The following is a 55044-nucleotide window of genomic DNA, read 5'->3' as shown; positions in this document are numbered from 1 at the left end:
TGCCGCCGTCCCGACCGCACCTCGGGACGGCGGCAGTGTGTTCAGCGCGAGTGTGGCCGGCGGTTGCCGATGATGAGAACGTGAACCGGCCCAGCTTCTTTGCCGCCGCTGTGCGGGTTGGAGCTCTCTGGTGCGCGCCGCGCAGGAGGCCATCTCGAACTCGTTCGGGTCGACCATTCCGGGCGTGCCGTGGAGCTTTCAGGAGATCTACCAGTCGACCCAGCTGGCGGTGGCGTATTCGATGTCGGCGATGGTCTGGTATGGCCGTCGTGGCAGCTCGTGACACGAGAGCCCTAGCCCCTCACCGGTCTCGAGACCATCAGAAACATCCACGAACCGCCCGCGCCTTACCTGGAGCCGACGAACAATCCAGGACGCGAGGCCCGTCGCCGATCACGGGCGTGCGCCTCTCCCATGCACCCTTCAGAAAACTGAGTACGCTCAGTCTTGTGAGCTTCACGCAGCAGCTGTCAGGACACGGACATCGTGCAGGCGGCGGGGAAATCGAGTCCCGTCGTGAGCAGAACATGCAGCTCAAGCGAGAGCGGATCTTTCGTGTCGTGTCTGACCTTCTGCGTGCGCGGGGGTTCTCGGCGGTGACAACATAGGAGGTGTCGGCAGCGGCTGGGGTCGGGGCCGGCACCCTATTCCGCTACGCGGCGACCGGGAGCGAGTTGATGCTCATGGTCTACAACGAGGCACTCCGGTCGTCGATGGCTGAAGGCGCCGCGCGGGCGGCGGAGAAGAGTGCTGCCTATCAGCGGGAGCTACTCTTCGGCCCACACGACGCCAAGTTCCGGGCAGAAGGCATGGAATTGATCTTCGCGCTCGAAGCGTCGCTTTCTGACACCCTGCGCCGCGCTGCACCGCACCTCAGCGACGACGAGACGCAGGCCGCGGCATCCTCGCTGTTCGCCGTCGCCCATCTCGCGATCGCTCGCATGACGGTCTCAGAGATCCCCCCGGCTGCCGCGATCGACGACCTCAGACGTCAGGTCACACAGATCGTGACCGGCGTGCTGCACCACACCCCGGCGACAGAGAGGAGGCCCAGACACTCGCAGCCTGACTGACGAGCGAATACCTCGACCACGGCAAGCTCGGTGTCGCCACCGGCATGCGCTTGCACACCTACAACTCACCCCAGTCCAGCAGCCAAACATTTCACGAGAGGACGTGCACAACAGATGTATTACAGCAGCGGAAATTACGAAGCCTTCGCTCACCCCGCAAGCCCGAGGGTGTCGAGAACAAGACCGCGTGGTTCGTCGGCGCCGGGCTCACCTCGATGGCATCGGCGGTGTTCATGATCCGGGACGGGCAACTCCCCGGAGAGAAGATCACCATCCTCGAGCGCCTCGACCTGCCCGGCGGCGCGCTGGACGGTATCAAGAAGCCAGAGAAAGGCTTCGTCATCCGCGGCGGACGCGAGATGGAGGACCACATGGAGTGCCTGTGGGATCTGTTCCGCACCATCCCGTCGCTCGAGGTCGACGGATCCGTCCTCGACGAGTTCTACTGGCTCAACAAGGACGACCCGAACTATTCACTCAACCGGGTTACTCACCGGCAGGGCGAGGAGTTCGCCACCAACAACGAATTCGGCCTGAGCGAGCAAGCTCAGAAGGAGATGGTCAAGGTCTTCCTCGCCTCGCGCGAGGAGATGGAAGGCAAGCGCATTGACGAGGTCTTCGGTGAAGATTTCCTGAGCAGCAACTTCTGGCTCTACTGGCGGACCATGTTCGCGTTCGAGAACTGGCACTCCGCACTCGAGTTGAAGCTCTACCTGCACCGCTTCGTGCACCACATCGGCGGACTCCCCGACCTTTCGGCGCTGAAGTTCACGAAGTACAACCAGTACGAATCGCTCGTGCTACCCATGTACCGGTGGCTCGTGGATCAAGGCGTGAGGTTCCAGTTCTCCACCGAAGTCACAGACATCGACTTCTCTTTCGACGGCGACCGCAAGCAGGCCACCCGGATCCACTGGACGAATGACGGCGTGCCTGGCAGCGTCGACCTCGGCCCCGACGACCTGGTGCTCGCCACGATCGGTTCGCTCACAGAGAACTCCAACGACGGAACGCACCACTCTGCCGCCAGGCTCGACGAAGGTCCCGCGCCGGCGTGGGACCTGTGGCGACGCATCGCGGCCAAGCACCCCTCGTTCGGCCGACCCGAGGTGTTCGCCAGCGACATCCCGAAGACCAAATGGGAGTCAGCGACCGTCACCACCATCGGGCCTGAGATCCCGAGGTATATCGAGAAGATCGCCAAGCGCGACCCGTTCTCGGGCAACGTCGTCACCGGTGGCATCGTTACTGCGAAAGACTCGTCCTGGTTGCTCAGCTGGACAGTCAACCGCCAACCCCACTTCAAGGCGCAAGCACCCGATGAGATCGTCGTCTGGATCTACGGCCTGTTCGTCGACGTGCCCGGCGACTTCACCGGCAAGACAATGCAGGAATCGACGGGCGAGGAGATCACCCAAGAATGGCTCTATCACCTCGGCGTACCCGTCGAGGAAATCCCGGATCTCGCAGCAAACGGGGCGAAGACCGTGCCCGTCATGATGCCCTATGTCACCTCATTCTTCATGCCACGCACCAGCGGCGATCGCCCCGACGTGGTGCCTGAGGGCGCAGTGAACTTCGCGTTCATCGGCCAGTTCGCCGAAACCACGCGCGACACGATCTTCACCACCGAGTACTCGGTGCGTACTGCGATGGAGGCCGCATACCAGCTGCTGGGCATTGATCGCGGCGTGCCGGAGGTGTTCAATTCAACGTACGATCTCAGGTTCCTGCTTAAGGCCACCTCGCGCCTCCGCGACGGCGAGGAAGTGGAGCTGCCCGGCCCGAAGTTCGTCGGCAACCGCATCATCAAACACCTCGACCACACTCAGATCGGACAACTCCTCACCGACTTCGGGCTCGTCCCAGAACTCGACCGCACGACGTCACGGCCCCGTACCGACGACGCCATCTCCTGACTCGGAAACACGGACTCATAACACCCAGCGAGCATCATCCCGTGCCGGTCTCTGACACGAGGTGATGCTCGCTGGTCAGTCCCCCGATTGTGCCGACATTGAAGCCGTCCTGGATCGCGTCCAGCTCCTCGCGTCCGACGATGTACCGTNTGCCGCCGTCCCGACCGCACCGCGGGACGGCGGCATTGTGTTCAGCGTTCGACTGCCCTAAGGTTGCCGATTATGAAGATTTCCTAGTGTCTCGGTTCGTGTGCGGCGCCCTGTTCGGGCAGGCCCGGCGAACCTTCTCGATTGGCGCATCGCGCCGACGTACGCGCGATCACGGCGCGGAAGGCACAGGCAATTGACCCACTCAACGACTCTTCATTCGCCGCGCCACAAGGGCGCCCACCTGCAGGCGCGCGAGCTCACGGTACTCCGTGGCGAGCGGCGCGTGCTCGACCGTTTCGATCTTCGGGTTAGCCCCGGCGAGCGGGCGGGCCTCATCGGGGNGCCGGCAAGTCGACGCTGCTCTCAGCGCTCGCGGGCGAACTCGAGTTGGCCGACGGTGACGTGACGGCCCCCGCCGAGCTCGGCTTCCTCCGGCAGGAGATGGAGCTGCCCGGCGATACGACGATCGACGCCGTCGTCGCGACCGCCGTTGCGCCCATCCGCCGGCTCGAGGGCCAGCTCGAAACCGCGGGTCTGGCGCTTGCCGACGGCAGTTCGGCCGCGGCCGACGAGTACTCGCGGCTGCTGGATGCGGCCGAGCAGCTCGGCCTCTGGGAGCTCGACGCCCGCATCGAGACCGTGCTCGCAGGCTTGCAACTCAGCGCGCTCGACCGCGGTCGGCCCATCTCTGAGCTGTCTGGCGGGCAGCGGCACCGTCTCTCGGTCGCGGCGCTCCTGCTCGAGCAACCGACGGCGCTGCTCNGAGCCAACGAACCACCTCGACGCGGAGGCGATCGCGTTTCTCGCGACGCAGCTGCGTTCCTGGCGCGGCCCGGTGTTGTTCGCCTCGCACGACCGCAGCTTTCTCGACGAGCTCGCAACCGTAATCATCGACCTCGACCCGGCCCCGGCCGAGGAGGGCATCCGCCACGGCATGGTGCGCGGCCGCCGCTTCGGTGGCAACCTCAGCGATTACCTCGCGACCCGGCGCCGCGACATCGTGCGCTGGACCCGAGAGTACGAGGAGGAACGGGCCGAGCGCGCCCGGCTCGCCTACGTTATCGACGTCGACGCGCGCGAGATCTTCCACACCGACCGGCCGCGCGGCGATTCTCGGATCAACGCGAAGTTCGAGTCGGATCGCGCCGCGAAGACCGTCGGCGGTCGGCTCCGACAGGCACGGGCCCGGCTCGACGCCCTCGATCGAGCACCGGTGCCGGTGCCGCCGCGGCCGCTGAGCTTTGCGGGCTTCGCACGCGGCAGCGTCACGGGCGAGGGGATGCTCGCGCAGCTCACCGAGGCGGGCGTGCGAGGTCGCCTCGCGCCGATCTCGCTCGAGATCGAGGCAGGCAGCCGCCTGCTCGTCACCGGGCCNCGGCGCGGGCAAGTCGACGCTGCTTGGGGTGCTCGCCGGCACGGTGCCGACGAGTTCAGGCGAAGCGCAGCGCGGCCGGAGCATCCGGATGCTGCGGCAGGACGACGAGTGGCCCGACCTCTCGATTTCAGCGGCGGAAGCGTATCGGCGTGCCCTGCGGCGACCTGGGCGGGCGCCGTCGCTCGAGGACCTCGGGCTGTTGGATGCGGCAGCCTCGCGGCGGTCGCTCGGCAAGCTCTCATACGGACAGCGCCGACGCGTGGCCCTCGCGCCGCTCGTGGCGGAGCCGCCGGCGCTGCTGCTGCTCGATGAGCCAACGAACCACCTTGCGATCGAACTCGTGTCGCNGCTCGAGTCCGCGCTCGACGAGTACCCGGGTGCCGTCGTGATCGCCTCCCACGATCGCTGGCTGCGCGAGCGGTGGCAGCACGGTCGGCTCGAACTCGCCCCGCCTCAGCCACGTGACAGTACTGGCAACGAGGCGGCGAGCGCAGCGCGCTACTTGAAGTAGGGGCCCGACGACGTCGGCGGCTGAAGCGCGAGGTGCACGACCTGGCTGACGATCGAACCCGAGAAGCCGCGGCGGCCAAGGTAGCCATAGAGTCGACGGCGAGCGACCTCGGGGTCGAGGTCGCTTAAGCTGCGCGCACGCTTTGTGGCGAGTTCGAGCGCGAGGTCGAACTCGCTTGCGTCGGTGGACTCGAGTGCGTCGTCGATGATGTCGCTGTCGAGCCCGCGCTGGCGGAGCTCGCGCGCCATGCCGGCACGCCCGAGCCCCTTGCGGGCGAGTTTGCCGGTAACGAGCTGCTCGGCGAGGCGTTCGTCGTCGAGATAGCCGTAGCCGCGCAGTCGGTCGAGCACCTCGCCGCGCTGAGCCTCATCGAGATCGGTGTTCACCTGCAGGTGCGCGTCGCACTCCTGCGCCGATTTCGGACTGCGCGCGAGCACGCGGGTGAGCCGCTGCACGCCGTCTTCGATCGCGTCCTCGCCCGTGAGCGGCGGGGTGGTCTCAGCGGGGTCGTCGGCGTCAGCCTCGTTGAAGCGCACGTGCTTGCCACCGCGGCCGCGCGCCCAGGCACCGCCACGGGTGCTGGTCGCAGCGCCGCGCCGACCGTCGGTGTCGGCGCCCACTCGCGGCTCGCCGCTCGTGGGGCCGAAGCTCGGCCCCACGGCGCGGGTCGCCGGCCGCTCGGTGTCCGAGAGGCGGGGCGCCGACGTCTGGGGCGCCGACTTCTGGGAGGCCGAAGGCTGCGCCGCCGACGGCAGGGCCGTCACGTTCGAGCGGGCCGCGTTGCTCGGTGTCGCCTCGGGTTGTGCCTCGCCCTGCTCGACGCTCGTGATGCGGGCGCGCAGCCGGTCGAGCTGCGTCGCCTTCTCGGCCTCGGCAAGCGCGCCGTCATCGGCGTCAGCGGACGCTTCGGCCGTCGGGCGGCTGGGGAATGCAATGACCGGGGCGAGCCCATCGGCGCCGCGGTTCTGGTCGTTGGTCATGTGAGAACACCTTCCGTGAGACTCGGCGAACGCATCGATGTGTCAGCGCTCCGATGCATCGAAGTGGGGCGGGCATCGTCACGAATGACCATGCCCGCCCCTGGGTCGACTACGCGATGCGTTCGATGATCTCGCCGGTGGCCTCGTCGTAGACGGGCTCGTCGGCTTCGGCCTCGGCGCCCTGACGGACACCGAGCTTCACGAGGATCTTGTCTTCGATCTCGAGCGCGACGTCGTCATGTTCCTTGAGGAAGCGACGCGCGTTCTCTTTACCCTGGCCGAGCTGGTCGCCCTCGTAGGTGAACCACGAGCCCGACTTGGTGACGATGCCGTGCTCGACGCCGAAGTCGATGAGCGACCCCTCGCGCGAGATGCCCTCGCCAAAGAGGATGTCGAACTCGGCCTGCTTGAAGGGCGGGGCCATCTTGTTCTTGACGACCTTGACGCGGGTGCGGTTACCGACGGCGTCGCCGCCGTCCTTCAGTGTCTCGATGCGGCGAATGTCGAGGCGCACCGAGGCATAGAACTTCAGTGCCTTACCGCCCGAGGTGGTCTCGGGGCTGCCGAAGAAGACGCCAACCTTTTCACGCAGCTGGTTAATGAAGATGGCGGTGGTCTTCGTCTGGCTCAGACCACCCGTGAGCTTGCGAAGCGCCTGCGACATGAGGCGGGCCTGAAGGCCGACGTGGGCATCGCCCATTTCGCCCTCGATCTCGGCCTTCGGGGTGAGCGCTGCGACCGAGTCGATGACGACGAGGTCGACGGCGCCCGAGCGCACGAGCATGTCGGTGATTTCGAGCGCCTGCTCGCCCGTGTCGGGCTGCGAGACGAGCAGCTGGTCGATGTCGACGCCGAGCTTTTTCGCGTACTCGGGGTCGAGCGCGTGCTCGGCGTCGATGAACGCGGCGATGCCGCCGGCACGCTGCACGTTGGCGATGGCGTGGAGCGTCAGGGTTGTCTTACCCGACGACTCCGGGCCGTAGATCTCAACGACGCGGCCGCGAGGCAGGCCGCCAACGCCGAGCGCGACGTCGAGCGCGACGGAGCCGGTGGGGATGCTGTCGACGGGGGCGCGCTCTTCGCTGCCGAGTCGCATAACCGACCCCTTACCGAACTGGCGGTCGATCTGCGTCAGTGCGCTTTCGAGGGCTTTCTCGCGGTCTTTTGGTGCTGCCATTTTGGATGCTCCTTGGAGTCGGTATGTTGGTGCCCACAGGCTGTCTTGCGCTGATGTAGAGCACTTCGACAGGGCTGCGACCGGGTTTCGAACCTGATGCCGTCAGGCTAGGTCGAGCCTCCGACATGCATCGCAGTTGCTCGCCCGCCTGTGGAAAAGATCCGCTCCACAGCTCGCACGGTTGACACTACACCCGCTCGAACAATGTTTCGAACATGTACGGGCGTGTCGCGCCCGGCTTTCGAATCTGACGAACGCGCATCCGCCCCGCTTCGCCCGCCTAGGCTGGTGCTACCAGCAGGCAACGAGCAGCAGGAGTGACCATGGCGCCCGAACCAATCGGCCACATGACCGCCTACGGCGCCGAGCACCTCATCGTGCTCGCCATCACGGTTGTGCTCGCCGTTCTGCTCACCATCTGGGCTCGACGCGCGAACGGCACCGAACGGTTCGAGCGCATCCTCACCGTCTCGGGCTGGGTGCTGCTGGGAATCGCAGTCTTCTGGCTCGCGTGGGGCTTCCTGCCCGTGAACTGGAACCTCAACGAGTCGCTCCCCTTCCACTTCTCGGACGGGCTGCGCATCTTCGCCGCGATCGCGCTTATCACCCGCACGCCGTGGGCCGTGCTCGTCTCGTACTTCTGGGGTCTGACGCTGAACCTCATGTCGGTGCTCACGCCTGACCTCAACTACTTCGTCAACCCGACCCTCGAGTTCACCCTCTACTGGGTGCTCCACGTCGCCGTGTTCCTCGTGCCGTTCGTGCTCATCTGGGGCGCGGGCTACCAACCCACTTGGAAGGGCTTCGTGCTCTCCTACCTCATCACCTGCGCCTGGGGGGCGATCGCCATGATCGTCAACGCGATCACGGGTGCAAACTATGGCTACCTCTCGCACCCGCCGCGCGGCATCTCGCTGCTCGACGCGCTCGGGCCGTGGCCGAGCTACGTGCTCTGGGAGCTGCTGCTCGTCGCGATCGTCTGGTCACTCATGACCTGGCCGTGGACGACGCGGCGCGCGGTTGCCGCCACCGGGCCCGCCGACAAGCCGGGCTTCGTGCGTCGCCGTCGCGTCCCAGTCCGCGCCGAACTCAGCTCTCAGCAGGCCGTGACGGTCTAGTTCGAGGGCGGCAACAGGCCGACGCCGTACCAGCGGTTGCGCGGCACATCCATCGCGTCGCAGAGCGCGAGCCAGACGTCGCGGGCGTCCTCCCCCTCGTCGAGCGCCTGCTTCGCGGTGCGGTCGCCGAGCGGGCCGAGCACGACGTCGCGCACGACGGACGCCCCGTAGGCCTCGCCGAACTCGTCGCGGACCGCTCGCTGAAACTCGCTCAATCGCATACCCACCAGCCTAACGACCCGATGCCGCACCACCATGGAAAACCGGCTCGGCCCCGAGCAGCGGAGCTGTTCGGGGCCGAGTGGTAGTTCGGGTTAGTGCGTCGAGACTGCCTGCTCGTGACGAGCGGGCCCGTTGAGCAGGTTGTCCGGAACGGTGTCGGGAATAACCTGCTGCACCTGCGCCAGTTGGCGTTCACGCGCGATGAGCGTTTCGCTCTTCGCAAGGCGGTTGCCAACCTCGTGATAGATCGTCGACAGCGGCGTGTCGAGAGCTTCAGCGACCGAAGCGAGAATCTCGCTCGAGGCCTCTTTCTGCCCACGCTCAATCTCGGAGAGATATCCGAGCGCCACCGATGCACGGCCTGCCACCTGTCGGAGTGTGTCGCCGCGGCGTAGACGGACGTCCCGCAGCACCTCGCCCATTTCGTGTCGAACTAGCACCATACGGAACCTCCCTTCCTCAAGTTCGTTGGCTCGCATGGATCGCGAACCATGAAGTGTACAACCGTGAACTGATCGTGCGCATTCCCGATCACGTCAGCTCGCTCGGAAAATCTTCAGCGTCGCGGCGCTTCGGCCAGGTGTTCGAGCAGATTGAAGATCGCGGCCTCGACCGTGGCGATGCGGATGCGGTGGCGCGAGCCGACCGGGTCGTCGTCGCGCACGAGGTTGCTGAAGTCGAGCTGCACGACGCGGTCGCCGAAGATCGAGTCGATGCCGACGAACACCGTGCCGGGCCGCTGGCCGTCGGCGGGCTCGGGGCCGGCGACGCCGGTCGTCGAAATACCAATGTCGACCGGCTTCTCGCCCTTGAACGAGAACTGCTTGCGCACGCCCGCGGCCATCTGCTGCGCGACCTCGGGATGCACGGCGCCGGCCGCCGCGAGCAGCGAGCGTTCGACGCCGAGCAGCTCGCGCTTCGCCGCGAACTGATAGGCGACGGTGCCGCCCTGGAACGACGCCGAGATGCCCGGCACGCGCACGAGCTCGGCCGCGAGCTCACCACCGGTGAGCGACTCGGCGACCGAAATCGTGAGGCCCGCCTCGATAAGCACCTGCCCGAGTTCAGCGGTCTGCGCCGGGATCACGTTAATCTCGGCGGGCACCGCGGGCAGTGGCGGCATCGCGTCGTCGACCGGGGCGTCGCCAGCAGGCGCGGCAGCGGCCGCCTCAGCCTCGGCACCCTCGGGCAGTGGCACGGCCTGCGCGCCGCCCTCAACGTTGATCGGGTCGATCACCTCGGCCTCCCAGTAGCCGGCCTGCTCGGTGTCGACTGGCTGGGTCGCATCGTCTCTCGAGGATGAATCACTCATGCCTGCTCCCCCACTGTCGTGGCCGACGGTGCGCCACCGTCGTGCTTCTTTGGCCAGTATGCCCGCACGAGGTAGTCGATTCCCGACCAGATGGTGAGAACGAACGCGGCCGACATAAACGCGCCGTTCACCCAGTGCATCCAGTCGCCGAGCAGCGCCGGGAACGGCGCGATCGCGAGCGAGATCGCAACCGCCTGCATGACGGTCTTGAGCTTGCCGCCGCGACCGGCGGGCAGCACGATACGACGGGCCTCGATGAGTCGCCAGACGGTGATGCCGAGCTCGCGCACGAGGATGAGGATCGTCACCCACCATGGCAGCTCGGCGAGCACGCTGAGCAGAATCAGTGCCGCCCCGGTGAGCGCCTTGTCGGCGATCGGGTCGAGCAGCTTGCCGAGGTCGGAGATGAGGTTGCGGCTGCGCGCGAGGTGGCCATCGACCGCATCCGAGCTGATGCCGACGACGAACAGCGCAAGCGCAACCCAGCGCAGGGCGCCGTGCTCGCCCGCATCCGCGAGCATCACCCACACGAACGCGGGCACGAAGAGGATGCGCACCATCGTGATGAGGTTGGGCACCGCCCAGGGGCTCACCGGCCCGTCGCCGCGTCGCCAGATGCGGGGCCGCTCGGCGGCGTTGCGGGGGTCAGTCACGACCGGTCAGCTCCCATGCGTCTTCGGATTCGGAGGACTCGACCTCTTCAAGGCCCTCGTACTTCGCCTCGATCGGGTCGTCGCCGTACGGGTCGGCGTCATCGTCGTCGCCCGAGGGCGCCGCCGGCGGCGGACCGTCACCGCGCAGCATCGCGAGCACTTCGGCGAGCTGATCCGGAGCGACGAGCACGTCACGCGCCTTCGAGCCCTCAGAAGGGCCGACGATCTCGCGCGACTCGAGCAGGTCCATGAGTCTCCCGGCCTTCGCGAAGCCGACGCGGAGCTTGCGCTGCAGCATCGAGGTCGAGCCAAACTGCGAGGTGATGACGAGCTCGGCGGCCGCGAGCAGCGGCTCGAGGTCATCACCGATGTCGGAGTCGATCTCGCGCTTCTCGGCTGGCGCCGTGACGTCGGCGCGGTACTCGGGCTTCGCCTCGGACTTCACGTGCGTGACGACCTGGTGAATCTCCTTGTCACTCACCCACGCGCCCTGCACGCGAATCGGCTTCGAGCCCTGCGGCGAGAACAGCGCGTCACCCTGACCGATCAGCGTCTCGGCACCGGTCTGGTCGAGGATCACTCGGGAGTCGGTCGAGCTCGTCACGGCGAAGGCAAGGCGCGAGGGCACGTTCGCCTTGATGAGGCCGGTGACGACGTCGACCGAGGGGCGCTGCGTCGCGAGCACGAGGTGGATGCCCGCGGCGCGCGCGAGCTGCGTGATGCGCACGATGGAGTCCTCGACGTCGCGTGGCGCGGCCATCANAGCTCGGCGAGCTCGTCGACGACGACGAGGAGGTACGGGTAGGGCTTGAGCTTGCGCTTCGACCCCTCGGGTACTTCGACCTGCCCCGCGCGGATCGCCGCGTTGAAGTCGTCGATGTGCCGGAACCCGAAGTTCTCAAGGTCGTCGTAGCGCATCTCCATCTCCTTCACGACCCACTGGAGCGCCTCGGCGGCCTTCTTCGGGTTCGTGATGATGGGGGTGATGAGGTGCGGCACGCCCTGGTATGGCGTGAGCTCGACGCGCTTCGGGTCGACGAGCACCATGCGCACCTCGGTGGGCTTCGATCGCATGAGCAGCGAGACGATCATCGAGTTCACGAAGCTCGACTTACCGGAACCGGTCGAACCGGCGACGAGCAGGTGGGGCATCTTCGCGAGGTTCGCGAGCACGAAGCCGCCCTCGACGTCTTTGCCCACGCCAATCGTCATCGGGTGGTGCGCTTTGAGCGCTTTCTGCGAGGCGAGCACGTCGCCGAGCTGCACCGTCTCGCGGTCGGTGTTCGGAATCTCGATACCGATCGCCGACTTGCCGGGAATCGGCGAGAGGATGCGCACCTGGTTCGAGCGCACGGCGTAGGCGATGTTCTTCGAGAGGTTCGTGACCTTCTCGACCTTCGTGCCGGGCGCGACCTCGACCTCATAGCGCGTCACGGTCGGGCCGCGCGAGAAGCCGGTCACTTGGGCGTCGACGTTGAACGACTTGAAGGTCTGGTTGAGCGCCTCAATGGTCGACTCGTTCGCCTCGGTCTTCGACTTCGGCGCCTCGCCGCGTTCGAGGATGCGCGTGGCCGGCAGCTGATAGGCCACCTGCTCGTCGCTCGGCTCGGCCCGGGTGTCCCAGTTCGCTGTCTCGTCCTCTTCGACCGCCGCGAGCGCGTCGGCCTCGCTCGGCTCGCTCGACGCGGCCGGCGCTGGAGCCGAGGGTGCAGCTGCGGCGGCAGCGGCGGGCGCAGTGCGCTTCGGAGTCTCAGGGATCGGCGCGGTGTCGCCGCGCATCGGCGGCAGCACCTCGGTCGGGTTCTCGAGCGGGGCGGGCACGCCAAAGTCCTGCGGCGCCGAGCCGTCGGTGGGCGCCTGCACCTCATCGAACANGTCGAGGCCGAGCACCTCGGTCTCGTCGTCGCGGCGACGGCGCTTGCGGCCCTTACGGCCCTTCGCCTCGGTGTCGAGCACCTTCGTCGCGTCGCTGCCCTCGCGGTTGCTCGGGTCGACGAGCGGCGTGTCGTAGGCCGGGTCTTCTTCGCGCCCGGTGTCGTTACGGCGCCACCACGGCACGTCGTCGTCGGCGGGCTTGCGGGCTGGTTCCTCCTGCGCTGCGGGGACATCCTGCCCCTTCGCCTCGGCCGAGCGTTCGGCGCCGACGAGCCAGTTCCAGCCCTCGACGATGCGCGACGGCAGCTGTCTCGGCGGCGTCTTCGTCAGTACGAAGAGCGAGAGTACGAAGATAAGCGCGAGCACGATCGTCGCGCCGATGATCGTGATGATGAAGCCGAGCGAGCCGCCGACCATCCAGCCGAAGATGCCACCGGCGCGGGCGAGCGAGGGCATGCCCTCGGCCGGCTGCGGCTGGCCCGCATGGAGGTGGCAGATGCCGGCGGCGCTGAACAGTGCCATCGCGAGCCCCGTGAACACTCGCCCGTTGTCGTAGACGGATGCGGGGTGCCGGTAGAGCCAGAGCGCGAGGCCAACGAGCACAACCGGCATCGCGTAGGCAACGAGGCCGAACAGTCCGCCGAAGCTGAAGGCGTTGAGGTTCTCGGCGATGACGTTGCCGGGGAAGAACCAGAGCGTGACGCCGCCGATGATGCCGAGCAGCACGAGGGCGGTCGGGAAGGTGTCGCGGCGGTCTTCTTTCGCGAGGGTGTCGCGTCCGAGCGCCCGGGCGGCCCCGCCCATGCTGTGGGCAAAACCGTTCCAGGCGCGCGCGCCGAGCCCCAGTTCCTCGTTGGTGAACTGGACCTTGGTGTCGTTTTTCGCGGTGCCGCGGGAGCGGGTGGAGTTGGACCCGGACCCCTTCTTCCCACGGTTGGAGGCAGTATTCGGCATAACTACCAGGGTAGTGCCGAGGCGCAACTACGCCCCGGCACTACCACGGAGTGGCCAAGAATTGCCCTTCGAGGGTTATTCGCCGGTGTTCGCGAAGGTGACGACGGGCACGATCATCGGGCGGCGACGCTGCTTCGTGCCGGCCCAGCGGCCGACGACGCGGCGTACCGCCTGCGAGAGGCGGTACGTGTCGCGCACACCGTCGTCGAGCGCATCCTCGAGCGCCTTGCGCACCTGCGGCACGAGCGGCTCAAACACGCGGTCGTCGGGCGCGAAGGCGCGAGCGTGGAACTCGGGACCCGCGATGATCTTGCCGGTGGCCGGGTCGATCACGGTGTAGATCGAGATGAAGCCCTCGGAGGAGAGCACGAGACGGTCCTTGAGGTCGTCCTCCGTGACGGTGCCGACGGTCTTGCCGTCGACGTAGACGAAACCGACCGGTACCTCCCCGACCTTCTTCGGCACGCCGCCCGCGAGGTCGATGACGCCGCCATTCTCGGTGACGATCGTGTGGTCGCGCTCGACGCCGGACTTCACCGCGATGTTCGCGTTCGCGGTGAGGTGGCGGAACTCGCCGTGAACCGGCATGGCGTACTTCGGCTTGATGACGTTGTACGCGGCGAGGAGCTCGTCGGCGAAGCCGTGACCCGAAACGTGCACGCGGGCGTTGCCCTTGTGCACTACGTCGGCCCCAGCCTTCATGAGGTTGTTGATCATGTTCGACACGGGCACCTCGTTGCCCGGCACGAGGCTCGAGGCAAGCACGACACGGTCGCCCGCCCCCACCTCGATCGCGTGGTCGCCCTGCGCGATGCGGTTGAGCACGGCGAGCGTCTCGCCCTGCGAGCCGGTGCAGACGAACACGACGCGGTCGCGCGGCAGGTCGAGCGCCTTCTTGTAGTCGATGATGACGCCCTTGGGCGCGTGCAGGTACCCGAGGTCGAGGGCGATGCCCATGTTGCGCACCATCGAGCGGCCGACGAGTGCAATCTTGCGGTTGTTCGCGGCAGCAGCGTTAATGACGTGCTGCACGCGGTGAATGTGGCTCGCGAAGCTCGAAACGATGACGCGGCCCGTGCTCGTGCGCACGGCCTCGTTGATCGCCGGGGCGACCGACATCTCGGAGCCCGAGTGGCCCGCAACCTCGGCGTTCGTCGAGTCGCAGAGGAACAGGTCGACGCCCTGCTCACCGAAGCGGCTGAGTGCGCGCATGTCGGTGAGTCGCCCATCCATCGGCGTCGGGTCCATCTTGAGGTCGGCCGTGTGGATGAAGCTGCCGGCCTTCGACGTGACGTGCACGCCGAGCGAGTCGGGAATCGAGTGGTTCACGGCCCAGAACTCCGCACGGAACGGGCCGAACTCCTCGACGTCGCCCTCGTGCACCGTCAGCGTGTACGGCGTGATGCGGTGTTCCTTGAGCTTCGCCTCGACGAGCGCGAGGGTAAGCGGCGAGCCGATGAGGGGAATGTCGGGCTTGCGCTTGAGCAGGTACGGCACACCGCCGATGTGGTCTTCGTGGCCGTGAGTGAGGAAGATGCCCACGACGTCGTCGAGGCGGTCGAGGATGATCTCGATGTCGGGCAGGATCAGGTCAACGCCGGGCTGCGTCGATTCGGGAAAGAGCACGCCGACGTCGATGATGAAGATCTTGCCGTTGAGCTCGAACGACGTCATGTTGCGACCGACCTCACCGAGGCCGCCGTGCGGGATGATCCGCATCGTGTCTCGGGCGAGCGGGGGCAGCTGCACCGGAATTGATTCGGTTATTTCGTTTGACATAGTTACCTGTCGGTTTGGCAACCGCAGGATGCGCGGGATGGCCCGGCGGGCGCGGTCGCAGTGGGATGACGCCTAGCGCGTCGTGCCCGCAATCTTCGGCAGAGCGCCACCGGCGGCGGCGTTGCGATCCGGGCGGAAGTTGGAAAAGTCGATGCCGTGGAGACCCTGCACCTTGGCGATGTCGTTCTCGATCATCTCGGCCTCCCACTCCTCCGGGCCGACGAGGGGCAGGCGGACGCGGGGCGTCGAGATGCGGCCAAGGCCGTGCAGGATGTACTTGGTCGAGACGGTGCCGGGGATGTGCGTCATCGTCGCGCGGGCGAGTGGTTCGAGGAGCTTGTGCTCGGCGGTCGCCGTGGCCAGGTCGCCGCGGTTTACGGCGTCGATGATGGTGCGGTACGGCTGCGGCGCGATGTTCGCGGTCACCCCGATGAGGCCGGTCGCACCGATCGCGAGCTCGGGCAGCGCCATGGCGTCGTCGCCTGCGTAATAGAGCAGGTCGGTCTCGTTGAGCACCTGCGACACCTCGGCGAGGTCGCCCTTGGCATCCTTCACCGCGAGGATATTCGGGTGCTTCGCCAGGCGCTGAATGGTCTCACGCTTCACCGGCACACCCGCGCGGCCGGGGATGTCGTAGACGATCATCGGCAGGTCGGTCGCGTCGGCAACCATGCGGAAGTGCGTGAGCAGGCCCGCCTGCGTCGGCTTGTTGTAGTAGGGCGTGACCGCCATGACGGCGTCGGCGCCGGCCTCGGCCGACTGCTTTGCGAGCTGGATCGCGTGGGCGGTCTCGTTCGAGGGGCCGCCCTGAATCACCTTTGCGCGGCCGTTCGCCACCGACTTCGTGACCTTGATGAGCTGCAGTTTCTCGGCGTCGGTGAGCGTCGAGGTCTCGCCGGTCGTGCCGGAGACGACGATGCCGTCGGCACCGTGAGATACGAGGTGGTCGACGAGGCGCTCGACGTCGTCCCATGCAACTTCCCCGTCGTGGTCCATTGGGGTAATGAGGGCGACGAGAACCTGGCCGAAGGGATTTACTGCAGTCACGGCATCCAGGGTACCGCGTGCGGAGGTCTCTGGCCGAGTCCGCCCCCGGAAACATGCGGCGGGGTCGGGTGTGGTGGGGCGGCTCGCCGTGCCGGGTTCGCGCCCGTGCGTGTTACCGCGACAATAGGTGTCATGCCAGAACAGCCTGACGCCACCGAATCGACGCCCGAGACCGCTGAGAACGCCGGCACCGGCAAGTCGTCGGCGAGCTCGCGCGCGAAGTTTCGCGTGCGCTCATTCTCGATGCGCGGCCACAACCGGATGTCGCGCGACTTCGACGAGGTGCTTGAGCAGCACGGCCCACGCTACCTCATCGACTTCCCGGCCGGCCCGACGATCGCCACGATCGCCGCGGATGCGCGCATCAACCTCAACGCCGAGTTCGGTCGCGAGGCGCCCCTCGTGGTCGAGATCGGCCCCGGCAACGGCGAGCAGCTGACCCACGCGGCCCTGCAGCACCCCGACTGGAACTTCCTCGCCTTCGAGGCGTGGCACCCAGGCGCAGCACGCTGCGTCGGCAACTTCGCCCGCGCGGGCGTCGAGAACGTGCGGGTCATCGAAGCGGATGCGGCGCAGGCGCTGCCGATCGTGTTCGGCCTCGAGGTGGCGCAGGTCGACGAGGATGTTCAGGGCGGCTACGGCGTCGGCGTCGACGGCACCGGGCGCACGACCGGGNCACCGCGACCCCGCGCATCCGAATTCGGCGAACCCGCTCGCGCACGAGGTGTGGACCTTCTTCCCCGACCCCTGGCGCAAGGCGCGCCACCACAAGCGCCGCCTCGTGAACGAGCTCTTCGCCGCGACGATTGCCGGCGTGCTCGAGCCGGGCGGTACGTGGCGCCTCGCGACCGATTGGGAGAACTACGCCTGGCAGATGCGCGACGTCATCGAGGCTTCGGAGTTCTTCACGAACCCACACGCCGGCGAGCGACCGGATCCGGCCGACCGCGAGCCCGAGCGCGGCGGCTTCGCACCCCGCTACGAGGGGCGGCTGCTCACGCACTTCGAGGAGCGCGGCGAGCTGGCGGGGCGCCCACCACACGACATCGTCGGGGTGCGCGTCTAGCTTCGGGCCTGCCGAACTTCGAGCCGGTTCGCTAGCTTGCGTCACGGCGCAACCGCGAGGCTTTGCGCAGCCCGAGCTCCGGGATGTCGTGGGTGATCGTGACGATGCCGTTCGCATCGATCGACACCTCCTCGCGCACGAGCGGGCCGCCCTCGCGGCGCTCGACCGGCACTCGCGCAAGCGCGCCGTCTGCCGCGCGGTCCTGCGCAGCGAGCTCATCGGTGAACGGCACGAGCACCTCGGCGAGCGTCGTGAGGTTGCCGACGCCCGAGGCGCCGCGGGTGAATTCGACGAAGCGGAACCAGCCGACGTTGTGCGCGGCCCGGTACTCGCGCGTCGTCGTCGCACCGGCCACGGCGTCGCCCGCCTCGACGAGCACGTCGAAGTCGACTGCGCGGCCGCCCTCGCGCTCGCGAAACACGCCGATGCCCCGCGATGAGCGGTCGCGCAGCCAGTAGTCGGACTTCGCGTCGGCGGCGATCGCCAGGCCGATCGCGGTCGATGCGGCCGGGTACGGCGAACGGTGCACGCGCCGGCCGAAGCGCTCGCGCAGCAGGCGGGGCACGAGCGGCAGGGCGCTCGCTCCGCCGACGAGGTAGATGCCGGCGATGTCGGAGTCGCTGAGATCGCCGGACTCGGCGCCCGAGGCGGCCATGCTCGGCGCCATCACTGCGATCGTGCGCTCAATGAGCGGCGTCGCCGCCTCGTTGAAGTCGGAGACCAGCACGATGACATCGTCGTCACCCCGCTCGAGCAGCAGGCGTCGGGTCTGCGGGGTGAGCCGCTCCTTCGCAGTGCGGGCCTCCGCGAGTAACCGCTCGCGCTCGGCATTCGGGAGGGTCGAGAGGTCCTCCCCCGTACCGAGCGCGAGGCCGACGAGCCGCTCGTCGAAGTCGTCGCCGCCGAGGTGTGGGTCGCCCGAAGTCATGCGCACCTCGTGCTCGGCGCCGTCGATGCGCACGAGCGAGGCGTCGAACGTGCCACCACCGAGGTCGTAGATGACCACGTCCGTGCGCCGCGAGTTCAGGGTGCGTGCGTGCCGGTGACTGTACTCGAACGCGGCCGCGCTCGGCTCGTTGACGAGCGCGAGCACGTGCACTCCGGCGCGGGCGAAGGCGTCGAGCGTGAGCAGGCGCTGCGCGTTACCCGCATTCGCGGGCACACCGACCACCGCCTCGAGGTCGCGGTCACCCGCCGCCTCACGGTCACGCACGAGCGGATGCTGGCGCAGCTGCTCGACGACGTGCGCGGCGAACGCGGCAAGCACCTCGCCGAGCGGGCGGGTCTCGTCGCCGATCGGCACCGGGGTGCCGGCCGACGCATCCGCAGTGCCAAGCAGGCGCTTGAACGAGCGGGCGTGCGCACCGGGCTGGGCCAGCGCATGCCAGCCGCAGACCATGCGGTCGCCCGCGAGCGCGACGACCGAGGGGATGTGTTCGTGCGGGTCGCCGAGGGCGTCTTCCACGCCGATCACCGGGTAGTTCCCGCGGTCGACGAGGGCGACGAGGGTGCGCGTGGTGCCGAAATCGATGCCGAGTCGCATGCGGCAGACCGTACCAAGCACGCGTGACGCGCGACCCTGCGTCGCCCGCTCGCGCCCTCGCTACTTCTTCTTCGACTCCTCGACGTCGCCCGACAGCGCAGCGATGAACGCGTTCTGCGGCACCTCGACGCGGCCGACCATCTTCATGCGCTTCTTGCCTTCCTTCTGCTTCTCGAGCAGCTTGCGCTTGCGGCTGATGTCGCCGCCGTAGCACTTGGCAAGCACGTCCTTGCGGATCGCGCGGATCGTTTCGCGGGCGATGATGCGCGCGCCGATGGCGGCCTGAATCGGCACCTCAAACTGCTGGCGCGGAATGAGCTTGCGCAGGCGCTCGGCCATCATCGTGCCGTAGCTGTAGGCCGCGTCGCGGTGCACGATCGCGCTGAACGCGTCGACCTTCTCGCCCTGCAGCAGAATGTCGACTTTGACGAGGTCGTCCGCCTGATCGCCGATGGGCTCGTAGTCGAGCGAGGCGTAGCCCTGCGTGCGCGACTTGAGCTGGTCGAAGAAGTCNGAAGACGATCTCGCCGAGCGGCAGCACGTAGCGCAGATCGACGCGCTCCTCCGAGAGGTAGTCCATCGACTCGAGGCGGCCGCGGCGCTGCTCGCAGAGCTCCATGACCTTGCCGATGTAGTCCTTCGGCACAAGGATTGACGCCTTCACCATCGGCTCGCGCACCTCGTTGATCTTGCCTTCGGGAAACTCCGAGGGGTTCGTCACGTGGTGCGTCTCGCCGTCCTCGGTCACGACGTCGTAGGTCACCGACGGTGCCGTCGTGATGAGGTCAATGTCGAACTCTCGCTGGAGACGCTCGGTGATGATCTCGAGGTGGAGCAGGCCGAGAAAGCCAACGCGGAAGCCGAAGCCGAGCGCAACCGAAGTCTCGGGCTCGTAACTCAGCGCCGCATCCTCGANTTGAGCTTGTCGAGCGCCTCGCGCAGGTCGGTGTAGTCGCCGGCCTCGATCGGGTAGAGGCCCGAGAACACCATCGGCTTCGGGTCGACGTAGCCGGGCAGGCCCTCGCTCGCGGGGTTCTTCGTGGCGGTGACGGTGTCGCCGACCTTCGACAGGCGCACATCTTTCACGCCGGTGATGAGGTATCCGACCTCGCCGACCGAGAGCCCCTTCGCCTGCTTCGGCTCGGGCGCCGAGACGCCCAGTTCGAGCAGGTCATGGGTCGCGCCGGTCGAGATCATCTTGATCTTCTCGCCGGCACGAATCGACCCGTCGACCATGCGCACGTAGGTGATAACGCCGCGGTAGGTGTCGTAGACCGAGTCGAAGATGAGCCCGCGCGGGGCCGCATCCTTGTCACCCGCCGGCGCCGGGATGCGCTCGACGATGCGGTCGAGCAGCTCGGTCACGCCCGCGCCGGTCTTGCCCGAGACGCGGAGGACGTCGGCCGGATCGCCGCCGATGAGATTCGAGATTTCGAGCGAGACGCGCTCAGGGTCGGCCGCCGGCAGGTCGATCTTGTTGAGCACTGGGATGATCTCGAGATCGTTTTCCATCGCGAGGTAGAGGTTCGCAAGGGTCTGCGCCTCGATGCCCTGTGCGGCATCGACGAGCAAGATCGCACCCTCGCACGCCGCGAGCGAGCGCGACACCTCGTACGAGAAGTCGACGTGGCCCGGGGTGTCGATCATGTTGAGGATGAAGTCGCCGGTTTCGGAGGTGTGCCACGGCATGCGCACGGCCTGCGACTTGATCGTGATGCCGCGCTCGCGCTCGAGGTCCATCTTGTCGAGGTATTGGGCGCGCATCACGCGGTCCTCGACCGAGCCGGTCAGCTGCAGCATGCGGTCGGCCAGCGTGGACTTACCGTGGTCGATGTGCGCAATGATGCAAAAGTTGCGGATGCGCTCGGCGGGCGTCGCGAGCGGCTGCAGGATCTCAGGCTGATTCGGCATGGTACCGGCCATTGTCCCATGCTCTTGGGTGCGGATGCGCGTCGTCGGGTGGTTCGTTTAGCGGGGCGGGCCCGCGGCCCGTGCCCGGCGGCGCCTCCCGAGGCGCTGCGCGCTCGAGAAAGTTAGGGGCGCGGTGAGGGTGGATTCCTGGTAAAGTTGGGCGCTGGCTTACGCGTACCCCACTCGACGCGATGCTGACGGCGGCCCCTCTACCCGCTCGAGGCGAATCCATTCATTCTCTTCACGAAAGTAGTTACGTGGCAAACATCAAGTCGCAGATCAAGCGCATCGGCACCAACCGCAAGGCGACCGAGCGCAACCGTGCCTACAAGTCGGAGCTGCGCACCGCGATTCGTCGCGTGCGTGAGGCCGTCGCTACCGGCAACCAGGAGCAGGCCGCTACCGCCCTTGCTTACGCTACGAAGAAGCTCGACAAGGCTGTTTCGAAGGGCGTCATTCACAAGAACCAGGCCGCGAACCGCAAGTCGGCCATCGCGAAGCTCGTGAACGGCGTCGAGGCCTAGTCGCCTTCACCCCGGCTTCTCGAACGCCCCGCTGTGTTGCGGGGCGTTCGTCGTTTCCGGGGGCTGCCCATCCCCGCGCTAGGCGGTTCGAGGACGAAGAGAAGCTGGTCGTGGCCGAGGTGGGNGGTACTGGTGGGCGAAGCCGAGACGCGCGTCGGACACCCACTCGCCGTCACCGGCACCTCACCGCATTGACTTGGCAGCCAAGGATGGTGAGGTGCCGGTGACGCTCGACGAGGTTGTGGCCTCAGGCAGGAAGTTTCGAACCCAGGACTTCCAACTTCTCGATCGTGGGCTCGCTGAACAGTTTTCCGGTCTGCTCGCCGAGAGCAGCCGCAACTGCGCCGGACAGGTGTGCGTCGCGGCCAGCGTCATCGGGGAACACGTCGAAGATCCCGAACGAGGACGGGCCGAAACGGACCGCGAACCATGCGACGGTGGCCGGTTCCTCGTCGACGAGCCCGCGCCCGATGCCGAGGAATTCCTCGACCTCGTCTTCCTTGCCGGGCAGAGCCTCCAGCTTGACGAGCAATCCCTTTGTCACACTCATGACATCACCTCTCCGTGGGTCGAGTTTTTTGCGAATGAGGACACGAACGTATCGCAGAACGCAGGCAGGTCCTCGGGCGAGCGGCTGGTGATCAAGTTTCCGTCGACCACGACGTCCTGGTCAACGGTGAACGTGCCTGCCGCATCCAGATCGTTCTCACGTGCCTGAATTTCACCGTCATGGATCGACAGGACTTCGGTCTGGGCACCCGCCCGCTCCAGTGCCTCGCGAGGCTTCTCAAGCTCGACTCGCTCGACACCGTCGGCGGCGAGGATCGCGACTTTCCGGCCTTGTAGCGTCTCGGTCATATCAGCTCGCCTTCGTTTCTGTCGACATGCCGGGCTTGATGAGGACCTTCGTCCACCCCTTGGACCTGGCGTCGAAGTTCTTATACGCATCAGCCGCCTCGTCCAGCGAGATCTCGTGGGAAACGATCCACGACGGCTTCGCCTTGCCAGCCGCGATCAAGTCCCGCAGTTGCCGGTTGTACCGCTTGACCGGGCACTGACCGCTCCCCATGGTCTGGCCCTTGAACCAATGCGTGCCGAAATCAATAGCCGCCTTGCCCTGTTTGGCGAGCTCATCCTTGCCCCCGGGATCCTGGGGGACAAACACGCCCACGGTGCCGATCCCCCCGGTGAAGCGGACCGAGTTGATGAGCATATTCAGGGTGGCGGCAGTGTCCTCGTTGCCTTGAGGATCGTGGGCCTGGTAGCCAACGCATTCGCAGCCACGGTCAGCTCCGAGCCCCATCGTCTCGTCGAGAACGGCTTGGACGGGGTCGACCTTGGAGTCGTCGATAGCAATCGCGCCGATCTCCTCGGCCAGTGCGAGACGGTCAGGGTGGCGATCAACCACCATCACCTTTGCGGCGCCCTTGATCATCGCGGACAGGGCGGCCATCAGCCCGACCGGACCCGCACCAGCGATCACCACACTGTCGCCGGGGACCACGCCAGCCATCTCGGTGGCGTGATAGCCGGTGGGGAAGATATCGGAGAGCATGACATAGTCGTTCTCCCGCTCCTGCGCATCCTCGCCCAGGCGCAGCGCGTTGTGGTCGCCGAACGGCACACGGAGCAATTCCGCTTGACCACCGCCATAGGGACCCATGTCGGCGAACCCATAAGCCGCACCGGCGAATGATGGTTCGGGCTGAGTGGTGAGACAGTAGTTGGTCAGTCCGCGTTCGCAGTTCTTACAGAATCCGCACGAGATGTTGAACGGCAGCACAACTCGATCGCCGACCTTGACCTTCTCTACGCCATTACCGACCTCAACGACCTCCCCCATGTTCTCGTGACCGAACGTGCGGCCTTCCTCGAACGAGGTTCGCCCCTCATACATGTGCAGGTCCGACCCGCAAATGTTCGTCGTCGTGATGCGGACCAGCACATCGGTGGGCCGCTCGATCTTCGCGTCCGGGACGTCCTTCGTGCTGACCTGACGCGGTCCTTCGTACACAACTGCTTTCATGACTACTCCGATTCGTTGATACTTCTCGATAGTCTTCTGGCGGGGCCTGCATGACGCTGGCCCGCCGTTTGCGATGAAACACCCCTACGATCCATAGGCCATCGGAGTTGCCTGAGGAGACGGTGGGGCGAGCCTCGGCCGCGGGTGCCCCACCGGGAGCGCGACTAGAGGTCGCGGGTCGCGATGCGGCGCACGAGACGCTCGACCGCAAACTCAGCGTCGCGCGAGCCGCCTTTCACCATGAAGTCCGTTTCGGCGGTGAGGCGAATCGCGCGCCCGAGCTCGGGATCGCTCCAGCCGCGCAGCTCACGCCGCGCCTGCCCAACCTGCCAGGGAGCCGCGCCGACCTGCCCGGCGAGCTGCGCATCCGAGCCGCCAAGGCCCGACACTTTCGCCATCATGCGCAGCTTCATCGCGATCGCCGAGACGATCGGCACCGGGTTGAGCCCAGTGTCGAAGCCGGCACGCACGAGCATCAGGGCGTCGGCGAGGCGCCCGGCGATCGTCGAGTCGGCGATCTTGAAGCCCGTGGTTTCGACGCGACCGCCGTAATAGCGGTTGACGATCTCGGCGGTGATGTCGGTGTCGGGCGCAATGCTCATGAGCTGCCGCGCGGCCGCTGCGAGCTCCTCGAGGCTCGTGTTGAACGCAGCGATGAGCGCCTGCGCGGCGTCGTTGTCGACGCGTCGCTGCTGCATGCGGAACTCGTCGCGGAGGAAGCCGTAGAGGTCGTTCGCCTTGAGCGGCTGACACGAGACCTCGATCGCGAACTCGCTCGCGCGCACCGCATCCAACAGCTTCTTACCGCGATTGCCCGACTTGTGGCGCAGCACGAGGGTCGTATCGTCGACGGGCGCGGCGACGAAGCTCAGCGCCTCCTCGATAAAGCCCTCGACGGCCTCGTGCACCTGGTCGACGACGACAAGGCGGGGTTCGTTGAAGAGCGACGGGGTGACCACGGTGCTGAGGTCGCCGGGCACATACTCTTTCGCGTTGAACTCGTGCACCTCGAGCGAGGGGTCTTCGGTGCGCAGGTGGGTGCGGAGCAGCAAGGTCGCCTCGCGCGCGAAGAAGTCCTCAGCGCCGCTGACGAGCACGATGGGCGCGGGGCGCACCTCGCGCCACGGAACGAGCGTCGCCTTCTGCGACTTCGTCTTCGCCGCGCCTTTTCGCTGTGCCATCGCGCTCCTTCTGCCGACTGCCCATGCTAGTCGGCACGCGCTGGCCACCGCGCCCCTGTCCACACGCTGGGTGACGCCACACGCTGCCGCGCCCCGCGCATCCGCTTTCGGGCCGCTTAGTGTCCCCAATNGAAAACTGGGATGTCGGGGACACCGTGGGGCGGGCGGGGCCGGCGCGGGCGAGGCCGGCGCGGCCGCGGCTACGGCGCGCGGCCGGCCATCGACTGGGTAAGCCGGTCGGCGGCGAGCACGACCGGGTCGACGAGCTCGGCGAGGCGGCCCGCGTCGAGGCGCAGCGTCGGCCCCATGATGCCGAGCGCCCCCACGAGCGTCGCGTTGCGGTCGAACACCGGCGCCGCGATACCGCNCGCGCCCTCGACGCGCTCCCCCGTCGTGATCGCGACGCCCTGCGCGCGCGTTTCGTCGACGACGCGGCGCAGCGCATCCGGGTCGATGATCGTCTCGCTCGTCAGCGACTCGAGCGGATGCGCGAGCACCTCGTCGAGCAGGCCCGGCGTCCAGGCGAGCAGCACGCGCGCACTCGAGCCGACGTGCAGCGGCATGATGCGCCCGAGGCGCATCTCGCGGCGCAGGCCGTGCCGGGTTTCGACGACGCCGATGCAGACGCGCGACAGGCCCTCGGCCCGAAAGAACACGGCGGTCTCTTCGGTCTCGTCGCGCAGCGCGGTGAGCGCGGGCGCGAGCAGGTCGACGATGTCGAGGCGGCGCACGGCCGGGCCGGCCCAGTAGGCCATGCGCGAGCCGATCGAATAGAGGTCGCCGTCGCGGTCGAGAAAGCCGTTCGCGACGAGGTTGCCGAGCAGGCGGTGCGCCGTCGAATTCGGGATGCCCGTCGCGCGACGAATGTCGGCGGCGGTGAGCGCATCGTTGCGCAATGAAAAGGCGTCGAGGATCGCGGTGATCTTCTCGAGCACCAACAGCGGTGCTTCCTGCATGCCACCAGCCTAGCCAGCGCGCACCCGAAGTTTCCACATGGCGGGAATCGCTCTACGATGTGAGACGTCCCGAATCTGCTACCTCAACGGAGAGGTCTCCCTCATGCCCGAATGGTCCATCTTTGCGGTGGTCGGCGTCGCGATCGTCGGCGTCGTGCTGCTCATCGTGCGTTTCCATGTCAACCCGGTCATCGCCCTCGCGATCGGCGCGGCCGCCATCGGCCTCGGCGGCGGGCTCGGCGCATCCGGCACCGTCGAAACCATGGCGACCGGCTTCGGCGAAACCATGGCTGAGGCCGGCCTCCTCATCGCATGGGGCGTGCTCATCGGCTCGATGCTCAACCGCCTCGGCGCTGTCTCCCGGCTTGTCGAGACGTTGCTGCGAGTGTTCGGGCCGAAGGGCGTGCCGTACGCGATCGCCGTCTCCTTCGCCACGTACCTACAGACGATCTTCGTCGACGTCATGATCGTCATCGCCGCGCCCCTCGCCCGCCGCATCGCTCCGCGCCTCGGCAAGGCCGGCGTTGGCATCATGAGCACCGTCTTCGCAGTGAGCCTCGAGACCGGCATCGCGCTGATGGTGCCGGGTATCGGTGCCGTGATGATCGCGGCCGCCCTCGGCATTCCGATCGGCCAGATGATGCTCTGGGGCTTCGTCGTGGTGGTGCCGACCGTGCTCATCACAACGCTCATCATGACCATCGTCATGAAGGCCGGCTTCTGGAACCCAGAAAAGGACGAGCTCGCGATGATCGACGACGAGACCGTCGTCGAAGAGGTCGCGCACGAGCACGCCCGCTCGGTTGCTGGGGCCACCCGTGCCGTGCCCGTCGCGACTGGTCGCGGCAGCGTCGACTACCCCGCCGACACCACGACCGGTTTCGACGTCGACGAGCTCGACCCCGCGATCGCCGACCGCTCGCGCACGATGCCGCTGCTCGCCCAGTTCGGCCCGCTCATCTTCTCGCTGCTGCTTATCGCGACCGGTGCAATCCTCGACATCCTCGAGGTCGAGATCCCGGCCATCCAGTTCCTCGGCGCGCCCGCGATCGCCCTGCTGCTCGGCGTGATCGGCACCGCGCTCATCTGCCGCTGGGCGCTGCCGAAGGACGAGCTCGAGCGCACCCTCGTGCACGGCTTCAAGGATGCGGGCCAGATCTTCGCGCTCACCGGTGTCGGTGGCGCGCTCGCCGGCGTCATCGCGGCGACCCCGCTCGGCGACCTGCTCACCGGCTACTTCGGCGCGAGCGCCTTCGCTCCCATCCTGCTCGTGTGGGCGATCGCCGCGATCCTCCACGTCGCCGTCGGTTCGGTGACGCTTTCGGCGATGACCGCTGCGGGCATCCTCGCACCGGTCGCCGTGCAACTCGGTATCAACCCCGTGCTCATCGGCCTCGCGGCCGGCGCCGGCGCGCTGTTCCTGGTGCACGTCACCTCGAACACGTTCTGGCTGCTGCAGTCGTTCCTCGGCCAGTCGGTGCGCGGTGCGCTGAAGAGCGTCACCGTCGGCGTCTCGGTGTCGTCGGTCGTCGCGCTGTGCTGCGTGCTCGTGCTCTCCGTCTTCCTCTAATCGTCGCGAAGGAGTCCCCGCCATGACCGACACATCCCTGCCGCTGAGCGGCTTCAAGGTGCTCGAGCTCGGCAACTACATTGCCGCGCCGACCACCGGCAAGATCCTCGCCGACTTCGGCGCCGACGTCGTCAAGGTCGAGCGACCCCGCACCGGCGACGAGCTGCGCCGATGGCGCCTCGAGGCCGGCGACACGTCGATGCTCTACCGCACGATCAACCGCGGCAAGCGCTCGATCGAGCTCGACCTGCGCTCGCCGCACGGGCGGGATGCGGTGCTTGGGCTCGCGCGCGAGGCTGACGTGCTCGTCGAGAACTTCCGCCCGGGCACGCTCGAGAAGTGGGGCATGTCGCCCACCGTGCTCGCCGAGGCGAACCCGGGGCTCGTCATTGTGCGCATCTCGGCGTTCGGGCAGACCGGCCCGATGTCGCCCCAGCCCGGCTTCGCGGCCGTTGCCGAGGCCTACGGCGGGATGCGCGAGATGATCGGCGACCCCGACCGTCCGCCGGCACGCACCGGCTTCTCGATTGGCGACACGGTCGCGGGCATCTACGCCGCGTTCGGCGCTGTGATGCGCCTGCTCGAGCGCGAGCGGGGGCGCCCCGCGAGCGCCGGTCGCCTCGTCGACGTCGGCCTCAACGAGGCAGTGCTCTCGCTCACCGAGTCGCTCGTCGCCGACTGGTCGGCCTACGGTACACGCCGCCAGCGCACGGGCGGGCGCATGGAGGGCATCGCGCCGTCGAATGCGTACCTCTGCCGCGACGGCAAGTCGATCGTCATCGCTGGCAACGGCGACGGCATCTTCAAGCGCTACATGCAGATCATCGAGCGCCCCGACCTCGGCGACGACCCGACGCTTGCCTCAAACGAGGGCCGCTGGGCGCGCCGCGACGAGCTCGACGCCGCGATCGGCGTGTGGACCGGCCAGCGCACCGCGGCCGAGGCCCTGCGCATCCTCGACGAGGTCGGCGTGCCCGCGGGCCCGATCTCGACCGCTGAGGACGTCGCGGTCGACCCACAGTTCGCGGCGCGCGACATGATTCAGCGATTCGACATTCACGACGGCGCCGGGCTGCGCGAGGGCGTCGTGATGCCCGGCATCGTGCCCGTGCTCGGCGAGCGCTCGCTGCCGGTGTCGCATCCGGGCCCCGACCTCGGCGCACACACGAGCGAGGTGCTCGAGGAGTGGCTCGGCTGGGATGCGGCACGACGTGCCGCACTTGAGGAGGAAATTCGATGACCCCGACGATTCGTGACGTGACGCTGCGCGACGGCCTGCAGCTCACTGGCAAGCCGCTGCCGACCGAGCGGAAAGTCGCNCTCGTGCGCGAGCTGCTCGCCCTCGGCGTCGAGGAGCTCGAGATCGGCTCGATGGCACGGCCCGACCTCGTGCCCGCCGTCGCCGACACCCTCGACGTTGTCGCGCAGCTCACGCCTCAAGAGCTGTCGCGCTGCTGGATCTGGGTGGCCACGCCCCGCCACATCGAGCGCGCCCGCGCGGCGGGCGCGACGCGCTTTCAGTACTGTTTCAGCGCATCCGATTCGCACAACCGNCGCGAACATCGGCCGCGACACCGAGACGTCGCTCGCCGCGATGCCGGAGGCGATTGCCGCCGCCGGCCCGGACGGCCAGGTGCAGCTCTGCATCGCGACCTCGTTCACGTGCCCGTTCGAGGGCGTCGTGCCGATCGAGCGGCTCGAGTGGATTCTCGGCGATGCGCGCACCGAGGGCGCGACCCACGTCGTGATCGCCGACACGCTCGGGCAAGCCGACCCCGCCGAGGTGCGGCGGCGAGTGGCGCTCGCGGTCGAGCGACGCGGGCTGCCGGTCGTGTTTCACGGGCACGACACGTGGGGGCTCGGGGTCGCGAACTCGTTGGCGGCGGTCGAGGCTGGCGCGGTGACGCTGGATGGGGCGCTCGGCGGCCTCGGCGGCTGCCCGTTCGCGCCCGGCGCGTCGGGCAACACCGCGACTGAGGACCTCGCGTTCGGTCTGCGGCCTTCGTGGGCGACGCCCGAGTCGTTTGCGACGCTCGTCGGACTCGGGCAGGAGATCACGTCGACGCTCGGCGAGGGCGACCGCGCGCGGGTGCTCGGCGGCGCGCTCAGCGAGAAGGCGCAAGCCTTCCCCTGGACACTTCGCTAGCCGCACTGACACTCCGCACTCGTCGGCGTTGCGTTTGGGCCCGTTTTCGGCCGATTTCGGTCGCGGTTTGGGGCCCAACGCGACGCCCATGGGCCGGATGCGCGTCCAGGGCCGGTCGGGCCCGCCTGCCTAGGATGCGGGGTAGCGGGGCCGCTCGTTCGGCTCCGTCGCCGACGCGTCGGGCGCCGGTGTGACGGGATTCGCACAAGGGAGCGTCATGACCGAGCAAGCAAGCACCGCAGCAGACTTCGATAGCGCAGGCGCAGCGGGTGCGCCGGACGCTCGGTCCGCCGATGCAGCGTCAGGCGACAGCGTGGCCTCGCGCCTCGACGCGACCGCGATAGGTGTCCACACCGACGAGGTTGCCGCGCGCTACGACCACGTCATTGTCGGCGCCGGCATGGCGGGCGCCTCGGCCATTGCGGGCATCCGGGCGGAATCGCCCGACACGACGATCGGCATGTTCGGGGCCGATGTCGCGGCGCCCATCTATCGTCCCGACCTCTCGAAGACGCTCTGGGTTGACGCCGACGCGACGCTCGAGGCCTCGCTCATGATCTCGGGCGCCGAGGGCTCGGAGTCGGCGCCCGACGCGGGCACGCGCATCCACCTCGGCGTCGAGGTCGCGGCAATCCACCCGGAGGCGCACGAGATCGAGCTCGCCGATGGCCGCCGCGTCGGCTACGGCACGCTGCTGCTCGCAACGGGCGCCGAGCCGCGCGTGGTCGACGGCATCGAGCCCGGACCGCGCGTGATCGAGTACCGCACCGTGAGCGACTACCGGCGCCTGCGCGAGCTCGCGGCGCCGGGCGCCCACATCGTCGTGGTCGGCGGCGGCTTCGTGGGCAGCGAGGTCGCGGCCGTCCTCTCGGTGAACGACGTGCGTGTCACGCTCGTCGCGAGTGTCGTGCCGGCGCTCGCGCACCAGCTTCCCGCCGCGCTCGCCGAGGCGGTCACCGCCGAGTACGGCAAGCACGACGCCGAGGTCATCACCGGGCGACTCAAGGGCGTGCGCGAGACGGATGACGGCGTCACCGTCGCGCTCGAGGACGGCTCCGAGCTCCCGGCCGATGCCGTCGTGGTCGGCGTCGGCGTGACCCCGCGCACCTCGCTCGCCGAAGCGGCCGGGCTCACGGTGCACGACGGCATCATCGTCGACGAGCAGCTGCGCGCATCCGCGGCCGACGTCTTCGCGGCCGGCGACGCCGCCCGCTACCCCGATGCCCGGCTCGGTGAGCGCCGGGTCGAGCACGCCAACGCCGCCGAGACCCAGGGCAAGCTCGCCGGCCGCAACATGGCGGGCGCGGGCAAGCCGTACCGCACCACCCCGTTCTTCTGGTCGGACATGTACGACTACGGCTACGAGGCCGTCGGCGAGCTCGACACCCGCCATACCGTGGTCGAGGACTATGCGACCGGCGACGACGGCTCCCCCGACCTCACAACCGGCGTGGTCTACTACGTCGATGACGCGGGCCACGTGCGCGGTGTGCTGCTCTGGAACGTGTGGGACTCGGTGAAGCTCGCCCGCGAGCTCGTCGAGCGCACCGCATCCGAGCCCGTTGACGATCTGGCAACGCTGCGCGGCGCGATCCCCCTGCCGTAGCCGGCCTGTCAGCGGCGGAAGGCGACCTCGCCCGCGACGATGGTTGCCTCGACCTGCGTGCGCCAGAGGGTCGACGGGTCGGCGTCGAATGGGTCGGCGTCGACGGCGATGAAGTCACAGAACTTGCCCACCTCGAGTGTGCCGGTTTCGTGCTCGAGTCCGGCAGCGAATGCGCTGCCGAGCGAATGCGCGAGCAGCGCCTCTCGCACCGAGATGCGCTCCTCGGGCTCGCGGCCTCCGGCGGGCTCGCCGTCGCGACGCTGTCGCGTGACCGCGGCGTGAATCGCGAAGAACGGGTTCGCGGGCTCCACCGGGGCATCCGAACCGAACGCGAGCGTCACGCCGCGGTCGAGCAGGCTGCGCCACGGATAGTGCTGCGTCGCGCGACCGCCGAGCAGCTGCACGCTGAGCGGATAGTCGGTGGTGCAGTGCGTCGGCTGCATCGACGCGACCACCCCGAGCCTGGCGATGCGGTCAATGTCGCGCGGCTTGAGGTGCTGCGCGTGCTCGAGCCGCAGGCGCAGGCCGGCGGCCCGCGCCGCATCCGCGACCTCCTCGAATACGTCGAGCACGCGGGTGTTCGCGCGGTCGCCGATCGCGTGCACCGCGACGGCGATGCCGGCGTCGACCGCGCGCCGGGTCAGCGCGCGCAGTTCGGCGTCGTCGGTCACGGCGATGCCGGAGTTGCCGGGCTCACCCTCGAAGTCCTCGTGGAGGTGGGCGGTGTGCGGGCCGAGCGCGCCGTCCGAAAACAGCTTCACCGCGCCGCGGGTGAGCCGTTCGTCGCCGTCGTAGCTGCGCCAGCCGTCGGCGATCGCGCCCTCGAGTTCCGCGTCGCGGAGCATCTTGTGCACGCGGATGCGCAGGCGCCCCTCGCGCTGCAGTTGCAGGTACGCGTCGCCCACCTCGAGATCGTCGATGTCGGTGAGCTGCACGAGGCCCATCGCGAGCAGCTCGGCCTGCTGCTCGTCGAGCAGGTCGGCAAGCTGCCCGGGCGTCACGCTGGCGATGTGCTCGCCGACAAGGTCAGCGGCACCCTCGAGCAGCAGGCCCGTCGCGCGGCCCGCGTCGTCGCGCACGATGCGGCCGCCGTCAGGGTCGGCCGTGGCGTCGGTCACGCCGGCGAGCTCAAGCGCGGCGGTGTTCGCCCACACGGCATGGCCGTCGATCGTGCTCAGCAGTACCGGCCGCGCGCCGAAGATTTCGTCGAGGTCGCGGCGGTCGGGTGCGCCGTCGTTCCACGGGTTCGCGTTCCACGCGCCGCCCATGACCCAGGCGTCACCCGGATGTTCCTCCGCCCACTCTCGCAGGAGCTCGAGGGTCTCGGCGTACGACTCGGTGTCGCGCAGGTCAGGCCCGAGCCGCTCGAGCACGCGCGCGCCGGAGTGGATGTGCGCGTCGTGGAAGGCGGGCAGCACCGCGGCGCCCGGCAGCTCCACGACGTCGGCGTCGGGCCCCGCGAACTCACGCGCCGCATCCGCCTCACCGACGAACACGATGCGCCCGTCGCGGGCGACGATCGCGCCGTCGATGGGCGCCTCGGCGGCCAGGGTGTGGATGCGTGGATGGCGGAACAGCGTCGTGGTCATGGGCGCCTCACTTTCTCGCGTCTCAGGCTAGCCGGGCGCTGTGGCTTCCTGAACATCCACCCGCATGGTCCGCGACATCGTGGAGACCGGGGTGTGGCGCGGCGAGCCGTCCACGCGCTGACGACCCCGTCGACCTCGAACACCGCGATCGAGCCCGCCTCGTCGGTGCGCAGCCACGGGATGCCCGCCGCGCGCAGCAGCGACAGCGCGGCATCGGTCGGGTGCCCGTAGCCGTTGTCGGCGCCGACCGAGATGAGCGCGAGCCGCGCCCCGGTGCGCTCGTAGAGTTCGGCGAGTTGGTCGCTCGAGCCGTGATGCGACATCTTCACGACGTCGACCGGCACGAGGTCGAGGTCGAGCTGCGCCTGCGCATCCTCACCGAGGTCGCCAAGAAACAGGATGCGCAGGCACGACGCGCGGCAGCTCTCGGCCGGGTCGACCCGCACCACGAGGCTTGAGTCGTTGCCCTCGAGCGTCGACGGCGCTCCCCCGTCGCCGCGGCGCGGGCCGAGTGCCGTGACCACGACATCCCCGAGCGCGAGCGTGTCGCCGGCGCCGACGAAACGCACCGGGATGTCCGCGGCCTCGAGCCGCACGGTGAGCGATTCGCCCCGCGCCTCCTCGGTGTCGGGCAGCCACACCTCGCCGACGGGCACCGACAGCTCGCCCGCGGCGCCGACGTGGTCGCGGTCGAAGTGGCTCACGAGCAGCACGTCGAGCCGCGTGACTCCGAACTCGTCGAGGCAGGCCGCGAGCGCTGCCGGATCGTCGCCAGTGTCGACGAGCACGATCGCGTCGCCCGCGCGCAGGAGCAGCGCGTCGCCCTGCCCGATGTCGCAGGCGACGAGCCGCCACGTCTCGGGCAGGTCGCGCAGGCGCACCGCGAGACGCCCGACCGCTCCCGCGACCACCACAAGCAGCGCCACCACGAGCACGACCGACGTCGCTCGCTGCAGTCGACGCCACCGCACGCCCCTCCCGCGCCGCACGACGATGACGACGCCGACGCAGGTGCACATGAAGGCGAGCGCGCCCACCCCTCCCCCGAGCCACGGCACCGACGCCGCCGGCAGCACCGTCACCGTTTCGGCGATGAGCCCGATCCACTGCGCGGGTAGCCAACTCACCCACGCGAGCGCGACCCCGAGCGGCGGCAGCACGAGCCCGACGAGGCACGCGACGAGGCCGACGATCGTCGCGAGCGGCGCCGCCGGGGCGGCGAGCAGGTTCGCGACGACGCCGTAGAGCGGCAGGCTCGGCTCGAGCAACAGCAGGATGGGCTGGCACGCGAGCTGCGCGACGAGCGGCACCGCGATGAGCAGGGCGATCGGCGGCGGTAGCCACCGCGAGAGCCACCCAGCGAGCGGCCCCGTGCCGAGCAGCAGGCCCGCCGTCGCCGCGGTCGAGAGCGCGAAGCCGTAGTCGTGACTCAGCCACGGGTCGGCCGAGAGCNAGCACGAGCACCGCGAGCGCGAGCACCGGCACCCCCGCGATCGGCCGCGCGAGCGCATCCAGCGCAATGACGATGAGCGCCATCGCACTCGCCCGAATCACCGAACCCTGCGGCGTCACGAGCAGCACGAACGCGGCGAGGCCCGCGCTCGCGGCGGCGGCGCGTACCGCCCGAGGCCAGCCCGCAAGCCGCCCAATGCCGATAAGCGCGGCAACGATGATGGCGATATTCGATCCGCTGACCGCGGTTAAGTGACTCAACGAGCTCACCTTCATCGCTGTGTCGAGGTCGTCATCGACGAGCGACTCATCGCCCACCGCGAGGCCGGGCACAAGCATCGCGCCCGGCGCGGGCAGGCCGCCTGCGATCTCGACGAAGCGCTCGCGCACGCCGTTCGAGAGCTGCAGCACCGGATGCGGCTGGCCCGTCACCTCGACCTCGCCGCGGCCGAAGGCGAGCGCGACGACGTCGTCGCCGTCCTCGGCCGCGACCACCTTCGCGTCGAGCCGCAGCCCCGTGCCGATCGGCTGCGCGGCGAGCTCGGGCGGGGTGAACAGCAGCAGCGGCGCCCCGNCGAGCGAGGTCGCGCTCGCCGAATAGAAGTAGCCGCGCACGCCCTCGCGCGGCGGGCTCGTCGTCACGACATCGAGGGTGAGCGTGGTGTCGCGCTCGAGCGCCGCCACGAGTTCCGCGGGGATGCGCCCGGCCGCCGTCACCGCCGCGAGCCCGGCCGTCAGCACACCCGCGACCGCCGCGAGCGCGAGGGTAGCGCCGAGGCCGCGCCAGCGCATCCCGCCCCGCCAGGCCCAAGCGAGCGCCACCGCCGAGAGCACCGCGAGCGCGAGGGCGATCGGCCAGGCGGCGCCCGACCACTGCGTCGCGCACCAGGCCGCGAGCCACCCGACCGCGGCGGGCGCGAGCAGGCGGTAGTCGGGCGGCGCGGGGCCGTCTCGCGCGGGCTGCTCCGGAACGTCACTCATACGGTGACAAGCTCCTTGAGCCCGTCGAAGGTCGCCTCGCCGATGCCTGCGACATCCTTGAGCTGGTCGATGCTCGTGAAGCCGCCGTTCTGTTCGCGATAGTCGATGATGCGCTGCGACATCGCCGGGCCGATGCGCGGCAGCGTCTCAAGTTCGGTCGCGCTCGCGGTGTTGAGGTTGATGAGACCGCCCGAGCTGCCACCGCCACCCGCCGATCCGCCGCCACTGTCCGAGCTTCCGACTGGCGGCGCCTCACCCGGCTCGGGCACGTAGATCTGCTCGCCGTCGACGAGCGGGCGCGCGAAGTTGAGCTGCTCGGCGTCGGCCGCGTCGGTGACGCCGCCCGCGGCCTCGATCGCGTCGATCACGCGGTCGCCGGCCGCGAGCTCGTAGACGCCGGGCGCGTTGACGGCGCCGGCGACGTGCACGAGCACGGTGCCGGCCTCGGATGCGCCGGGCTCGGCCACGACCCCGGGCGCAGCACCGCCCGTGGCCGCGGGCGTCGCTCCGTCGCCGAGCTCTTCGAGGTCGGGGATCGCGTTCGCCCGCGGTTGCAGCGCGATCGCGAGCACGACGATCGCGCAGACGACGAGCGCGAGCACGACCACGGCACCGAGGCCAAGCTTCCACCGGGGCCGCTGCGGCGCGGCAAAGAGTTGGTCGAGCTCGTCGTCGGCGAGGAGCGCGGCGGCTTTGTTCGCTTGCTCGGTGCGCTCCTCTGCGGCATCACGCTCGCCTTGTGTGTCGCCGACGCGAGCACCCGCGCGGCCGCCCGTGCCGCGTGATTCGGGGTGCGCACGGGGTACGGCTTCGCGTGCCAGCCCGTCAAACGCTTGCCCGCGGGGCGCCCTCGTCTCCCGCCCGCCACCCCAGTCCGGCTCATCCAGATATGCGTCCTCGGGCGGCTCCCCCGGCGGCGCGAACTCCTCAAGCCCCGCCCAAGGCACGCGGAGCCACTCGTCGTCGGGAACCGGGGCTGCGGAAGGAGATTCGGGGTGCACGCGCGGCAGGCTAGCCAGCGCATCCGGCCCCCGACCGCCAACGAAGCAGCGCCTGTGGAAACTCGCGTTTCCACAGGCGCTGCGGGAGTCAGGCCGCTAAGCCAAGGCTGAAAATTAGCCCTCGGTGAGCGGTGCCAGGTTCGGATCGTCGGCGTACACCTCGGCGGCGTTGTCCTTCGTCACGATGACCGGGTCGAGCAGAACGGACGGCACCTCGGTGCTGCCGTTGTCCATCGGCTCGGTCGTGGGGGTCTCACCCTGCTGGAGCTGCTGGATGAGCTCGATCGTGTCGGCCACGAGCTTGCGCGTGTCCTTGCTGATCGTCGAGTACTGCTGGCCAGCCATGATCGACTTCACCGACTCAACCTCCGAGTCCTGACCGGTCACAACCGGAGTCTCGAGGCCGGCGTCGCTCGCCGAGGCGAGGATCGCGCGAGCGAGGGTGTCGTTCGGCGAGAGCACGCCGTGCAGCTCGGTGCCGTCCGAGTAGTTCTGCTGGATCAGGTTGTCCATGCGCTCCTGCGCGTTCTCAGCCAGCCAGTCCTGCGTCGCCGTCTGCGCGATCTCGGTCTGACCCGAAACCACGTTGAGCGTGCCGTCGTCGATGAGCGGCTGGAGCACGCTCATCGCGCCCTCGAAGAACACCGGGGCGTTCGAGTCATCGGGCGAACCCGAGAACAGCTCGATGTTGTACGAGTCCTGCTCNGAAGCGCTCCTTCATGCCGTCCACCAGGGCCTGGCCCTGCAGCTCGCCAACCTTGTAGTTGTCGAAGGCGATGTAGTAGTCGACGTTCGGGGTGTCCTGAATCAGGCGGTCGTAGGCGATGACGGTGATGCCAGCGTCCTTCGCGGCCTGCAGCTGCGAACCGAGCTGCGACGTGTCAGCGGCACCGATGACGATCACCTGCGCACCGTTCTGAATCATCGTCTCGATCTGCGCCTGCTGGTCCTGCACGGCCGAGGCCGAGCCGGCGTACTGGACGTCGTCGGTGAAGCCAGCCTCCTGCAGCCCGTCGACGAACAGGTCACCGGCGAGCACCCAGTTCTCACTGGTCTTGTCGGGCAGCGCCACACCGATGCGGGCATCTGCGTCGATGGCCGCGGCGGGTGCGTCGGTCGAGTCGCCCGATGAGGCCGGGTCGCCACCACGGCCTGTGCTGCAGCCGGCGAGCAGCAAGCCCGCCACCGCTGCCAGCGCGACGGCGCCAAACAGTTTCTTCTTCATGGGGTTTTCCTTCTTCTCAGGGTGTCCAACCTCGACGGTCGTTGTCGAGGATGTGCGGGATGGAGTTGTTGAGTTAGGTGGTGGACTTCGGGTCGGATGCGGCAACTGAGTCGGATTTGGCGGCGAGCGGGTCGGCCGGGTCGGCGGGTTGTGCCTCGCCCGTCGTCGCCTCGAGCTCGACGGCCGCCTGTTTCGCCTTCATCTTCGCCATCATCGTGCCGATGATCGACGGGCCGCCGGCGCGCTTGTTCATGACGTCAATACCGACGGCGACGAGCAGCACGAGGCCCTTGATGATCTGCATGCGGTCGGTCGAGACACCGATGAGCTGCAGGCCGTTGTTCAGCACGGCCATGACGAGACCACCAATGACCGAGCCCATGACGGTACCGACACCACCGGCGACCGCGGCGCCACCGATGAACACACCGGCGATGGCGTCGAGCTCCCAGCCCGTGCCGTCGGCGGGGCCGGCCGCGCCAGCGCGGGCCGCCCAGAGCATCCCGGCGATACCGGCGAGCGTCGACATGTTCATCATGACGAAGAAGTCGGTGCGGCGGTCGTTCACGCCCGACAGCTGCGCGGCGCGGCGGTTACCGCCGACGGCGTAGATGTGGCGGCCGGTGCGGGTGCGCGAGGTGATGAACGCGTAGAACATGATCAGCACGGCGAGGATGATGCCCGAGATCGGGAAGCTCGTGCCGAGTCGGCCGGAGGCGAACAGCAGGGTCGCGTAGATCACGATCGCGACGAGGATCGCCGTGCGGGTGACCGTCACCCAGCTCGGCTCGAGCACCGCCTCCATGTTCTTGCGCTTCGCGCGGTTGCGCACCTGGCTGTAGATGATCGCCGCGATGATGATCGCGCCGAGCAGCAGCGTGAGGTTGTTGAAGCCGGTGTAGGGGCCGACCTCGGGCATGAAGCCGTAGAGCGCCTGCTTGAACTCGTCGGGCACGGCCACCGTCTGCGCCTGGCCGACCCACTGCTGCGCGCCACGCCAGATGAGCATGCCGGCGAGCGTCACGATGAACGCGGGGACGCCGACGTAGGCCACCCAGAAGCCCTGGAACGCGCCGATCGCGGCGCCGAGGAGGATACCGAGGAGGATGCCGCCCCACCAGGGCAGGCCCCAGTCGCGCATCGACGTCGCGACCACGATGCCGACGAACGCGGCGACCGAGCCGACCGACAGGTCGATGTGGCCGGCGATGATCACCATCACCATGCCCACCGAGAGCAGCAGGATGAACGAGTACGCCTGCACGAGATTGATCGCGTTACCCGGCGAGAGTGTCGTACCACCGGTCCACACCTGGAAGATGAGGATGATCGCGACGAGCGCGAAAAGGATGCCGAGCTTCTTCAGCGAACCGCGCTGGCCGAAGATCTGCCAGACGTCGCCGAATCGGAATCCGCGCTGTTCGGTCGAGTTGTCGGCCATCATGCCGGAGTGCCTTTCTTTACTGGTGCCATGTGGCGCATGAGCTCTTCTTGGTCGACGCCCTTGGCGTCGAGTTCGCTCGTGATTTCGCCCTCAAAAATCGTGTAGATGCGGTCGGCCATGCCGATGAGTTCGGGCAGCTCGGACGAGATGAGCACGATCGCCTTGCCCGAGTCGGCGAGGCGGCGGATGATCTGGTAGATCTCGGCCTTCGCGCCGACGTCGATGCCGCGGGTGGGCTCGTCGAGGATGAGCAGCTCGGGCTCGGTGAACATCCACTTNGAGCACGACCTTCTGCTGGTTGCCGCCCGAGAGCGTGTCGACCCCGACCTCGACCGAGGGGGCGCGCATCCGCAGCTCTTGCCGGTACTGCTCGGCGTACTTCGCCTCGGCGAGGTCGTCGACGACCGGGCCGTGCGAGATGCGCGAAAGCTTCGCGCTCACGACCGAGGTCTTGATCGGGTCGAGCAGGTTGAGGCCGAGCGACTTGCGGTCCTCACTCACGTAGGCGATGCCCGCGCTGATCGCCTCCTTGACGGTGCGCAGCTTCACGGGCTTGCCGTGCATGAACGCCTCGCCCTCGAGCTTGTTGCCGTAGGCCTGGCCGAAGATGCTCATCGCGAGCTCAGTGCGGCCGGCGCCCATGAGGCCCGCGAAGCCGACGACCTCGCCCGCGCGCACCGTGAAGTTCGATGACTTCGCGACGAGGCGCGTGGGGTCGACGGGATGCTGCACCGTCCAGTCGCGCACCTCGAACAGCACGTCGCCGATCGTGGGCTCGTGCTCGGGGAATCGATTGCCGAGCGTGCGGCCGACCATGCCGCGGATGATGCGGTCTTCGTCGATGGTGCCGTCGACGACGAGCGACTCGATGCTGTGACCGTCGCGGATGATCGTGATGGTGTCGGAGATCTGCTCGATCTCGCCAAGCTTGTGCGAGATCATGATCGACGTCATGCCGCCCGCCTTGAGCTCTTCGAGCAGCTCGAGCAGCGCCTGCGAGTCGTTGTCGTTGAGCGCCGCCGTGGGTTCGTCGAGGATGAGCAGCTTCACGTCCTTCTCGAGCGCCTTCGCGATCTCGACGAGTTGCTGCTTGCCGACACCGAGGTACTTGATCGGCGTGTCGGGGTCTTCGTTCAGCCCGACGCGGTGCAGCAGGTCGATGGTGCGGCGGCGCGCCGTGTCCCAGTCGATCGCGATGCCGCGGCGCAGCTCGTGGCCGAGGAAGATGTTCTCGGTAATCGACAGCTCGGGAATGAGCGCGAGCTCCTGGTGGATGATCACGATGCCGGCGGCCTCGCTCGCGGCGATGTTGTTGAACCGCCGCACCTCACCCTGGAAGACGATGTCGCCCGTGTAGGTGCCGGCCGGGTAGACCCCCGACAGCACCTTCATGNTTGCCCGCGCCGTTCTCGCCGCAGATCGCGTGGATCTCGCCCTCGCGAACGCGAAGATTCACGTTCTCGAGCGCCTTGACACCTGGGAACTCCTTGGTGATATTCACCATTTCGAGCAGGTTCGCCTGACTCGTGGACACCGGCACCTCCTCGTGCAGTGTTAGGGATGTTTCGCAGCACGTCGGCGTGATGCGTTCAATGAAAAAACCTACGGCCGTGGTTTGTTGCTGTCAACTCCTGAATGCAAACTCGTGCCGTCGGATTGCACGAGGTAGGCCAGTTCGTCGGCGCGTTCGAACGCGATTGCCGCCGCGCCGCGCGCGCCGCCGCCCTCGCCGAGCGTCGAGAGCTCGACCCGAGTGCGCTCGGCCACCGAGGGAATCGCAAACCGCGCGAAGCCATCGCGAATCGCCTCGATGAACACGTCGCCGGTCTCGCTGAGCGGCCCGCCGACGACGACGAGCCGGGGCCCGAGCAGGTTCACCGCTGACGCGATCGACTGGCCGAGCGCGGTGCCCGCATCCTGCAGCACGCGCACCGTCGCGCGGTGACGTTCGTTCGCGAGCTTGACCAGCTCATCCCGCTTCACCTCGCGGCCGAGCGCCTCGGTGAGGTGCTGCAGCACGACCGGGGTCGAGGCGACGGTTTCGAGGCAGCCGCGGTTGCCGCAGCGGCAGTGGCTGCCCGACGAGTCGACCGTCGAGTGGCCGAGCTCGCCCGCGATGCCGAAGCCGCCCGTGTAGAGCGAGCCGCCGACGACGATGCCCGCGCCGATGCCTGTGCCGACCTTGACGAACATGTAGTCGCGCTCGTCGATCGCGGCGCCCCAGGTGCGCTCGGCAAGCGCGCCAGCATCGGCGTCGTTCGCGAATTGCACGCGCATGCCGAGGGCGCGTTCGACGTCGCTCGCGGTACGCCCGAGCCACTCGGGCAGGATCGTCCCGTCGAGCACCTGGCCGCTCGCGCCGTCGATGGGGCCGGGGATTGCGACGACGATCGCGGCGACGTCGTCATCGTCGCGTTCGTACTCGGCGAGGGATGCGCTGAGCAGCTCGCGCACCCGGCGCAGCGACTCCTCGGCCGCGCTGCCGGAGGGCATCGACACCCGTCGTTCGGCGACGAGTTCGAGGCCCGGCGTCGCGAGCACGAGGCCGACGTGGCTGCGGCCGATATCGACCCCGACGGCGACGCGTCGGCTCGCGATGCGCGGCGTGACGAGGGTGGCTTTGCGACCCGACGAGACGGTGTCGCTCGTGTCGACCATCCCCCGCTCGCGCAGGGTGCGCACGATCGACGAGACACTCGCATTCGAGAGCTGCGTTCGCCGGGCAAGTTCGGATTGCGTGGCCGGGCCCGCACTGATGAGCTCGCGCAAGATGGCGCGCTCATTGCTCACCCGCAGGGCGGCGGTTGAACCTGGACGTCGATGGCCGGAACGCATGTGGCTATAGTGGTTCCTGCGGTCGTTGCTGTCAAGACATGAACACAACTGACCGAATTCACTCGAACTTCAAGGAAGAGGCTCGCGGATGTCATCGACTGCCCCGACCGAGCGCGGCAGTGTGCTCGCCATCGACATTGGCGGCACGAAAATCGAGGCGGGCATCGTCACCGCCGAGGGCGCGCTGCTGCCCGACTCGCGCGTGCGCGTCGCGACCGGCGCGGCCGCGAACTCCGCCGAGGGCTTCGACTCGGCGCTGCGGGATGCCGTGGCCCAGGCAAGCGCGCACCCCGCGTTCGACGATGTGGTCGGCGTCGGCATCGGCTCGGCCGGGCCGCTCGACCTCGGCGCCGGCACCGTGAGCCCCATCAACCTACCGGGCGTGCGCGCGTTCCCCGTCGTGCGCACCGCGCGCGAGGCGAGCGGCCTGCAGCGCGTGAGCCTCAGACTCGACGGCACCTCGCTCGGCCTCGCCGAGCTCTGGCAGGGCGCCGCGCAGGGTGTGCGCAACGCCGTGATCTTCGTCGTCTCGACCGGCATCGGCGGCTGCGTCGTCACCGACGGCCGCGTCGTCGCCGGCGCGAGCGGCAATGCCGGCCACCTCGGGCAGATGGTCGTCGACGTCGTCGACCCCGAGCATCCCGAGCGCGCGACGGTCGAGGGCCAGGCCTCGGGGATGCACACGGTCGCCTGGGCGCGCGCGCACGGCTGGTCAGGCTCGACCGGCGAGGAGCTCGCCGCCGCGCACGCCGCGGGCGACGAGATCGCCCTCGCCGCGGTCGAGCGGTCGGTGCAGGCGCTCGGGCGCGGCCTCGCGAGCTGCGCAAACCTGCTCAACACCGAGCTCGCCGTCATGGGCGGCGGCTTTGCGCACGTGACCGAGGACTACCCGGCGCGCGTCGAGCGAGCCGCGCACACCGCATCCGTCAACGAGTTCGGCCGAGCGCTACGGGTCGTGCGCGTGGGCCTCGGCGACGAGGCACCGCTCGTCGGTGCCGCCGCCCAGCTGCTCCACCCCGAGCTGCTCGCCTAGGCCCCGGGCCACGGGCCACGTGCAACCGCCCACGACCACGACCACTGGCCACGGCCAATCCCGTCGCGCCGCCAATCACAGGCCTGCCCACCGCTGACCCGCCGCACCACGTGCCCGCCACGGGCGCGCCACGCAACACCTATGTGTGCAGTACCGCGGACGGGTGCCGAGAGGGCAGCCCAGTTGTTCCTTCTTGAGCTGACTTCTCACGGATTCCGCAACCAGCCATGGACTCGGCCACAAAAAAAGCTAGCGTCGACACAGACCGCCGAAGCTGCCGCAAGTAGGAGTTCGACCGCATGTATTCAAACCAATCGTCACGCGGACTCCTCTCATCAATCGCAGCCGTCGGCGCGCTCACGCTGCTCGCTGGTTGCGCGTCATCGACGGCAATCAGCCAGGACGACTTCATCGAAGCTGCGGCTGACGCGGGGTATCGATGCACTGCGACGGCGCCAAATGACGAGCGGGTCACGACCATCACCACTTGCCGCAATGCCGACGACAAGGAGACCCTACTCGTCGTGTTCGATTCCTCCGACGACGTACAAGGCGGGGACCTCATGTTCTACCAGGACGGCGACGAGATTGTGTATGGCGACGACTGGATCGTCGTCGGCGACGACAAATCTGATGTCGATGTACTCGCCACAATCGTGAACGGTTAACGAAGCTCCAACGCCATAGGTGTTGCGTTTGGCCCCATTTCGCGGCTGATTTCAGCGAAACATGGGGCTAAACGCAACACCTATGACGTGGGACGTGGCGTCGTGGGTGCGACGGCGCCGTGCCTACTTCGCGACGATGTTCACGAACTTCGGCGCCTTGACGATCACCTTGCGGATGGTCGCGTCGCCGATCGCGCGCTGGGCGCCCTTGGCGTCGCGCGCGAGCTGCTCGAGCTCCGCATCCGTAATGTCGGGCGACACCTCGAGCTTGTCGCGCAGCTTGCCGTTGACCTGCACGATCGCGGTGACGGTGTCGGCCACGAGCAGCGCCGGGTCAGCCTCGGGCCAGGCGATGTGCGCGAGGGCACCGTCGCGGGTGTCGGCCGCGTGGCCGAGCCGCTCCCACATGTCGGAGGCGACGTACGGCGCGAACAGGTCGAGCACGAGCGCGATCGCCTCGGCACCCTCGCGCACGGCCGGGTCGGCGGCGCCGGGGCCCTGGTCGATCGCCTTGCGGATCGTGTTCGTGAGCTCCATCAGGCGCGCGATAACGACGTTGTACTTGAAGCCCTCGCCGAGCTGGCGCACGTCGTCCCAGAAGCGGGCGACGGTGCGGCGCGTGTCGAGGTCACCCTCGCCAAAGTCCACCCCGGCCGGCGAGGTGACCTCGCCCGAGATGCGCCAGGCGCGCGCGAGGAACTTGCCCGAACCGGCGAGCGACACGTCGGCCCAGTCGACGTCATCTTCGGGCGGCGAGGCGAACAGCATGGTCGTGCGCACCGCATCCACGCCGTGGCTGTTCAGCTCGTCGCCGAGCTTCACCGAGNGCCCTTCGACTTCGACATCTTTGCGCCGTTCATGATCACCATGCCCTGGTTGAGCAGCGCAGTGAAGGGCTCCTCGAACGGCACGATGCCGAGGTCGTAGAGCACCTTCGTGATGAAACGGGCGTAGAGCAGGTGCAGGATCGCGTGCTCGACGCCGCCGATGTACTGGTCAACCGGCGCCCACTTGCGCAGCTGCTCGGGGTCGAGGATCGCGTCGGCGTTGTTCGGCGACACGAAGCGCAGGAAGTACCACGACGAGTCGACGAAGGTGTCCATCGTGTCGGAGTCGCGCGTGGCCGCACGCCCGTCGGGCGTCGTCGTCTGCACCCAGCCCTCGGCGGCGGCGAGCGGGGACTTGCCCTTCGGCTTGAGGTCGAGGCCCGCGCCGTCGGGCAGGCGCACCGGCAGCTGCTCGGCGGGCACCGGAATCTCGGTGCCGTCCTCGTCGTACATGATCGGGATGGGCGTGCCCCNGGCGCGAGATGAGCCAGTCGCGCAGGCGGAAGTTCTTCGCGGCGCGGCCCGTGCCGCGCTCGCCGAGAATCTCGATCGCGCGGGCGATCGCCTCGACCTTGCGCAGGCCGTCAAGCTCGCCGGAGTTCACGAGTTCGCCGTCGCCCGCGAGGGCCTCGCCGCTCGCCTTCGGGTCGAGCTCGCCCTCCGCTTCGTCGGGGCGCACGACAACGCGCACCGGCAGGTCGAACTCGCGCGCGAAGTCGAGGTCGCGCTGGTCGTGCGCCGGCACGGCCATGATCGCGCCGTGGCCGTAATCGGCGAGCACATAGTCGCCCACCCAGATCGGCAGGCGTTCGCCGTTGAGCGGGTTGACGCCGTAGCGCTCGATGAACAGGCCCGTCTTCGGGCGTTCGGCGTTCGCACGGTCGATCGCGCTGAGCTTCTGCGTCGTCTCGAGGTAGTCCTGGAACTTCATGCGCACCTCGGCGGAGGCGCCCGCGACGAGCTCGGCCGCGAGGTCGCTGTCGGGCGCGACGACCATGAAGGTCGCGCCGTAGAGCGTGTCGGGGCGCGTCGTGAACACCGTCACCGGCTCGCTGCGGCCTTCGATCTCAAACTCGACATCGGCGCCCTCGGAGCGGCCGATCCAGTTGCGCTGCATGACGAGCACCTTGTGCGGCCAGTGACCCTCGAGCTGGTCGAGGTCGTCGAGCAGACGGTCGGCGTACTCGGTGATGCGGAAGTACCACTGGTTGAGCTTCTTCTTCTCGACCACGGCGCCGCAGCGCTCACACGTGCCGTCGGCGAGCACCTGCTCGTTCGCGAGCACCGTCTGGTCGTTCGGGCACCAGTTCACCGCCGAGAACTTGCGGTACGCGAGACCTTTCTCGTACATCTTGAGGAACAGCCACTGGTTCCAGCGGTAGTACTCCTCATCGGAGGTGCGCAGCACGCGCGACCAGTCGAAGCTCACGCCGTAGCGCTGCATCGACTCGGCCTGCTGCGCGATGTTCGCGTACGTCCAGTCACGCGGGTCGCCGCCGTTCTTGATCGCGGCGTTCTCGGCGGGCAGGCCGAACGAGTCCCAGCCGACCGGGTGCAGCACGTTGAAGCCGCGGTGGCGCCAGTAGCGCGCGCAGGCGTCGCCGAGGGCGTACTGCTCAGCGTGGCCCATGTGCAGGTCGCCCGAGGGGTACGGGAACATGTCGAGCACGTACTTGCGGGGAAGCTCGGCGTCGGCGCGGTCCACGTCGAATAGGGCAAGGTCGTCCCAGATGGGTCGCCATTTTGCCTCGAGACGACGGAAGTCGTACTCGTCTTCGCGGGTCACCTCAGTGGTCACTGCGTCCTCTTTCGAATGTGCCGGAGCCTACAAGCTCCCTATTCTAAGCCGCCGCTAGAGCCGAAGTGTGGCGGTGACGAGCGCGGGGTCAACCGGGGTGTGCGAAATGAGAATCACGGTGCGGTCGGCGGCGGCCGCGCCGAGCAGATCGGCGACGAGCGCGTCGGCCCGGCCGGGGTCGACGTTCGCGGTCGGTTCGTCGAGAATCAGCACCCGGAAGTCGGCGAGCAGCGCGCGGGCGAGCGCGATGCGCTGGGCCTGCCCGCCCGACACGAGCGTGCCGCGTTCGCCGACCGGCGCATCCAGGCCGCCGCGCTCGCGCACCCACGNCGAGGCCGACGCGCTCGAGCGCGGCCGTGAGCTGCGCATCCGTCGCCTCGGTGTTCGCGAACAGCAGGTTCTGGCGAATCGACTCGTCGAACAGGTGCGCGCGCTGCTCGATGAGGCCGATGGCGCGGCGCACCGCGTCGGGCGAGAGCTCGCGCGCCTCGACGCCGCCGATCGTGTAACTGCCGCGGTAGTCGAGGAACCGCACGAGCGCGTTCGCGAACGTGGTNCTTGCCGGCGCCCGACTCCCCAGTCACGAGCAGGCGGCTGCCGGCCGGGATGCGCAGGTCGAGGCCGTCGAGCACCGGCTCGCTCGCGCCCGGCCAGAGCACGGATGCGCCGCGCAGCTCGAGGTCGAGGGGCCCGTCGGGTAGCTCGGCGCCGCCCTCGAACTCCTGCGGCAGCTCGGCGGGCACCTCGGCCGGCGCGGCCGAGGCGACACGCTGCGCCGAGACCCGCACGCGGCGCCACGCGGCGATGGCCTGCGGCACCTGCGCGAACACCTCGAACAGCGCGAGCGGCACGAGCGCGGTGAGGGTGAGTAGTTCGGGCGCGAGTTCGCCGCGCACCGTCGGGTCGATGCCCCAGAACAGCGCGCCGGCAGTGGCGAGCCCGCCGAAGACGGTGACGGTGCCCGTGACGACGCCCTCGCCGACCGAACGGCGCACGAGGGCGCGGCGCAGCTGCGCGTCGGCGTCGCGCACCTTCGCGAGCTGCGCGTCGAGGGCGCCGTAGGCGCGCAGGGTGGCGAGGTTCGTCACGGTGTCGTGGATGCGGTCGCTCAGGGCGCTGCGCAGGGGCGCGACGGCGCGGTCTGCCTGGCCCGCGATGCGCAGCTGCGCGCCCGTCGCAACGAGCAGCGCGGCAACGAGGCACGCGAGCAGCGTCAGCGCCGCGGGCCACGAGACGAGGCCGACGCCGATGACCGCGAGCACGGCGACGGCGAGCGACGAGACGAGCGGCTCGACGACGCGGAGCGGATAGAACTGCAACTCGTCGACGTCGTCGACGAGGCGCGCGAGCAGGTCGCCGCGGCGGGTCGTGCGCAGGCCCGCGGGCGCGAGCGGGATGAGTCGGTCGAGCAGGTCGACGCGCAGTTCGGCGAGCTGCCGGAACGACGCGTCGTGGCCCATGAGCTGCCGGAGGTAGCGGAACACGGCGCGGCCGAGCGCGAAGGCGCGCACCGCGACGATCGCCCAGCCGAGCCAGAGGATGTGAATGATGAGCGACGCGCGGGTGATGAGGTAGGCGCTCGTCGCGAGCAGCAGTACGACGCTGAGGCCCCAGAGGATTCCCCAGGCGATGGCCGGCCAGATGCGGCGCGGCGCGGGCAGCGCGGCGTCGAGCACACGGGCCTCATCGGCGCCGAGGCCGGGGACAAGTCGTTCGGCGATGCTCATGCGTGCACCTCCGCGGCCGCGAGGGTGACGGTGCGGTCGGCTGCGGCGAGCACCGGCCGGCGGTGGCTCACGACGATGACGATGCGGCCCTCGTCGGCGAGCCCGCGCATCGCCTCGATAACGCGCTGCTCGCGCTCGGCATCGAGGGCTGAGGTCGGCTCGTCGAGCAGCACGATCGGGCANGTCGCGGCCCTCGGCGCGGGCAATCGTGCGGGCGAGCGAGACGCGCTGCGCCTGGCCGCCCGAGAGGCCGTCGCCGCCGACGCCGAGTTCGAGCTCAGCGCTGATGCCGGTCGCGCCGGCGCGCGTGAGCGCGGCCTGGACTGCCTCGGGCGCGAGCGCGGGCTGGCCGAGTGCGACGTTGTCGCGCACCGTGCCCTCGATCAGGCCGGCGGACTGGCCCATCCAGGCGACATGCGTCGCGGCCTCGGCGTCGGGGATGGGGGTGGCGCCGAGCGCGCGGTCGGCAGCATGTTCGCCGCGGATGAGGTNCTTGCCGGCGCCCGACTCCCCCGCGATCGCCGTGATCTCGCCGGGCTTCGCTGTGAAGTCGAGGCCCGCGAGGATCTCGCGGTCGCCGTAGCGCACCCGCGCGTCACGGATGCGCAGCTCGGCTTGGGGCCGCGGGGTGGGGCTGCTGGTGGTCGGCGGTGTGGTTGTGGTGTTGGTCGCCGCCGCCCTGGTAGTTGTGGGCGCGGCGGTCGAGGTCACGGTGCTTCCGTCTGCGGGCGCCGCGGATGCGGATGCGGACGCGGATGCGGGCAGGTTGGTGGCGTGGGCGGGCGCTGCGCTGGCCTCCGCGTCGGCGCGTTCGACGAGCTCGAAGACGCGCTGTGACACCTCGACTCCCTCGGAGGCGGCGTGGAACTGGGCGCCGACCTGCCGCAGCGGCGCGAACACCTCGGGCGCGAGGATCAGCGCGAACAGGCCAACGAAGAGCGACATCTCGTTGTCGATGAGGCGAATGCCGATCTGCACGGCCACGAGCGCGACCGACAGCGACGCGAACAGCTCGAGCGCGAAGCCCGAGAGGAACGTGACCCGCAGCACCTTCATGGTCGAGCGGCGGTAGTCATCGGTGACCTCGCGGATGCGGTCGCGCTGGCGACGCGCGCGGCCGAAGATCTTCAGCGTCGACAGGCCCTCAACAATCTCGAGGAACGCGTTCGCGAGGCGCGTCAGCGAGTCGAGCTGGGCGCGCTGCACGCGCTGCGTCGCGAGGCCGATGAGGATCATGAACAGCGGGATGATCGGGATCGTAATGATCTCGGTGATGGCCGACACCGGGTCGGCAAAGAAGGTGACGACGACGAGCAGCGGCATCGCGATGGCGGTGAGCAGCAACTGCGGCAGGTACTTCGCGAAGTAGGAGTCGAGCGCCTCGAGTCCGTGCGTTGAGAGCGTCGTTGCTTCGGCGCTCGAGACGCCCGAGCGCCCGCCGAGTCGCGCGAGCGCCGAGACGACATGGCCGCGGAGCTCCGACTTCGCGGTGGCGGCGGCGCGGGCGCCGGCCCACTCCATGCCCCACTGCGCGAGGCCGCGCACGACGACGCAGCCGACGAGCAGCCAAAGCGCCCAGGCAAGCTCGGCGAGGGGTTCGCCGGCGATCGCGCCGGTTACGCCGCGGGCGATGGCCCACGCGACGCCGACCATCGCGGCGGTCTGGAATAGCCCCAGCAGCACGCCGATGACGAGAAAGGCTCGCGACGATTTGGCGTATCGAAGCAGGCGCGGATCAAGGGGCTTCACGGTGCCCTCAGATTACCCGATCGCACCTGCGCGCCGGCCCCACACGACCACCCCATCTCCTCTCGGTACTGAGNAAAACTGACCACTCAACTGCCTGCGGCTAGCGGTTCCAGGTGGCGGTGACGAGGCCGCGCGCGAGGGTGTGGCCGAACATGTTGAAGCCGAGCGCTGCCGGCGACGCGCCCTCGCCGAGGTCGAGCGTCGTGTCGAGGGCGTGCACCGCAAAGATGTAGCGGTGGTCGCCGTGACCGACGGGCGGGGCCGCGCCGACGAAGTTGAACACACCGCCGTCGTTGCGCACGCTGCGCGCGGCGCTCGGCAGCGCATCCGAATCGGCGGCACCGGCGCCAGCCGGCAGCGACGACACGTCGGCTGGGATGTTGTAGACGGCCCAGTGCCAGAAGCCCGAGCCGGTCGGCGCATCCGGGTCCCAGCACGTCACCGCGAAGCTCTGCGTGCCCTCGGGCGCGGGGCCCCACTCGAGCGCGGGCGAGCGGTCCTCGCCCGTCGCGAGCACGCCGGCACTCACCTGCGCATCCGGCAGGCGGTCGCCGTCGGCGAAATCGGGCGACGACACCGCGAGCGCGGGCACCTCGGGAGTTGAACCGTAGACGTTGTCAGCCATTGCTACCTCCTGAAATTGGCTGCGAACATCCTCCCGCGGCCGCCTGAGCGCAATCGGCTCAGGCGATCGCGGGCGCCTCGGCGTGCGACTCGAAGTCGGTGCGCCGCAGCCGCTTGCGGAACGTCCAGAAGCTCCACCCCTGGTAGCCGAGCACGAGCGGCATGATCACGACGAACGACCAGAACATGATCGAGAGCGTCATGTCGCTCGCCGAGCCGTTCCAGATCGTGAGGTCGTCGCCGCCCGCGAGGTTGCGCATGAGCACTGGGAACAGCGCCGCGAACAGCGACCACACCGCGGTGATCACCGTGGCGCAGCCGAGCGCGAACGCGGCAGAGTCGCGGCGCAGCAGGTTGGCCACCCACGACGCCAGGAACGACACGACCGCCACGAGAGAGAGGATGAGCCCGGCGACCGAGAAGTACGCGGCAACGGTCCAGCCGAGGAACGCGAGCGCGAGCACCGCGACCGCGACGCCGACCCAGGTAGCCGCGCGGTGCGCGCGCTCCCGGAGTTCCCCATCCGTCTTGCGCGTAATGAAGGTGAGGCCGTGGTAGCTGAACAGCGCAAGCGTCGTCAGCCCACCGAGCAGCGCGTAGGGGTTGAGCAGGTCGAGCAGCGTGCCGGTGTAGTTGAAGTGGAACTCGAAGTTGAGGTCACCGACGGTCTGCTGCACCGACTCCATCGGCATGCCGCGCACGATGTTCGCGAAGGCCGCGCCCCAGAGCAACGCGGGCAGTGCCGAGCCGATGAAGATCATCCAATCGAAGCTGCGCGTCCAGCGCACGCCTTTGCCCTGGTGCCGGTACTCGAACGAGACGCCGCGCAGGATGAGCGCGAGCAGAATCAGCAGCAGCACGAGGTAGGCACCCGAGAACACCGTTGCGTACCACTCGGGGAACGCGGCGAACATGAGCGCGCCGGCGACGATCACCCAGGTCTCGTTCAAGTCCCAGATCGGGCCGATTGTGTTGATGAGGATGCGCCGGTCGGTGTCGTCCTTGCCGATGATCGGCAGCGCGATGCCAACGCCGAAGTCGAAGCCATCGAGTACGAAATACCCGATGAACATGAAGGCGATGATCCAGAAGAAAACGACCTGAAGTTCCATTAGTAGACGCTCGCTTTCACCTTGACGTCCTCGACGTTCTCGACGATGCCCTCGTCATTCACGCCGGGCACCTGGATGGGGTCGGACTGCGCCGCGCGCAGGATCAGCTTCACCTCGACGATGGCGAGGATGCCGTAGATGAGTGTGAAGGCGATGAGCGAGATGAGCACGCTCAGCCCCGACACGTTCGGCGAGACGCCGGCCTCGGTGGGCATGAGCCCGAACACGAGCCACGGTTGTCGGCCCATTTCGGTGAAGACCCAGCCGATGAGGATGCCCCAGAGCGGGAATGTCGCCGTCCAGATCGCGATCTGGTAGTGCCAGTTCTTTGTCGCGTAGTTCTTGCGCGTCACCCAAAGGCCCACGAGCGCGATGGCCATCGACGCCATGCCGAAGAACATCATCCAGCGGAACGACCAGTAGGTGACCCAGATGACCGGGGAATAGATCTGGTCGGCGCCATAGAGCTCCTGATACTGCGCCTGGAGGTCGTTGATGCCCTCGACCGTGCCGCTGAAGCTGTTCGTCGCAAGGAACGCGGAGACGTAGGGCACTCGCAGCGACCACACCTCCTCGGTGCCGTCGGGGGTTCCGATCGAGAAGAGCGAGAACGAGGCGTCGGCGCCCGACGAGGTGTTCCACATCGCCTCGGCCGCCGCCATCTTCATCGGCTGCGTTGCGGTCATTGCGAGGCCGAGCTCGTGGCCCGAGAGCATGACGGCGAAGCCCGAGATGAGCACCGTCCAGAGCCCGAAGCGCATGGCAGGGCGGAACACGTCGAAGTGTTGGCCCTTGCGCAGGTGCCAGGCCGCGACACCGACGATGATCGTGCCGGCGAGCATCACCGAGGCGGCGAGCGTGTGCGGCAGCTGCGCCAGCGCGACCGGGTTCGTGAGCACGGCCATGAAGTCGACGAGTTCGGCACGGCCGGTGTCGGGGTTGAACTCGAAGCCGACCGGGTTCTGCATGAACGCGTTCGCGGCGAGGATGAAGTAGGCCGAGACCCAGGTGCCGAGCACAGTCATCCAGATGGTGAGCAGGTGCAGGCCCGGCTTGAGCTTGTCCCACCCGAAGATCCACAGGCCGATGAAGGTCGCCTCCATGAAGAAGGCGACGAGGCCCTCGAAGGCGAGCGGGGCGCCGAAGATGTCGCCGACGAAGCGCGAGTAGTTCGACCAGTTCATGCCGAACTGGAACTCCTGCACGATGCCGGTGACGATGCCCATCGCGAAGTTGATGAGGAAGATGTTGCCGAAGAACTTCGTCAGCTGCAGGTACTGCACCTTGCCGGTGCGCAGCCACGCGGTCTGCCAGATCGCGACGCAGAGCACCACGCCGAGCGTGATCGGCACGAATAGGAAGTGGTACAGCGTCGTGAGACCGAACTGCCAGCGCGACAGAATGAGCGGATCCAATAGTGCTTCCACAAGCGCTCCCTACAATCAACATGAGTGGGAAAGTGACGTTCGGAGACGCCGTGCCGAACAACTACAAATTGTAGAGCAATTCATCAGCAAACGTTTAGATATCTCGACCTCGAGAATCTCGAACTCGAGCGTTGTAGCGCGGCAGAGCGGGCGCATCCACACCTCGTTCTCATGCTTGTTGCCTAGGCTGTCGAGATGCTCGCCGACCTGCTCAACACCGTCATCGAAACGGTGCAGGGCATGAACCTGTGGCTCGTCGCTGGCATCGCATTTCTTGGCCTGCTGCTCGAGACGAGCCTCTTTGTCGGCTTCCTCGTGCCGGGCGATGCGACGTTGCTCGTCACCGCGACGAGCGTCACGAGCTTCGAGCGCTGGGGGCTCATCGTCATCGCAGCCGTGCTCGGCGCACTCGCCGGCGAATCGATCGGCTACGCGCTCGGCCGCTGGCTTGGGCCAACGCTGAAACGCTCGTGGCTCGGTCGGCGCATCGGCCTCGAGAATTGGGCGCAGGCCGAGACCCTGCTCGCGCAGCGCGGCGGGCTCGCGGTGTTTGTCTCGCGGTTCTTGCCGGTGTTCCACTCGCTCGTGCCGGTCACGGCCGGCATGGCACGGATGCGCTACCGCAAGTTCATGGCATGGACTCTGCCCGCCTGCCTGCTCTGGGCGGTCGCCTACGTCTCGGTCGGCGCCTTCGCCACGTCGAGCTTCCAGCAGCTCAGCACGCAACTGCACTGGGCCGGGTTCATCTTCGCCGCGATCATCGCCGTGTTCGTGCTCGTGATGTGGCTCGCCAAGCGGTGGCTCTCGAAGCGAGTCGCCACCCAGCTCGCGGCCGACACGAAGCCCGACCCAAGCACGGTGCCCTAAGCTCGGCGCCATGTGCGGCAGATTTGTGGTGGCTCGCGCCACCGGCGAGCTCACCGCCGAGCTCGACATCGAACGGGTCAGCGACGACGCACCCGGTACCTCCTACAACGTGGCCCCGACCACGCGCATTCGCGTGGTCGTCGACGCGCCCGCCGACGAGCCCGTGCGGCGCCTCGAAACCGCGAAATGGGGGCTCGTGCCGAGTTGGGCAAAGGATGAATCGGTCGCCGTGCGTGCCTTCAATGCCCGTAGCGAGACGGCAGCGTCGAAGCCCACATTCCGGGCCGCGGTGAAGCAGCGCCGCGCCGTGATTCCCGTCGACGGGTACTACGAGTGGCACACGCGGGCCGACGGCAGCAAGCAACCGTTCTACGTGCATCCGCCCGGCGAGAGCTCACTCCTGTTCGCCGCCCTCTACGAGTGGTGGAAGCGCCCCGACGTAGCCGAAGGCGAGGATGCCTGGCTGCTGTCGGCGACGATCCTCACGCGGGCGTCTGCGACCGAAAGGCTGCAGTGGCTGCACGACCGCACGCCAGTGTTTCTCGACCGCGGCGACGTCGACGAGTGGCTCGACCCGGCGGTGGCCGGCAACGGCGAGCTCGTCACCGACTTCGCCGACCGTGCGCTCGCGGTCTCGGAGACGCTGCAGTTGCGGCCCGTCGGCAAGCGCGTCGGCAACGTGCGGGAGAACGACGAGCACCTGATCGACGAGGTCAAGCCCGAGGCCGCGGCGGAGTCCGCCGAGTGAGTTTCGCTCGTTTGCGTGGGCGTGCAAGGATGTCGCAGTGACTCCAGCCGCGAAGCAGCCCCGCACGCGACGCTCCACGCTGGAGCGCATTCCGTTCGTCGAACTCGCCGTAAGCAATGCGTTTCGCATCGAGGACTCGTTCAAGCAATGGCGGATGCGGCGGGCGCGACGACGCGGCGATGTCGAGCAGGTCGAGGCCTACACCGGCTACGGTTCGACGAGGCAGGTGCGCGTGCTCGGGCGCGTGCAGATGGTGCCCGAGGCGGTGCGACGGTATGGGCTGATGCGGCGGTTCGTGCTGCTGCGGCTGCGTCGCAGCAAAGAGCGTTCGGTGCGCGGCTGGCGCAGCTTCGTGCGCGTCGCGGTGCCGAATTCGACCGTGAAGGTGCGAATTGAGGGGCACGAGTTCGACCTCAAGGCCGATCGCGGCGGCGTGCTCGACGGCACCTTCGACGTACAGCTCGAGCCGGGATCGCACGACGTCGTCTTCGAGACCGTCGACGATCAGTTGTCGACGTCGCAGGTGATCGTCGCGCCGGACGATCAGCAGGTGGGCATCATCTCGGATATTGACGACACCGTCATGGTGACCTCGCTGCCGCGTCCGCTGCTCGCGGCCTGGAACACATTCGTCCTCGACGAGCATGCCCGCATGGCGGTGCCCGGCATGAACGTGCTCTACCAGCGACTCATCGAGAAGTTCGGCGCCGGGTCGACCCCGTTTATTTATCTCTCGACGGGGTCCTGGAATGTCGCGCCGACGCTGAGCCGCTTTCTCAGCCGCAACCTCTACCCCTACGGGCCGCTGCTGCTCACCGACTGGGGCCCAACGACGAAACGACTGTTTCGCTCGGGTACCGAGCACAAGCGCACGAGCCTGCGCCTGCTCGTCGAGACGCTGCCGCACGTGAAGTGGATACTCATTGGCGACGACGGTCAGCACGACGAGTCGATTTACGGCGAGTTTGCCGCCGAGTATCCCGACCACGTGCTCGCCGTCGTGATTCGCCAGCTGTCGAACACCGAGTCGGTGCTCGCGGGTGGGCGGGCNGGGCAGTTCGGCGCGGTGGCGTCGGCGCGTGCGGGTGCCGTGGGTGCACGGCCCGAACGGTGCTGCGCTCGTGCAGGAGCTCGCGAAGTACGGGATCCTCGACTACGACGAGCAGGCCGCCGAGTTGGTCGATCTCTCAAAGTCACTTGCCGACAAGCGCCTCGCGCGGCCGCTCGTGCGGCGCGAGGGTGAGGTCTAGGCGGCGCTTGGTC

Annotated in this window: 40 protein-coding genes and 9 pseudogenes; 19 read left to right on the top strand and 30 right to left on the bottom strand. The window is 68.4% G+C overall.

The window, feature by feature from the left end; genetic code table 11:
• Window positions 1-130: 130 nt before the first annotated feature.
• The 5 genes and pseudogenes from ID132_RS04335 to ID132_RS15475 all read left to right on the top strand — a co-directional run bounded on the left by ID132_RS04335 (window position 131) and on the right by ID132_RS15475 (window position 5028).
• Window positions 131-283, top strand: a complete 153-nt coding sequence (locus ID132_RS04335; RefSeq protein WP_164509771.1) for a hypothetical protein — start codon at window positions 131-133, stop codon at window positions 281-283.
• Between the two features lie 400 nt (window positions 284-683).
• Window positions 684-1073, top strand: coding sequence for a hypothetical protein (locus ID132_RS04330; protein WP_211198259.1), 390 nt, complete (start codon window positions 684-686; stop codon window positions 1071-1073).
• 44 nt (window positions 1074-1117) lie between these two features.
• Window positions 1118-2992: an oleate hydratase gene (locus tag ID132_RS04325; RefSeq protein WP_328743672.1), complete on the top strand. Its 1875-nt coding sequence runs from the start codon at window positions 1118-1120 to the stop codon at window positions 2990-2992.
• Between the two features lie 537 nt (window positions 2993-3529).
• Window positions 3530-3844, top strand: a pseudogene (locus ID132_RS15145) (ABC-F family ATP-binding cassette domain-containing protein); the annotation flags it as partial.
• A 701-nt stretch (window positions 3845-4545) separates the two neighbouring features.
• Complete coding sequence (locus tag ID132_RS15475) at window positions 4546-5028, top strand: ATP-binding cassette domain-containing protein (RefSeq protein WP_211198258.1); 483 nt, start codon at window positions 4546-4548, stop codon at window positions 5026-5028.
• On the opposite strand, the gene ID132_RS04310 is transcribed toward ID132_RS15475, so the two are convergent.
• Complete coding sequence (locus tag ID132_RS04310; RefSeq protein WP_193127935.1) at window positions 5016-6008, bottom strand: regulatory protein RecX; 993 nt, start codon at window positions 6006-6008, stop codon at window positions 5016-5018. The genes ID132_RS15475 and ID132_RS04310 overlap by 13 nt on opposite strands.
• Before the next feature lie 109 nt (window positions 6009-6117).
• Complete coding sequence (gene recA / locus ID132_RS04305; protein ID WP_193127934.1) at window positions 6118-7185, bottom strand: recombinase RecA; 1068 nt, start codon at window positions 7183-7185, stop codon at window positions 6118-6120.
• Between the two features lie 323 nt (window positions 7186-7508).
• Between recA and ID132_RS04300 the strand changes: the two genes are divergently transcribed.
• A complete protein-coding gene (locus ID132_RS04300) occupies window positions 7509-8303 on the top strand; it encodes a YwaF family protein (protein WP_235988290.1) in 795 nt (264 codons plus the stop codon).
• Here the strand turns inward: ID132_RS04300 and ID132_RS04295 are convergent.
• The 7 genes and pseudogenes from ID132_RS04295 to dapA all read right to left on the bottom strand — a co-directional run bounded on the left by ID132_RS04295 (window position 8300) and on the right by dapA (window position 16145).
• Complete coding sequence (locus ID132_RS04295) at window positions 8300-8524, bottom strand: DUF3046 domain-containing protein (protein ID WP_164509769.1); 225 nt, start codon at window positions 8522-8524, stop codon at window positions 8300-8302. The genes ID132_RS04300 and ID132_RS04295 overlap by 4 nt on opposite strands.
• 93 nt (window positions 8525-8617) lie before the next feature.
• Complete coding sequence (locus tag ID132_RS04290; protein ID WP_125107227.1) at window positions 8618-8968, bottom strand: helix-turn-helix domain-containing protein; 351 nt, start codon at window positions 8966-8968, stop codon at window positions 8618-8620.
• Window positions 8969-9081: 113 nt separating this feature from the next.
• Window positions 9082-9837: a CinA family protein gene (locus ID132_RS04285; protein WP_235988289.1), complete on the bottom strand. Its 756-nt coding sequence runs from the start codon at window positions 9835-9837 to the stop codon at window positions 9082-9084.
• The gene (gene pgsA / locus ID132_RS04280; protein WP_125107226.1) at window positions 9834-10490 is read right to left on the bottom strand and encodes a CDP-diacylglycerol--glycerol-3-phosphate 3-phosphatidyltransferase; all 657 of its coding nucleotides are present in this window, start codon (window positions 10488-10490) and stop codon (window positions 9834-9836) included. The genes ID132_RS04285 and pgsA overlap by 4 nt, the downstream gene beginning before the upstream one ends.
• Window positions 10483-13319, bottom strand: a pseudogene (locus ID132_RS04275) (FtsK/SpoIIIE family DNA translocase). The gene pgsA and the pseudogene ID132_RS04275 overlap by 8 nt, the downstream one beginning before the upstream one ends.
• Before the next feature lie 75 nt (window positions 13320-13394).
• Window positions 13395-15098, bottom strand: coding sequence for a ribonuclease J (locus ID132_RS04270; RefSeq protein WP_193127933.1), 1704 nt, complete (start codon window positions 15096-15098; stop codon window positions 13395-13397).
• A gap of 72 nt (window positions 15099-15170) precedes the next feature.
• Window positions 15171-16145 carry a 4-hydroxy-tetrahydrodipicolinate synthase gene (dapA, locus tag ID132_RS04265; RefSeq protein ID WP_193127932.1) on the bottom strand — a complete coding sequence of 325 codons (975 nt, stop codon included), beginning with the start codon at window positions 16143-16145 and terminating at the stop codon, window positions 15171-15173.
• 132 nt (window positions 16146-16277) lie between these two features.
• Here dapA and ID132_RS14305 point away from each other — a divergent pair.
• Together ID132_RS14305 and ID132_RS14300 are read left to right on the top strand one after the other, a co-directional pair.
• Window positions 16278-16679 (top strand): annotated as a pseudogene (locus tag ID132_RS14305) (class I SAM-dependent methyltransferase); the annotation flags it as partial.
• Between the two features lie 247 nt (window positions 16680-16926).
• A complete protein-coding gene (locus tag ID132_RS14300) occupies window positions 16927-17211 on the top strand; it encodes a class I SAM-dependent methyltransferase (protein WP_328743671.1) in 285 nt (94 codons plus the stop codon).
• Between the two features lie 31 nt (window positions 17212-17242).
• Here ID132_RS14300 and ID132_RS04255 read toward each other — a convergent pair whose 3' ends face one another.
• On the bottom strand, window positions 17243-18754 hold the full coding sequence (locus ID132_RS04255) for an Hsp70 family protein (protein ID WP_193127931.1): 1512 nt from the start codon (window positions 18752-18754) through the stop codon (window positions 17243-17245).
• A 60-nt stretch (window positions 18755-18814) separates the two neighbouring features.
• Window positions 18815-20665: pseudogene (lepA, locus tag ID132_RS04250) on the bottom strand (translation elongation factor 4).
• Between the two features lie 257 nt (window positions 20666-20922).
• On the opposite strand from lepA, the gene rpsT reads away from it, so the two are divergent.
• The gene (gene rpsT / locus ID132_RS04245; RefSeq protein WP_125107220.1) at window positions 20923-21189 is read left to right on the top strand and encodes a 30S ribosomal protein S20; all 267 of its coding nucleotides are present in this window, start codon (window positions 20923-20925) and stop codon (window positions 21187-21189) included.
• A gap of 247 nt (window positions 21190-21436) precedes the next feature.
• Here the strand turns inward: rpsT and ID132_RS04240 are convergent, their stop codons facing one another.
• The 5 genes from ID132_RS04240 to ID132_RS04220 form a co-directional block, all read right to left on the bottom strand.
• On the bottom strand, window positions 21437-21739 hold the full coding sequence (locus ID132_RS04240; RefSeq protein ID WP_125107219.1) for a putative quinol monooxygenase: 303 nt from the start codon (window positions 21737-21739) through the stop codon (window positions 21437-21439).
• The gene (locus ID132_RS04235) at window positions 21736-22047 is read right to left on the bottom strand and encodes a DJ-1/PfpI family protein (protein WP_125107218.1); all 312 of its coding nucleotides are present in this window, start codon (window positions 22045-22047) and stop codon (window positions 21736-21738) included. The genes ID132_RS04240 and ID132_RS04235 overlap by 4 nt, the downstream gene beginning before the upstream one ends.
• Before the next feature lies 1 nt (window position 22048).
• Entirely contained in the window at window positions 22049-23215 is a 1167-nt protein-coding gene (locus ID132_RS04230; protein ID WP_125107217.1) for a glutathione-independent formaldehyde dehydrogenase, read from the bottom strand.
• A 164-nt stretch (window positions 23216-23379) separates the two neighbouring features.
• Window positions 23380-24396: a DNA polymerase III subunit delta gene (holA, locus tag ID132_RS04225; RefSeq protein ID WP_125107216.1), complete on the bottom strand. Its 1017-nt coding sequence runs from the start codon at window positions 24394-24396 to the stop codon at window positions 23380-23382.
• A gap of 200 nt (window positions 24397-24596) precedes the next feature.
• On the bottom strand, window positions 24597-25352 hold the full coding sequence (locus ID132_RS04220) for an IclR family transcriptional regulator (RefSeq protein WP_193127930.1): 756 nt from the start codon (window positions 25350-25352) through the stop codon (window positions 24597-24599).
• A 103-nt stretch (window positions 25353-25455) separates the two neighbouring features.
• On the opposite strand from ID132_RS04220, the gene ID132_RS04215 reads away from it, so the two are divergent.
• The 5 genes and pseudogenes from ID132_RS04215 to ID132_RS04200 all read left to right on the top strand — a co-directional run bounded on the left by ID132_RS04215 (window position 25456) and on the right by ID132_RS04200 (window position 30674).
• On the top strand, window positions 25456-26922 hold the full coding sequence (locus ID132_RS04215) for a GntP family permease (RefSeq protein ID WP_125107214.1): 1467 nt from the start codon (window positions 25456-25458) through the stop codon (window positions 26920-26922).
• 22 nt (window positions 26923-26944) lie between these two features.
• Complete coding sequence (locus ID132_RS04210; protein ID WP_193127929.1) at window positions 26945-28162, top strand: CaiB/BaiF CoA transferase family protein; 1218 nt, start codon at window positions 26945-26947, stop codon at window positions 28160-28162.
• A pseudogene (locus ID132_RS14655) lies at window positions 28159-28452 on the top strand (hydroxymethylglutaryl-CoA lyase); the annotation flags it as partial. The gene ID132_RS04210 and the pseudogene ID132_RS14655, both read left to right, overlap by 4 nt.
• A 64-nt stretch (window positions 28453-28516) precedes the next feature.
• Window positions 28517-29068 carry a beta/alpha barrel domain-containing protein gene (locus ID132_RS04205; protein WP_413229347.1) on the top strand — a complete coding sequence of 184 codons (552 nt, stop codon included), beginning with the start codon at window positions 28517-28519 and terminating at the stop codon, window positions 29066-29068.
• 313 nt (window positions 29069-29381) lie between these two features.
• Complete coding sequence (locus ID132_RS04200; RefSeq protein ID WP_193127928.1) at window positions 29382-30674, top strand: NAD(P)/FAD-dependent oxidoreductase; 1293 nt, start codon at window positions 29382-29384, stop codon at window positions 30672-30674.
• A gap of 8 nt (window positions 30675-30682) precedes the next feature.
• Here ID132_RS04200 and ID132_RS04195 read toward each other — a convergent pair whose 3' ends face one another.
• The 8 genes and pseudogenes from ID132_RS04195 to ID132_RS04155 all read right to left on the bottom strand — a co-directional run bounded on the left by ID132_RS04195 (window position 30683) and on the right by ID132_RS04155 (window position 41156).
• A complete protein-coding gene (locus ID132_RS04195; RefSeq protein WP_125107210.1) occupies window positions 30683-32263 on the bottom strand; it encodes an amidohydrolase in 1581 nt (526 codons plus the stop codon).
• On the bottom strand, window positions 32260-33774 hold the full coding sequence (locus tag ID132_RS04190) for a ComEC/Rec2 family competence protein (protein ID WP_193127927.1): 1515 nt from the start codon (window positions 33772-33774) through the stop codon (window positions 32260-32262). Before ID132_RS04190 ends, ID132_RS04195 begins: the two co-directional genes overlap by 4 nt.
• A 10-nt stretch (window positions 33775-33784) precedes the next feature.
• A pseudogene (locus tag ID132_RS15135) lies at window positions 33785-33991 on the bottom strand (ComEC/Rec2 family competence protein); the annotation flags it as partial.
• Between the two features lie 701 nt (window positions 33992-34692).
• Window positions 34693-35697, bottom strand: a complete 1005-nt coding sequence (locus ID132_RS14650; RefSeq protein ID WP_328743669.1) for a helix-hairpin-helix domain-containing protein — start codon at window positions 35695-35697, stop codon at window positions 34693-34695.
• A 114-nt stretch (window positions 35698-35811) separates the two neighbouring features.
• Window positions 35812-36922, bottom strand: a pseudogene (locus tag ID132_RS04170) (substrate-binding domain-containing protein).
• 73 nt (window positions 36923-36995) lie between these two features.
• Complete coding sequence (gene mmsB / locus ID132_RS04165; RefSeq protein WP_193127953.1) at window positions 36996-38363, bottom strand: multiple monosaccharide ABC transporter permease; 1368 nt, start codon at window positions 38361-38363, stop codon at window positions 36996-36998.
• Window positions 38363-39870 (bottom strand): annotated as a pseudogene (locus ID132_RS04160) (ATP-binding cassette domain-containing protein). The gene mmsB and the pseudogene ID132_RS04160 overlap by 1 nt, the downstream one beginning before the upstream one ends.
• 98 nt (window positions 39871-39968) lie before the next feature.
• Window positions 39969-41156: an ROK family transcriptional regulator gene (locus tag ID132_RS04155; protein WP_193127925.1), complete on the bottom strand. Its 1188-nt coding sequence runs from the start codon at window positions 41154-41156 to the stop codon at window positions 39969-39971.
• Window positions 41157-41289: 133 nt separating this feature from the next.
• Between ID132_RS04155 and ID132_RS04150 the strand changes: the two genes are divergently transcribed.
• Together ID132_RS04150 and ID132_RS04145 are read left to right on the top strand one after the other, a co-directional pair.
• Complete coding sequence (locus tag ID132_RS04150; RefSeq protein WP_193127924.1) at window positions 41290-42234, top strand: ROK family protein; 945 nt, start codon at window positions 41290-41292, stop codon at window positions 42232-42234.
• A 299-nt stretch (window positions 42235-42533) separates the two neighbouring features.
• Window positions 42534-42902 carry a hypothetical protein gene (locus tag ID132_RS04145; protein ID WP_193127923.1) on the top strand — a complete coding sequence of 123 codons (369 nt, stop codon included), beginning with the start codon at window positions 42534-42536 and terminating at the stop codon, window positions 42900-42902.
• A 123-nt stretch (window positions 42903-43025) separates the two neighbouring features.
• Here the strand turns inward: ID132_RS04145 and leuS are convergent.
• The 6 genes and pseudogenes from leuS to ID132_RS04115 form a co-directional block, all read right to left on the bottom strand.
• Window positions 43026-45527 (bottom strand): annotated as a pseudogene (gene leuS / locus ID132_RS04140) (leucine--tRNA ligase).
• Window positions 45528-45581: 54 nt separating this feature from the next.
• Window positions 45582-45851, bottom strand: a complete 270-nt coding sequence (locus ID132_RS14295) for an ATP-binding cassette domain-containing protein (RefSeq protein ID WP_328743668.1) — start codon at window positions 45849-45851, stop codon at window positions 45582-45584.
• A complete protein-coding gene (locus ID132_RS13070; RefSeq protein ID WP_459562435.1) occupies window positions 45734-48937 on the bottom strand; it encodes an ABC transporter transmembrane domain-containing protein in 3204 nt (1067 codons plus the stop codon). Before ID132_RS13070 ends, ID132_RS14295 begins: the two co-directional genes overlap by 118 nt.
• A gap of 166 nt (window positions 48938-49103) precedes the next feature.
• On the bottom strand, window positions 49104-49628 hold the full coding sequence (locus tag ID132_RS04125) for a YbhB/YbcL family Raf kinase inhibitor-like protein (protein ID WP_193127921.1): 525 nt from the start codon (window positions 49626-49628) through the stop codon (window positions 49104-49106).
• Between the two features lie 58 nt (window positions 49629-49686).
• A complete protein-coding gene (gene cydB, locus ID132_RS04120) occupies window positions 49687-50739 on the bottom strand; it encodes a cytochrome d ubiquinol oxidase subunit II (protein ID WP_125107200.1) in 1053 nt (350 codons plus the stop codon).
• Window positions 50739-52166, bottom strand: coding sequence for a cytochrome ubiquinol oxidase subunit I (locus ID132_RS04115; protein WP_193127920.1), 1428 nt, complete (start codon window positions 52164-52166; stop codon window positions 50739-50741). The genes cydB and ID132_RS04115 overlap by 1 nt, the downstream gene beginning before the upstream one ends.
• A gap of 195 nt (window positions 52167-52361) precedes the next feature.
• Between ID132_RS04115 and ID132_RS04110 the strand changes: the two genes are divergently transcribed.
• From ID132_RS04110 to ID132_RS14645, 3 genes are all read left to right on the top strand, one after another.
• Window positions 52362-53033, top strand: a complete 672-nt coding sequence (locus tag ID132_RS04110) for a DedA family protein (protein ID WP_193127919.1) — start codon at window positions 52362-52364, stop codon at window positions 53031-53033.
• 10 nt (window positions 53034-53043) lie between these two features.
• A complete protein-coding gene (locus ID132_RS04105; RefSeq protein WP_193127918.1) occupies window positions 53044-53781 on the top strand; it encodes an SOS response-associated peptidase in 738 nt (245 codons plus the stop codon).
• A gap of 154 nt (window positions 53782-53935) precedes the next feature.
• The gene (locus ID132_RS14645) at window positions 53936-55024 is read left to right on the top strand and encodes an App1 family protein (RefSeq protein WP_459562434.1); all 1089 of its coding nucleotides are present in this window, start codon (window positions 53936-53938) and stop codon (window positions 55022-55024) included.
• Window positions 55025-55044: the final 20 nt, after the last annotated feature.

The organism is Gulosibacter sediminis (assembly GCF_014904065.1).
Lineage (GTDB): Bacteria > Actinomycetota > Actinomycetes > Actinomycetales > Microbacteriaceae > Gulosibacter > Gulosibacter sediminis.
This window is presented reverse-complemented; position numbering and strand designations above follow the sequence as displayed.

Bases quoted from the DNA above. Each gene is read 5' to 3' on its own strand.
- holA (WP_125107216.1), bottom strand. From the start codon at position 24,396: ATGGCACAGCGAAAAGGCGCGGCGAAGACGAAGTCGCAGAAGGCGACG.
- ID132_RS04210 (WP_193127929.1), top strand. From the start codon at position 26,945: ATGACCGACACATCCCTGCCGCTGAGCGGCTTCAAGGTGCTCGAGCTC.
- ID132_RS04205 (WP_413229347.1), top strand. From the start codon at position 28,517: ATGCCGGAGGCGATTGCCGCCGCCGGCCCGGACGGCCAGGTGCAGCTC.
- ID132_RS04255 (WP_193127931.1), bottom strand. From the start codon at position 18,754: ATGCGACTCGGCATCGATTTCGGCACCACGCGCACCCTCGTCGCCCTC.
- ID132_RS04310 (WP_193127935.1), bottom strand. From the start codon at position 6,008: ATGACCAACGACCAGAACCGCGGCGCCGATGGGCTCGCCCCGGTCATT.
- cydB (WP_125107200.1), bottom strand. From the start codon at position 50,739: ATGGAACTTCAGGTCGTTTTCTTCTGGATCATCGCCTTCATGTTCATC.
- ID132_RS04300 (WP_235988290.1), top strand. From the start codon at position 7,509: ATGGCGCCCGAACCAATCGGCCACATGACCGCCTACGGCGCCGAGCAC.
- ID132_RS04230 (WP_125107217.1), bottom strand. From the start codon at position 23,215: ATGAAAGCAGTTGTGTACGAAGGACCGCGTCAGGTCAGCACGAAGGAC.
- ID132_RS04270 (WP_193127933.1), bottom strand. From the start codon at position 15,098: ATGTCAAACGAAATAACCGAATCAATTCCGGTGCAGCTGCCCCCGCTC.
- recA (WP_193127934.1), bottom strand. From the start codon at position 7,185: ATGGCAGCACCAAAAGACCGCGAGAAAGCCCTCGAAAGCGCACTGACG.
- ID132_RS04325 (WP_328743672.1), top strand. From the start codon at position 1,118: ATGCGCTTGCACACCTACAACTCACCCCAGTCCAGCAGCCAAACATTT.
- ID132_RS04105 (WP_193127918.1), top strand. From the start codon at position 53,044: ATGTGCGGCAGATTTGTGGTGGCTCGCGCCACCGGCGAGCTCACCGCC.
- mmsB (WP_193127953.1), bottom strand. From the start codon at position 38,363: ATGGCCGACAACTCGACCGAACAGCGCGGATTCCGATTCGGCGACGTC.
- ID132_RS04285 (WP_235988289.1), bottom strand. From the start codon at position 9,837: ATGAGTGATTCATCCTCGAGAGACGATGCGACCCAGCCAGTCGACACC.
- ID132_RS04125 (WP_193127921.1), bottom strand. From the start codon at position 49,628: ATGGCTGACAACGTCTACGGTTCAACTCCCGAGGTGCCCGCGCTCGCG.
- ID132_RS04290 (WP_125107227.1), bottom strand. From the start codon at position 8,968: ATGGTGCTAGTTCGACACGAAATGGGCGAGGTGCTGCGGGACGTCCGT.
- ID132_RS04215 (WP_125107214.1), top strand. From the start codon at position 25,456: ATGCCCGAATGGTCCATCTTTGCGGTGGTCGGCGTCGCGATCGTCGGC.
- ID132_RS04295 (WP_164509769.1), bottom strand. From the start codon at position 8,524: ATGCGATTGAGCGAGTTTCAGCGAGCGGTCCGCGACGAGTTCGGCGAG.
- ID132_RS04145 (WP_193127923.1), top strand. From the start codon at position 42,534: ATGTATTCAAACCAATCGTCACGCGGACTCCTCTCATCAATCGCAGCC.
- ID132_RS04150 (WP_193127924.1), top strand. From the start codon at position 41,290: ATGTCATCGACTGCCCCGACCGAGCGCGGCAGTGTGCTCGCCATCGAC.
- ID132_RS04330 (WP_211198259.1), top strand. From the start codon at position 684: ATGGTCTACAACGAGGCACTCCGGTCGTCGATGGCTGAAGGCGCCGCG.
- ID132_RS04240 (WP_125107219.1), bottom strand. From the start codon at position 21,739: ATGAGTGTGACAAAGGGATTGCTCGTCAAGCTGGAGGCTCTGCCCGGC.
- ID132_RS04110 (WP_193127919.1), top strand. From the start codon at position 52,362: ATGCTCGCCGACCTGCTCAACACCGTCATCGAAACGGTGCAGGGCATG.
- ID132_RS04235 (WP_125107218.1), bottom strand. From the start codon at position 22,047: ATGACCGAGACGCTACAAGGCCGGAAAGTCGCGATCCTCGCCGCCGAC.
- ID132_RS04195 (WP_125107210.1), bottom strand. From the start codon at position 32,263: ATGACCACGACGCTGTTCCGCCATCCACGCATCCACACCCTGGCCGCC.